The sequence below is a fragment of the Nocardia sp. NPDC059691 genome, from assembly GCF_042733915.1.
Taxonomy (GTDB): Bacteria; Actinomycetota; Actinomycetes; order Mycobacteriales; family Mycobacteriaceae; genus Nocardia; species Nocardia sichangensis.
On the sequence record NZ_JBHWFB010000026.1, the window covers coordinates 1 to 46,021 of the forward strand.

Genomic DNA, 46,021 nt, shown 5'->3' on the forward strand with positions numbered 1-46,021 from the left:
CGTGCGAATTGCTCGACGTCACGGTGGACGAGTTCACGCGGTGACGATGTTTCTCGGTATCGACATCGGGACCTCGAGTTCGAAGGGCGTGCTCACCGACGCGCGCGGCACGGTCATCGCCAGGGCCGAGCGGGCGCACGAGGTATCCATGCCGCACCCCGGCTGGGTCGAGCACGACGCGGAGAAGGTGTGGTGGGCGGATTTTCTCGCACTCGCCCGTGAGCTGGTGGCGGCGGCCGGCGGCGCCGCGCTCGAGGGACTCGCGGTGTCCGGCATCGGCCCGTGCCTGTTGCCCGCCGACGTGGAGGGCACGCCGTTGCGCCCGGCCATCCTCTACGGCGTCGACACCAGGGCGAGCGTCGAGATAGCGGAACTGAACGACGAATTCGGCGCGCGGGCCGTGCTCGACCGCGCCGGATCGCCGCTGACCAGCCAGGCTGTCGGCCCGAAAGCCCGGTGGCTGGCCCGGCACGAGCCGGATGTCGCCGCACGCACCGCGATGCTGCTGATGGCGAGTTCTTTCCTGGTGCACCGGCTCACCGGCCGGTACGTGCTCGACCACCAATCGGCCAGTCAGTGCGTGCCCCTCTACGACCTGCGCGAACGTGCCTGGGCGAGCGACTGGGCCGAGCGGATCGTGCCGGGCTGGCGGCTGCCGGAACTGGCTTGGCCCACCGAGATCGTGGGCCGGGTGAGCGCGGACGCGGCGGCCGCGACCGGACTTCCGTCGGGGCTGCCCGTCACCACCGGGACCATCGATGCCTGGGCCGAGGCGGCCAGCGTCGGCGTCCGCGCTGCGGGCGACGCGATGATCATGTACGGCACCACCCTGTTCCTGGTGCAGGTGCTCACCGATCCGCGCCCGCATCCCGGCCTCTGGGGCACCTGCGGCACCTGGCCGGGCACGTATACCCTCGCCGCGGGCATGGCCACCTCCGGCGCGGTCACCGACTGGCTGCGCAAGCTCGTGGGTGGCGAGTTCACCGACTTGGTCGCCGCGGCAGCGGAGGTGCCCGCGGGGAGCAGGGGGTTGCTCGCACTGCCCTATTTCGCCGGGGAGCGCACGCCCTTGTTCGATCCGGACGCACGCGGCATCGTCGCGGGATTGACGCTCGGGCACGGACGGGCCGAGCTCTACCGCGCGGTTCTGGAGGGCATCGCCTACGGAGTACGCCACAACCTCGAGGCCATGACCGAAGCAGGCGGGCAGGCGGGGCGTCTGATCGCGGTGGGCGGCGGCACCAGAGGCGGGCTGTGGACCCGGATCGTCTCCGATGTCACCGGGCTGCCGCAGCAATTGCCCGCCGACACCGTCGGGGCGAGTCTCGGCGACGCCCTGCTCGCGGCCGAGGCCGCCGGGATCGACACCTCCGGGTGGAATCCCGTCGTCGACATCGTGCGACCGCAGCCCGAAAGTGTCGCGATCTACGACGAGTACTACCGGCACTACCGCGATCTGTATGATCGAACGACGAATATCGCGCATTTCCTCGCGGCCGAACAGCACCGCGCCGGGGCGGCTTCCTGATCGCGAATATCCGTGCGACGATGCACAGTTGCTCCGCGGAACGATACGAGGATGTCATGCCCACGATCACCTTGACCCAGGACAATTTCGACTCCGTCGTCACGTCGCATCCGATCGTGCTGGTGGACTGGTGGGCCGGTTGGTGTGGGCCGTGCCAGTATTTCGCTCCGGTGTACGAAGCGTCGTCGCAGCGGCATCCGCAGATCGTGCACGGCAAGGTCGATACCGAAGCCGAGGTCGCGTTGACCGCCGCCGCGCAGGTGACGCAGTATCCGACGGTGATGGCGTTCCGGGACGGCCTGCTCGTCTACTCCGCCGCGGGCGTCCTCGCCTCGGACGCGCTGGAAGACCTTGTGCAGCAGATCCTCTGGCTGGACATGGACCAGTTCCGCCGGGAACTCGCCCAGCAGACCGACACCCGGCAGTTGGCCGCGACCGGCGGAGCCGCCACGGCGCACCGGGCCGGGCTCGCGCCGACCGCACCCCGTTACGGGTGGCCGGGACTGTGACCGCGCCGGGCGGTGAACTGTGGCGGCTGGACGGCACGCGAACGCGGTCGGTCAGCGCCGAGAATCCGACGGGGGCGCCCGGCGCGGGCGCGCGGGCGACCGACGGCACCGGAGCGCACGCGGCACGGCTGCTCGGGGCGGGATGGAAGATCTCCCCCTCGATCGCGCTCGCCCACGGCGAAACCGCCACGCTGGCCGACGTATCCGGTCCCGGCGTTTTCCGGCACTTCTGGTTGACCACCGAGCGTTCCGTCCTTCGCGGGCTCACGCTGCGGATGACCTGGGACGACGCGGCACGGCCCGCGATCTCCTCACCCCTCGGCGACTTCTTCTGCAACGGATGGGGCGAGACCGCCCTGCTGAGTTCGGAGATGGTGGTCGTCGCGCCCGCTGGGGGACTGAACAGCTACTGGCCCATGCCGTTTCGGCACCGCGCTCGCATCACGCTCGAAAACCGCTGCGGCCGCGAGGTTCCGGTGTACTACCAGGCGACTTACACCGAAGAGGACGTACCGGACGAAGCGGGGTATCTGCACACCCGATGGACGCGGACCACCGGCCTGGGGAACCCTGCCGTCCACACCGTGCTCGACACGGTGCCGGGGCCGGGCCGCTACGTCGGCACCTACCTCGCCATCCGCCCTGGCGCGCCGGGATGGTGGGGCGAGGGCGAGGTCAAGTTCTTCCTCGACGGGGACACCGAGCATCCAACCATTTGCGGGACGGGCACCGAAGACTATTTCGGCGGCGCCTGGAATTTCGATCTCGACGGGACATACCGGACATATTCCACGCCTTATCTCGGGCTGCATCAAGTGCTGCCGCCGGAGGAAATCTATCGAGCGGATCAGCGCTTCGGCATGTATCGCTGGCATGTGCGCGATCCGATCTGTTTCGAACGCGAACTGCGCGTCACCGTCCAGGCCCTCGGATGGCAGGACGCCGAGACCTATCTCCCGCTGGAGGACGCCGACGTGGCGACCACCGCTTGGTGGTATCAGGCCTGAGCGGAGTCGTCCGCATCCGGTGGGAGCTCCGACGCCAGCAGTTCGTCGGCGCGCGCCAGCGCCGCGTCCATGCCCGCGGTGAGATCGTCCATCACGGTCAGGCCGTCCAGCAGTCCGGTGAGTTCGTCCTGCACGGCGCGTAGCTCGGCGATCGCCGGGTCGACGGGGAACCACGCGACCGAGTCGCGCCACCACGGATCGTCGCAGAGCCATGCCCACAGCACATCCCGCACCAGCACCGGGTCGGAGGTGTACATCTGGAACGACTCGGTCGCCGACCCGGCCCGGTGCTCCAGCTCGTAGACGCCGTCGGGCAGCAGCCTGGCCCGGATCTCGTGCAGGTCGGCACGGCTGAGTTCGAGCACGGAGTCTTCCGGCCCGGCCGGTTCGCCGAGCAGGTCGCCGAGCGCTTTCTCGGTCAGCTCCGGCAGCTGCGTCCCGTCTCCCGTGCGGATGCGCACGTCGGTGGGGTCGATGCTCATCGCGACAGTCTGCCCGATACGGCGGCGGAATACCCGAAATGCTCCGGTGCCGGGCGGCGAGGGGCAAGGTGGTCGGTATGGGTGTGCTCCAGACGATCGGACGATTCGCCGGATCGCGCGACGGGCTCGTCCTCGAAATGCGACCGGTTTCCGCCGAGGTGTCGATCCGCCCGCGTCCGCTGTGCGACGGGGGCGGTGTCGGCGACGCGAGCGGGCTTCGATCGGGGCGGGCGCCATGACGACGGTGGCGGGAGTCGACAGTTCCACCCAGGCGTGCAAGGTCGTGGTCTGCGACGCCGACAGCGGTGAGATTCTCGCTCAGGGGCGGGCCACGCACCCGGAGGGGACCGAGGTCGCCCCGGCCGCGTGGTGGGACGCGCTACAGACGGCGAGTGCGGGATTGCTCGACGACGTCGACGCGATAGCCGTCGCGGGGCAGCAACAGGGCTTGGTCCCCTTGGACGCGGCTGGTGTCCCGGTGCGGGACGCGCTGCTGTGGAACGACGTCCGCTCCGCCGACGCGGCGAAGGAACTGATCGCCGACCTGGGCGGCCCGCGGGCGTGGGCCGATGCGGTCGGCAACGTACCGGTGGCAGGCCTGACCGTCGCCAAACTGCGCTGGCTGGCCGACCACGAGCCGGAACTCGCCGACAACACCGCCCACGTCGTGCTGCCACACGACTACTTGACCTGGCGGCTACGGGGCGGCGGACCGGGACACATGCTCGAGCCGACCACCGATCGGGGCGATGCTTCCGGCACCGGCTATTGGTCACCAGCCGACGGAGACTATCGCGAAGATCTGCTCGCCATGGCTTTTCGTGGGCGCCACCCGGGCCTGCCCCGGGTCCTCGGCCCGGACCAGTCCGCCGGGCACACACCCTCGGGCGCGCTGGTCGCCGCCGGAACGGGAGACAATGCCGGGGCCGCGCTCGGCTTGGGCATCACTGATGGCGATGTGGTGGTCTCCCTCGGCACCAGCGGAACGGCATACGCTCGCACCGACCGTCCGGCCGCCGACGCGACCGGCGCGGTGTCCGGTTTCGCGGACGCCACCGGCGCGTTCCTGCCGCTGGTCTGCACGCTCAACGCCGCCCGCATCCTCACTTCGACCGCCGATCTGCTCGGCGTGGATCTGCCGACGCTGGAATCGCTGGCCGCGCAGGAGCCGCCGGGCGCGGACGGCGTGGTCATGCTGCCCTACCTCGCCGGTGAACGCACGCCCAACCTGCCGCACGCCGCGGGCAGCCTGCACGGGTTGCGGCCGGAGGCGATGCGCCCCGGCACGGTGGCCCGCGCCGCCTTCGAGGCTCTGCTGTGTCATCTCGCCGACGCGCTCGACCACCTCACCGAGATCGGCGGGGTCTCGCCGCGGCGCGTGCTGCTCATCGGCGGCGCGGCGCGCTCCCGGCTGGTGGCGGCGATCGCCGCGCAGGTCTTCGGCGTCACGGTGACGGTGCCGGAACCGGCCGAGTACGTGGCGCTCGGCGCTGCCAGGCAAGCGGCATGGGCGCTCAGCGGCACGTCCCGGCCGCCGTCCTGGCCCGCATGCTCGGTCGCGGAGATTCCGCCACCGGCCGACACCGCGACCGGACGGGATATCCGGGCCGCGTATCGGAGAACCCGCCAGGCGCTGTACGGCTGACCACTGTCTTCACCGCAGTCCCTGCGTGCGGAGCGAATTTGGAAGCACTCTGTTTTCCGCTCTGCGGGTAGCCGATTTTCGTCGCCGGGTGGCGCCTCGACGGCCGGAGGGGTTGGATCACCTCGTCGAAGAGAGGTGGACGAATGACCGATACCCAGGTGCGAAGGGCGGTGACGGCGGAACGAGCCGAACTCGCCGAACTCCTGGCCGGACTGGACGCCGAGGGCTGGGACTCGCCGACCCTCTGCGCGGGCTGGCGGGTACGCGAAGTGGTCGCGCACATCACCATGCCGTATCGCCTGTCGAGCGCGCGCCTGGCGGTGGGGATGGTCGCGGCGTTCGGGAACTTCAACCGCTTGGCCGACCGCACCGCCCGGATGGACGCCGCCACGCTGAGCACCTCGGATCTGCTGAAATCACTGTGGGACAACGTCGATCACCCCTGGCGCCCGCCGGGCGGCGGGCTCTCCAACGCGTTGAGCCACGATGTGATCCACGGGCTGGACATCACCGTTGCCCTGGGCCTGGACCGTTTGGTGCCCGAGGACCGGATGCGCTTGGTGCTGGACACGATCGACCCCAGGACCGTCAAGCTGTTCGGCGCCAAACTCGGCGGCATCGAACTGCGCGCCGACGACCTGGACTTCAGCTACGGGTCCGGGACGGTGCTGTCGGGGCGCGCCCAGGACCTGCTGCTCGTCCTCTGCGGCCGCAAGCTGCCCGCCGGACACCTCAGCGGCGAGCCCGCGGAGCGATTCACCGCACGCGACTGACCCGACGCCCGTAGCTCACCGGCCGGTTTCGGCGCACGCACGCAGGTAGGCAGCCGTTTCGTCGTCGGCGGGGAAGTACGCTTCGACCGCGACCTCGTCGAGCGTGATATCGAATGCCGCGCCGAAGGTCGTGATCGTGCTGAAGAACGCGAGTTCCGTGTCGCGGTGGCGCAGTCGGATCGGCAGCAGGATGTCCGCGATGTCACTGTCCGCGCCGCCCGGCGAGCCGTAGGAGCGCAGTTCCTCGTGCAGCGCGGCCAGTTCGGGATCCCCGGTCGCCATCACCTGGCGTGCCAGGCGGGGCAGCAGGAAAGCGCGGACCTGCTCGAGATTGCGCAGCCGGGAGGCGAAGCCCGCCGGGTGCAGGCCGAGCCGCATCATGTTGATCGGCGGTTCGAGCAGTCGCGGATCCACACCGTCGAAGAACACGCCCACACAGTCGTTGGCCTGCACCAGATTCCAGCGCCGGTCCACCGCCAGCGCCGGATACGGTTCGTGCAGCCGCAGTACCCGCTGCACCGCGTCGCGGGCGCGCCGCAGCGCGGGGTCGTTCCAGTCACTGCGCCGGAACTCGGGAGCGTGTCCGGCGGCGATCAGCGCGCGATTGCGTTCGCGAAGCGGAATGTCGAGCTGTTCGGCCAGGTGCAGCACCATGGCTCGGCTGGGCGTCGTGCGGCCGGTCTCGACGAAACTGACGTGCCGGGCGGACACGTCGGCCTGGATGGCCAGATCCAGCTGGCTCAGCTTCCGCCGGTGCCGCCACTCTCGCAGCAGCTCGCCGACCGGTCGATCACCGTTCATCGGCCCAGTATCACGACGCCCGGGTCACGCCCGCCATTACATGGCGGGTAATCGACACCCCGGTTCGCGCGCTGCCAGTCTCGTCGGCATGACGAACGACAGCGCGGCGGTGCGCAACAGGGAACTGCTCCTGAACGGCTTCACGGAGTTCGCGGCGGGCAACGTAGACGTGCTGCGCACTCTGCTGCACGACGACTTCCTCGAGCACAGCCCCGGAAATCCCTCCGGGAAGGACGCTTTCATCGAGTTCATCGCCCAGGCACCGGTGGCCGGGTCGAAGCTGGAGCTGGCGCGGGTGATCGCCGACGACGAATACGTGGTCATGCACTACCGCATGATCCCGCCGGGCGACGAAGAGCCCGACCTGGCTGTGGTCGACATCTGGCGGGTGGCCGACGGAAAGATCGTGGAGCACTGGGATGTCGTGCAAACGGTGCCCGAGCCCACGCAGATACCGCACGGCATGTTCTGACCGAGAAAATTCGGTTCTCCGGCGACGGTTTCACCGGAGCCCGACCGTCACCTGCCGTGCAGCGACCGCGTCCGATCGGGTACCGGGGTCCGAGTACCCGATCGGATCGTCGGCGGTACGTGCGTGATTCGCGCACCAGCCGCCACATGCCGTCGCGCCACGAGTCGGTCAGCGCGAGAGCGGTGTCAGATGGTCATCGCCGGGCCGAGCGTCCGGCAGCGCGCACGATCGCGGCGAGTGCCGCCGCCTGCGCGGAATCGGCTCGGCCGCAGGACCAACCGACGTGATCGCCGCTGCGGTACTCCAGGTAAGCGATGGCGCCCTCGTCTCGGTCCGTCGTCTGCTGGGTCAGGCCGAGCACCTCGATGCGATACCCCGCCTCGGCCAGTGCCTCGGTGAGCGCCGCGACCGGGCCGCCGCCGCGCCGCGTACGGTGGGTGACGCCGTCGACGATCAGCGTGATCTCGGTGTCCGCTTCGGCGCCGTCGCCGCTGGTGCGCCAGTCCTTCACGGCCGGCCCCGACGGGTCGTCGCAGTAGATCGCCTCGAACAGATCACGCAGTTCGGCGGCGCTGATCTCGACGCCGGTGTCGTCGGCGAGCGCTTGCACGTGCCCGGCGAAATCGATCTGCAGGCGTCGTGGCAGGTCCATGCCGTATTCGGTGTGCAGCAGGTAGGCGATGCCACCCTTGCCGGATTGGGAATTGACCCGGATCACCGCGTCGTAGCTGCGGCCGAGGTCCGCGGGATCGATGGGCAGATACGGCACGTGCCAGTCGGCTGCGCGCTCGGGAATGCCCGTCGCGGCGGCCCGGGCGCGATGCTCGGCCATGCCCTTCTTGATCGCGTCCTGATGAGTCCCGGAGAACGCGGTGTGCACCAGATCGCCGACATATGGGTGCCGTTCGTGGATCGGCATGCGCGTGCAGTATTCGACGGTGCGCCGGATCTCATCGATGTCGGAGAAGTCGATCATCGGATCGATGCCCTGCGCGTGCAGATTCAGCGCCAGCGTGGCGATGTCGACGTTGCCGGTGCGCTCACCGTTGCCGAAGACACAGCCCTCGACGCGTTGCGCGCCCGCGAGTACCGCCAGCTCGGCACACGCGACGCCGGTGCCGCGATCGTTGTGCGGGTGCACCGACAGGATGACGCTGTCGCGGCGAGCCAGATTGCGGTGCATGTATTCGATCTGGTCGGCGTAGACGTTCGGGGTGGCGACTTCGACGGTGGCGGGCAGGTTCAGGATGACCGGCCGCCGCGGTGTGGCGTCCCACAATGTCGTCATCCGGTCGCAGATCTCGAGGACGTAGTCGGGCTCGGTCAGGTTGAACACCTCGGGCGAGAACTCGAACCGCACGTTCGGCAGGTCCCCGGCGCAGTCCAGCACGGCGCGCCCGCCGTCGAGGATCAGCTCGCGCAGCGCCGCGCGGTCCTTGCCGAGCACGATGTCCCGCCACGCGGGAGCCGTCGCGGTGTACATGTGGATCACGATGTCGTTGGGGATGCCGCGGACCGATGCGACGGTGCGCTCGATGAGATCGCGCCGCGCCGGGGTGAAGACGGCGATCGTCACGTCCTCTGGCGCGAGATCCTCCTCGGCGATGAGCCGAACGAAGTCGAAGTCGGTCTGGGACGCCGACGGGTAGCCGACCTCGATCTCCTTGTAGCCCATGGCGACCAGGAGCTCGAAGAAGCGTCGTTTGCGCGCCGGGTCCATCGGCTCGGCGAGTGCCTGATTGCCGTCGCGCAGATCGACCGGCACCCACAGAGGCGCCTGCGTGAGCCGGGCGTCGGGCCATTTCCGTTGCATGAACGGTACTTCCACGCGTCGGTGGATGTCACGATAGCGGTGCGACGGCATTTGCGAGCGCCGCTGGCGATTCCACGCCGGAGCCTGATCGGGCACCTGCCCCGCAGGCGTGTGGATGGTGGGGAATGCGGTGGTCATGGGTCTGCTTCCTGGCCATTGCGGCCGTCACGACAAGGGTGACCGGCCACGACGAAGCCCCACGGCGGGCGGCCGGTCGTTCAGGCCCCGCCGTGGCGGCTAAGCAGAAGCATGGTGCGCATGATGGCTAGACTGTACACGACTCCTCAGACAAGTAGAGAGGTAGTGAATGATCCCGCAGGTACGGCGCCATCCACTGGCCGCGCAGGCGGCCGAAGTGCTGCTCGCCCGCATCCAGGCGGGCGAATGGCCGCTGGGTCACCGCCTGCCCGGTGAGACCACCCTGGCCGCACAGCTCGGCGTCGGACGCTCGACGCTGCGGGAGGCGATCCGCGAGCTGGCCGGTAAAGGCGTCCTGGACAGCAGGCAGGGCGCGGGCGTTTTCGTGACCGCGCTCGAGGCGACCGAGGAATGGGACGCCGTGTTGCGCCGCGCCACCATCGCCTCGGTGATCGAGGCGCGCATCGCCATCGAGGCCGAGGCCGCCGCACTGGCCGCCCAGCGGCGCACCCCCGCCGACCTGCGCATGATCCGCCGGGCCCTGGCCGCGCGCGAAGCACACGGCGAGCCGGTGGCCGAGCACGTCGACGCCGATATGGCGTTCCACCGGGCGGTCATCGTGGCCGCCCACAACGACGTGCTGACCCAGTTGTTCGACAGCTTCCTGCCCCGGTTGCGGCTGGCGATGATCGACATGTTGAAGATCCGCCCGGTGCCGTCGGAGTCCGTGGATCACGCCGCGCATCAGCGGCTGGCCGACGCCATCGCCGCCCGCGACCCGGCCGCCGCGGCGGAGTACAGCCGCGCCCACCTGACCACTCTGAAAGAGGCTTTCACGTGACCGAACCGGTGCTGGAATTGACCGACGTGACCTTCCGCCGCGAGGGCAAGAAGATCATCGGCGGGATTTCGCTGACCGTGCGCGCCGGCGAACGCTGGGCGCTGCTCGGTCCGAACGGCGCGGGAAAGAGCACCCTGCTCGGCTTCTGCGGCGCGGTCACCTTCCCCACGTCGGGTTCGGTCCGTGTACTCGGCGCTGAACTCGGCCGCGTCGAATTGCAGCAGCTGCGCCGCGGCATCGGCCAGGTGAACCCACGCCACCCGTTGCGGTCTCCGCTGACCATCCGCGAGGTCGTGCTGACCGGCCTGACCGCGACGATCGACACCCCCATGCGCTGGACACCGACAGCCGACCAGCTCGACCGAGCCGACGCGATGATCGACACCGTGGGCCTGACCGGAAAGGCGACGGAGATCTGGCCCACGCTGAGCCAGGGCGAGCGCGGCCGCACGCTCATCGCCCGAGCGCTGATCGCCGAGCCACGGCTACTGCTGTTCGACGAACCGTCCACCGGCCTGGACGTCGCCGCGCGCGAGCAGTTGCTGGACACTCTCGACACCCTGGACCGTACCCACCCCGACGTCGCCTCCATCCTGGTCACCCACCACTTGGAAGAGCTGCCCAGCACGACGACCCACGCGTTGCTCATCGCGGGCGGTCACGCCGTCGCGGCGGGCCCCGCGCTGGAGACGATCACCACCGAGAACGTCACCGCCGCCTTCGCACACCCGGTGGAGGTCCGCTACGACGACGGCCGTTGGACCGCGCGAGCGGCCCGCAAAACCATCGCGTGGCCGCGGTAGGCGCTTCGGCCGGAGAAATTTCCGCCGACATGTCGATTCGGGCGGGGGTCGTTCGATGCAGTGATGTGAGGATCGACCGATCCTGACGCCACATCGACCGAGGATGCCGAGATGCGATACATGATGCTCATCCGCCTTGACCCCGCCACTTCCCCGGAGCCGGACGACGCGCTGGTCGAACAGGTGGGCAAGGTGATCGAGGAGATGACCAAGGCGGGCGTGCTGCTGGACACCAACGGCCTGCACTCGATCACCGAAGCCACCAGGGTCACCCAGTCCGGCGGCAAGCAGACCGTGCTGGACGGACCGTTCACCGAATCCAAGGAGATCGTCGGCGGATACTGCATTCTGCAGGTCAAGTCGAAGGAAGAGGCGGTGGAATGGACCTCTCGTTTCCTCGCCGTACACGGACCCGAATGGGACATCGAGGTCGAGGTCCGGCAGATCGCCGAACCCGCCTGAGCGGGCACGGCGGATGAGCGGGCAGCCGTCCGCGGATTCGGCGCGACGCGCCGCCGAAGCCGTGACCCGGATGGAATGGCCCCGGTTGGTCGCCGGGCTCACCCGGGTGGTCGGCGATATCGGCGCCGCCGAGGAACTGGCGCAGGACGCGTTGGTCGCGGCGTTGGAGCAGTGGCCGCGCGACGGCGTGCCGCCGAACCCGGGCGGCTGGCTCATGCTCACCGCCAAGCACCGGGCGATCGATCGGGTGCGGCGCAACCGCACCTTCGCCCGCAAGCTGGAGCTGCTCGGTCGCGATCTCGTGACCGAGCAGCCGCCGCCCGATACGAACGACGACCTGGTCGAGGACGACCTGCTGCGAATGATGTTCACCGCCTGTCACCCGGTGCTCACCGAACCGGCCCGGGTCGCGCTCACCCTGCGGCTGCTCGGCGGGCTGACCACCGAGGAGATCGCCCGGGCGTTCGTCGTGCCGGAATCGACCGTGGCGCAACGGATCGTGCGCGCGAAACGCACCATCGCCGACAAGCGGGTCCCCTACACGGTGCCACGCGGTGCCCAGCTGGCCGATCGGTTGGCCTCGGTGCTGGCCGTGGTCTACCTGATCTTCAACGAAGGCTACGCGGCGACGGCGGGCGAGGACTGGATCCGCGAGGAACTGTGCCAGGACGCGCTGCGCCTGGCCCGCATGCTCGGCGAGTTGTTGCCCGCCGAGCCGGAGACGCACGGCCTGGTCGCGCTGCTGGAGCTACAGGCTTCCCGGCTGCCCGCGCGCACCGGAACCGGCGAAGAGGTGGTGCTGCTCGACGACCAGGACCGCGCACGGTGGGATCGCCTGCTGATCCGGCGCGGGCTGGCCGCCCTCGGGCGGGCGAACAGCGCGGCACGTGAGCGCGCCTTGCCGCCGGGACGGTACGCGCTGCAAGCCGCGATCGCCGCGGTGCACGCGATGGCGGCGACGCCGGAAGAGACCGATTGGCGGCGCATCGCCGGACTGTACACCGTTCTGGCGCAACGCTTTCCCTCCCCCGTCGTGGAGCTGAATCGCGCGGTCGCGGTGAGCAAGGTGCACGGCCCCGCCGCGGGGCTGGAGCTGGTGGACGCGCTCGTCGCCGCGGGAACCCTCACCGACTACCACCTGCGCTACGCCGTGCGCGGCGACCTGCTCGCCCAGCTGGGCCGGTATGCGCAGGCCCGCGCCGAATTCACGCGCGCGGCGGAACTGACGGGCAATACTTCCGAGCAGGCCCTCCTGCTCGACCGGGCGGTCGCCTGCGCGCAGGCCGATTGACCGCACCACGGTGGTAACGCCGCTGTAATCGCCACACCGCAAACGCGTGTGAGCATGCAACGAAATCGATTACCACCGAAGGGAATACGACTACGTGTGGCAGCTCTATCGAGCAGTACTCCGCACCGGCGACCACCGCCTGCTCGGCTACGTGGACGCGGGCCCGCGGCTCATGGAACACGCCAGGATCGGCCACCACCTCGTCCAAGGGATCGAGCGACTGCTCACCGAACCCGCTCGGGTCACCTGGGCGGGACGGGATGCGCAACGACCCCGACTAGGCGAAAATCTCTACCGCACAGCAGGTTCGGTCGCCGCACTGCTGCCGCCGGAACACGGCGCGGTCGGCCGCTATCTCCTCAATCACGACCTGCGGATCTTCGTGGACAAAGCGACCGTACTGGAGAACGAGGCCCGTCACCGCATCCACCCACTCCCCTTGCTCACCGCCGAACCCACACCGGATCCCGGCCGCACGGTGGGCGACCGCACCCTCCTCGGCTCTTGGGCACACGCCCTGATCTCGGTCCGCGACACCGTGCCGAAAGGCTATGAACAACGCAAGTTCGACTTGGTCGAACGCCTTTCGTAAACCTCACCCTTCGCTCGTGCGGATGACCTCCGGTCTCCCCCACCGCCCGGATCGCTCTACCGTCGCCGGTCGGGCACCTCGCGGCCGATGCGGCGCTACCGTTCCGGTGGCCCCGGAGAATCCGCTGGGGCCGCGCGGTATTCGGCTTCGGCGAGTTCCTTCAGCGTCAGCAGTTGCTTACGCATCATGAGCAGGTCGCCGAGGGCCAGTGCCACCGCGACGAGTCTGGGCGCGCCGCAGCGTATTCGGACCAGGAGGCGGGTTCCCGCGCCTTCTGGTCGCACCGCGTAGGTGACGCACACCTTGCCCGAGACCAGCGTGATGTGCCTGCCCAAGACGAAGGAGACCAGCTCGAATTGGGACATGAACCGTTGCCCCACCGCCAGTTCGGTGAGCATCGGGTCGCGCCGGCGCGGGCTGCGTTTGCCGAAGTTGTCCAGCAGGTCGTAGCTGTACGGCGCGACGCGCAACTGGCACAGCCAGGCGTAGACGAGAGCGGGCGGCGCGTCGACGCTGATCGCGCGATCGGCCTGGAGACCGCCCGGTTGCCGGTCGTCGCACGGTAAGGGAGCCTCGCGTTCGGCTTCGGTGGCGCCCCACACCGTCCCCGGGATCATGCCGCCGCCGCGATCCTGCGTAGCATATGACGCACCGCCAATCGGTGACCCCCCGTCCCCACGACCAGCGCGCGATAGATCCGGCCGTGCAGACCGGGAAAGTCGCCGTAACTACGCGCGCGGACGCGCGTCCGGCCCGGGCCCTCCTCGTCCAATTCGAAGATCAGCGCGTATTTCGAGAACCAGTGCTGGCCGCGCAGCGCCAAACGGTGCGGTTCCGCGACGGAATCGACGACGAACCCGGTGGGAGGCGACGGCTCGCGCGGGTCGCGACAGACGACTCTCAGCATCGCTTGCCACGCCCGGTCGCGATTCGCGTCGACCGATCTGGCATGCTCGTCAATATAGGACAATCGCTCCATATAGAAGGAACGTACTAGTACATGGCGCCGCCCCGCAAGCACGACAGCGACGTGATCCTCGACGCAGCACGCGCGCTGGTCCTCGCCGAAGGGCCCCGCGCGGCCAGCGTGTCGGCCATCGCCGAGGCCAGTGGCGCTCCGGTCGGCACCCTGTATCACCGCTTCGGCAACCGCAACGGTGTGCTCACCGCGGCGTGGCTGCGCGCGCTGCGCCGTTTCCAGGACGGCACCCTCGCCGCCGCTGACCAGCCGGATCCGGTGGACGCGGGCGTCGGGATGGTGCGCGCCGCCTTGCGGTTCGGCCGCGAACTCCCCCAGGACGCCAAGCTCCTGCTAGAGCTGCGTCCCAGCGATCTGCTCGACGGCGAGCCGGACGCCGAGTTCCGCGCGACCCTGGCCGAGATGAACGCGCCGCTGATCGAGCATCTGCGCCGCATCGCGCTCGCCTTGTTCGGGAGGGACGAGGAGCGAGAGATCGATGCGGTCAGCCGCGCGATCGTCGACCTGCCCTATGCGGCGCTGCGCCGCCACGCCCACGCCGCGCAGCTGCCCGCCTGGCTGGAAGAGGACCTGGCTGCCGCCGCCCGCACCCTGCTGACTTCTTATCGGCCCTGACCTGGCCACGGCTCAGCCGGTGATCAGCCCAGGAGTGAGTTCGTCGAGGCCGGAGATGACCTTGGCGGCCAAGCCGAGCGCATCGGAAGCGGGCGGGTACTCCGGGCGCGGCGCCGCGATCACCCGCATCCCGGCCGCGTGGGCCGAGCGCATGCCGTTGCTCGAGTCCTCGACGGCCACACAGTCACTCGGCCGCTGACGCAGGAACGTCGCGACCGTCAGGTAGACGTCCGGCGCCGGTTTGCCGCGATCGACCTCCTCGGTGGAGAAGGTGACGGAGAAGTACTCGATCAGACCCGTCCGGCCCAGCACCGTGTCGATGAGCGCGCGCGGCGACGAACTGGCCAGCCCCAGCGGCCAGTGCTCACAGATCCGCTGCACGGCCTCGACCGCACCCGGCAGCACCGGCACGCCCTCGGCGTAGCGCTCGGACATCCGCTCGATCACCTCCCGCGCGACGGTCTCCGGGGGCTCGCCGACCCCGAGTTCGCCGCTCAGATAGGTCGACCATTCCCCGGTGCTCATCCCCATCAGCCGCTGCTGGGTGTCGGGCAGCCATCGCCCACCCTTCTCCGCGACGTAGCCACGCCGCACCAGTTCCCAGACCGGCTCGGAGTCGATCAATACGCCGTCCATGTCGAACACGACCGCGGTGATACCCATGCGCACAGAGCCTTTCGCCAGCCGAAGCGGTCAGGGATCCAGCGCGGCCACAACGCGTATCCGGCCCGCCGGAACCAGGCCGATACCACCCGGGAAAGGCGATATGCGGTCGCGCACCAGCCTAGGCGGTGACGGCTCATGACGACGGACACAGCACCCGCGCGGCGAGCATTCACCGGGCAACCGATAACTTGTTCTCATGAACGAACCGCAGGACGGCGACTCGCTGCCGAGTCAGGAGCACCACGAGGGCGGGTTCCGGCCGATGACCCAGCTGATCGCCGCCCACGAGGCAGCCAAGGACGACATCTCCCGCGGCGGGCCGCACTACGGCCAGTTCATCGAGCAGGTGCGCGGCCTGATGGACCGCGTCCGGCTGGCCTCGCCCTCCGACGAGCTGGCGGTGGAGGCGATCGGCATTCTCAAGGAGCTGAACGACAAGCTCGACGCCGCACGGGTGGACGAGTGGTCGACGCCCAACTGGACCCGCTTCGACCTGCCCGCCCGCGGCAACATCACCCTGCCGCCGTTCTTCATCGACCATGTCGACCCGCAGAACGGCGTCGACGCGCGCCTCACCTTCCGCACCTTCCACCTCGGCGGCAACAGCGCCGCCCACGGCGGTCAGATCGCCATCGCCTTCGACGACTTGCTCGGCATGGCGGCCGCGGTGCGCTCCGGCGCGGTGACCAGAACGGCGTCGCTCACCGTCGACTACCGCTCCATCACGCCGCTGAACACCGAACTCAAAGTGCGCGCGTGGGCCGAACGGCAGGAGGGGCGCAAGGTCTATGTGCGGGCCACCCTGCACGACGGCGACCGACTGTGCGCGGAGGCGAACGGCTTGTTCATCGTGCTGAAGCCCGGACAGCCCTGATCCTCGGCGCCTGCGCGGCGAGGATCGGCCGGTTCGAGCCTCGGTACCGCATCTGCCGGAGTCCGCTGGGCGGCGTCGGCTTCGCGCACGGGTGGTGAACGGCCCGGCCACCGCATGCCGGGAGCGCCGCTTTCCTGTCCTCTCCGCTCTCGCGCCGCATTCATAGCGCCCGCGCTCGCCGCTCCCCCGGTACACACTGTCGCGTCGATGGATCGCGAGTCCGCCGACGCGCAACGGTCGCGCACCTCGATGAGCGAATCACCTGCCGACGAGCCGGACGCCGAGCACCCTCGCGAATGGCGCACTGTGCACACTGCACGGAATGCCCTGTCGGTCAGATCGATTCGTGTCGACCCCGAAGGCGCAGGCAGGCGAGCCGCCCGCGAATCCGGCGCGACCGCACCTGCACACGATGCAAACTCGCGTGAGATGCCTTCGCCGTGTTCCGGCGCTCGCCGGTCGGACGTGCCACCGGCGAGCGCCGACCGCTCACCGCCCCGGGAAGTGCGCTTCCCGGTACGCGCCGAACCGCGCGTCCACCTGCTCGGCGGTTAGCCCGAAATCGGCGAGGGTGTAGCGGTGCGCCGGGCGTGCCGCCCCAGACGTGCTCTCCGCGTGCAACGCGGTCATCGCCGCCTCGGCCTCGGCGGTCAGTGGCAGCCCGAAGTGCCGGTAGATCGATGTCACCGTGCCGATCGGGTCGGCGACGAACTCGTCGTAGTCGACATCGCAGAACTGCGCCGCGTCGTGGCGTTTGCGGTCGGCGAGGAACCGCTCCGCGCCGCGCGCCCACAGATCCAATTGGGTCGCGCCGACCACAGGGCCGCGGAACTTTTCCGACCAGCCCGCCGACGCCTGCTCGTTCAAGCTGCACACCGACGCGATGATGGTGCGTGGATCGCGGTGCATCTGGATGACCAGCGCGTCCGGATAGACCTCGAAGATCGCGTCCAGCGCGAACAGGTGACTCGGGTTCTTCAGCACCCATCGCTTGCCCGCGTCCGGCAGCCCGATCAGTTGCAGGTTGCGCCGGTGCCTGCGATAGGCGGATGTCCAATCCCGCTCGCGCAACCACTCGGAGTAGGTGGGCAGGTAGGCCAGGCACTCGTAGGACACCGACATGGCCGACTGCCGCAGCAACTGCCAGCACTCCTCGACCTGGTCGGCCGAGATGTGGTGCACTCCCATGAACTCCGGATGTTCGACGTGGTGCTTGTCGTAGGCGGCGGCGAGGCGCTGGTAGACCGGGTTGCCCGCCCACGTCTCGCGCGGCGGGCGCGGCTGCGGCATCTCGGTCAGCCACATCTCCAGCCCTTGGTGCGCCGGGTCGGCGTTGAGCAGGCGGTGCACCGCCGTGGTGCCCGAGCGCGGCAGACCGGTCACGAAGATCGGGCGCTCGATCGCCACGTCGGCGTGTTCCGGATGCTGCCGCCAGGCCGCCTCGCTGAGCAGCCGGGCGATCAGCGCGCCGCGCAGGAACGCGCGGTTCACCTTATTGCCGAAGGGCGTGAGTTCGGCGTCCTTCGCATAGGACTCGAGCAGCACCTCGAGCCCTTCGCGGTAGTCGTCGGTGCCGAAGTCGTCCAGCCCGACCACCTTGGTCGCCGAGGCGTGCAGATCGTCGACGGTTCCGACGTCGTCCCTACCGATCACGGTCATCTCCTAGTGGTGGAATTCGCCGGCGTTGACGTCCAGGCACGCGCCGGTGATCGCGCGCGCCATGGCGGACGCGAAGAACACGACCGCGTCGGCGATCTCGTCGGGTTCGGGCAGTTTGCGCAGGTCGGTGGTCTTCGCGGTCTCGGCGTAGACCTCCTCGGAGGTGATCCCCCGCTGCTGCGCCAGGTAGTTGAAGTACCACTTCAGGTTGTCGGCCCAGATGTAGCCCGGCGCGACGGAATTGACCCGGATGCCCTTCGGACCGAGTTCGGTGGCCAGGCTCTGCGCCAGCGCGAGCAGGCTGGCCTTGGCCATCTTGTACGGCCCGAAGGTCCGCCGCGAGTGGTGCAGCACGGCCGAGTTGATCATCACCACCGAGCCCTTGCTCTCGGCGAGGCCGGGCACGAACAGCCTGGTCAGACGCAAGGCGGCCAGCACGTTCGTCTCGAAGCCCGCGCGCACCTGATCCAGGTCGACGTCGGCGAGGTCGACGATCGGCGGGATCGCGAAGGCGTTGTTCACCAGCGCGTCGACCTTGCCGAAGGCGCTGTGCGCGGTCTCGACCAGATTCACGACCGCGGCCTCGTCGTTGATGTCGGTCGGCACGACCACCGCGCGCCTGCCCAGTTCGGTGATCTCCTTGGCCACCTCGGTCAGTCGCGATTCGGTCCGGGAAGCCAGCACTACGTCCGCGCCCGCCTTCGCGCTCTGCACCGCGATCGCACGCCCCAGTCCCGGCCCCACGCCGGAGACGACGACCACTTTGTCCCGCAGCAACATCAGCCGAGCATCCTCTCCGCGACGGCGACCTGACGCGCCGCGATCCGGTCGCGCCACTGCTCCGGCGTGACCCGCGCCTGTTCGTGGAACGGCAGGCGATCGGGCAGGTCCGCGACGGAAACGATCTCTACGGTCGGCCCGTCGTCGGGTTTCATCTCCCGCGACAGCCGCTGCCAGCGGAACTGGAGGTAGCCGCGGGAATGACCGGTGCGCTCGATCCAATTGGCCAGGCCCGGATCACGCTCGCTGACCACCAGCCGGATCATCCCGTCCGGGTCCACGTGTGCCTGGTCGGCGGTGAGGCTGGTCTGATGGTTGATGTAATCCAGTGACAGGTACCACATGCTGCCGAGCTGGAAGCCCTGGTAGGGGGCGTCGGATCTGGGCACCGTGATGATCATGGCCTGGTCGTCGTCCAGGTCGTAGTGACCCACCGAGGAGAACTGGGTGCTCAGCCCGCCCGGCGTCGGCCTCGGCTCGGTCAGCGTGTTCACCGGCAGGTTCAGATAGAACCACTCCGGAAAGGCCAGGAAGGTCTTCAACCGCGACACCAGCATCTTGCCCGCCACGCCGTATCGCTTGGTGAGCACGTCCTTGGTCAGCGGCGGCGGCGCGTCGCCGATCCGGTCGACGCGCTGGATGCGGATCGTGCCCGCCTTCTCCGTCACCCAGTCGCTGTGCACCTCGCGAACCACGAGCATCGCCGCGTCGGCGCCGAGGTGCACATAGCCGGGGCCCGCTTCGCCGGGTCCGAAGCGGATCTCGTAGGTCCCGTCCGTGCGGATGTCGAGCTCTCGGTCGTCGAAAGCGGTGAGGCTGTCGGGCACGTCGACGGGCGAATAGTTGCCGTTGAGCACCTGGAAGCTCAGGTCACGGGTGGTGCCGCGGGTTCCGGTCACCACATATTCGGCGTCCGGGCGCAGGTAGGAGTGGTAGTAGAGCGTGTCGGGGTTGTCCAGGCCCATCTTGGTGTACGGGCCGGTGGACATGACGAAGAACGGGAAGTCCAGCTCGTAGGCCCAGGCCATCTGCAACGACGCGCGGATGCTGCCCGCCAGATAGTCGTAGCCCTCGACGAGGTCCTGTTCGGTGCGAATGTGCGCGGCTCCGGTGATGATCTGCTCGGCGGCGGCGATGGCGTCCGCGAACGGCTGTGTCAGCAAGAGGCTCTCTCCGGTGTTCCAAATATGTACCACTCTGGTACATTTCGATAGAAGAAAGATTAGAACGTGTTCTAGGAGTGGTCAATGGTCGGTCGTCGGTCCGCGCCCACCGCACGCGTGGTGCAGGTCCTGGATTTCTTCGTCGAACAGCGCGGGAAACGCTTCGGGCTCTCCGAGCTCGCCCGCGAACTCGACCTGGCCAAGCCGACCTGCCTGGGCATCCTCACCGAGCTGACCGCGGGCGGCTACCTGATGCGCGACGCCGACACCCGCACCTACGGGCTCGGGCCCGCACTGATCGCGGCGGGCCGGGTGGCGCAGGACAGCTTCGCCATCTCCGCGCTCGCCCGCGTCGAGCTGGACAAACTCTCCGCGCGCTACCACACCACCTGCACCGCGTCCGCGGTCGTCGGCGAGCAGATCATGGTGCTGGAGAGCACCGGACCCGGCCTGGTGAAGGTGGGCGCGGCCTACCATTTCGCGCCTCCGGTCGGCCTGATGTACGTGCTCTGGGACACCGACGCGGCGTTCGACGCCTGGCTGGCCAAGCCGCCCGCGGTGCCGTTGCGACAGGACGAGACGCGCCTGCGTCAAGTGGTCGCCGAATGCCGCGAGCGGGGATTCCTGGTGGAGAGCATGACCACCGCGGGACGTCGGCTGTACTCACTGCTGGCCGGGGTCGCCGATCGGGACCTACCCCCCGAGCTGCGCGAACTGGTCGGCGAGCTGGTGACGAGCCTCGGCGAGCGGGTGTATCTGGGCGCGGATCTACGGCCGCGCAAGGAGCACGCGGTGAGCCTGCTCGCCGCACCGACCTACGACGGCGACGGCAGGCAGAACATGGTGCTCACGATGTACGTCGGCCGCTCGATCACCGGGGCGGAGATCGCCCGCCGCGGCGCGGCGCTGGTGGACGCCGCTGACGCGGTGACGGCGAACTCGGGCGGACGCAGACCATTGACCGAAGACCGAAACGTGTTCTAGTTTTGCGATGTGAGCCAGTACGCGAAGTCGACGGCGAGCACCTACGAGCTGCCCCATCTGGACGCGCTCGAGGCTGAGTCGGCGCACATATTCCGTGAAGTGGCAGCAACATTCGAGCGCCCGGTGTTGCTGTTCTCCGGCGGCAAGGATTCGGTGGTGATGCTGCACCTGGCGGCCAAGGCCTTCTGGCCCGCGCCGCTACCGTTCCCGGTGCTGCACATCGACACCGGGCACAATTTCGACGAGGTGATCGCCTATCGCGACGAGACGGTGGCCCGCTTGGGCCTGCGCCTGGTGGTCGGGCGGGTGCAGGACGACATCGATGCAGGACGGGTCGTCGAGGAGACCGGGCCGCGCGCCTCCCGCAACCGGTTGCAGACGACGACGCTGCTGCGCTCGATCCAGGAAGGCGCGTTCGACGCGGTCTTCGGCGGCGCGCGCCGCGACGAGGAGAAGGCCCGCGCCAAGGAGCGGGTGTTCAGCTTCCGTGACGAGTACGGCCAGTGGGACCCGCGCAGGCAGCGCCCCGAACTGTGGAACCTCTACAACGGCAGGCACCGCGCGGGCGAGCATATTCGCGTCTTCCCGCTGTCGAACTGGACCGAACTGGACATCTGGAGCTACATCGCAGCCGAGGGCATCGAGCTGCCGCCGCTGTACTACGCGCACCGCAGGCCGGTGGTGCAGCGCGACGGAATGCTCTTGGCGCACACCCGTTTTCTCCAGTTGCTCGACGGCGAGGAGCCGTATGAGGCCACCGTCCGTTTCCGGACCGTCGGCGACGCGACCTGCACCGGCTGTGTCGAGTCCACCGCGGCCACACCCGCGGACGTGGTCGCCGAGGTCGCCGCGGCGCGGGTGACCGAGCGCGGCGCCACCCGTGCCGACGACCGCATCTCCGAGGCGGGGATGGAAGACCGCAAACGCGAAGGCTACTTCTGATGACGACCACACTGTTGCGCCTGGCCACCGCGGGCAGCGTCGACGACGGCAAATCGACGCTGATCGGCAGGCTGCTGTTCGACTCCAAGACGCTGTTCACCGATCAGCTCGCCGCCGTGGAGCGCACCAGCCGCGACCGCGGCGACGACTACCCCAACCTCGCGCTGCTCACCGACGGCCTGCGCGCCGAACGCGAGCAAGGCATCACCATCGACGTGGCCCATCGCTATTTCGCCACGCCCAGAAGGAAATTCATCATCGCCGACACCCCGGGGCACGTCCAGTACACCCGCAACATGGTGACCGGCGCGTCCACCGCCGACCTGGCGCTGATCCTGGTGGACGCCCGCAAGGGCGTGGTGGAGCAGACCCGCAGGCACGCGTTCCTCGCCAGCTTGCTCGGCATCCCGCACCTGGTGTTGTGCGTGAACAAGATGGACCTGGTGGACTGGTCGCAGGACCGGTTCGAGGAGATCCGCGAGGAGTTCGCGCGCTTCGCCTCCAAACTCGACGTCTCCGATCTGACCTTCGTGCCCGTGTCGGCGCTGCACGGCGACAACATCGTGCACCGGGGCGCGAGCATGCCGTGGTACGAGGGCACTCCCCTGCTGCATCACCTCGAAGAGGTGCACATCGCCTCCGACCGCAACCTGATCGACTCCCGCTTCCCGGTGCAGTACGTCACCCGCAGTCACGCCCATGACTTCCGCGGCTACGCGGGCACGGTGGCCGGCGGGGTGTTCAAACCGGGCGACGAAGTGGCGGTGCTGCCGTCGGGTTTCACCACGACGGTGGAGGCGATCTGGGGGCCGGGTGGCGCGCCCGTCGCGGAAGCGTTTCCGCCGCAGGCAGTCACCATCCAGCTCGCCGACGAGCTGGATATCTCCCGCGGCGACCTGATCTGCCGCCCGAACAACCGCCCGAACACCGGGCGCGACCTGGACGCGATGGTGTGCTGGTTCGCCGAGGACACCCAGCTCACCCCTGGCGCGACCTACACCATCCGGCACACCACCCGGGCGGCCACCGCCGAGGTGCGCTCCCTGGACTACCGGCTGGACGTCAATACCCTGCACCGCGACGAGCACGCGGAGGCGCTGTCGCTCAACGAGATCGGCCGCGTCCAGCTGCGCACTCGCCAGCCCTTGCTGTTCGACCCCTACCGGCGCAACCGCGCCACCGGCAGTTTCATCCTCGTCGACGACACCACGAACAACACCGTCGCCGCGGGCATGATCACCGGCCCGAGCCTGCCTTCGTCCCGGGTGGTCTGGCACTCCACCGCCGTCGAGCGCGACGAGCGCGCCACCCGCGGCCTGACGGTCTGGCTCACCGGCTTGTCCGGGTCGGGGAAGTCCACCGTCGCCGTGGAGCTGGAGCGCCGACTGGTGGCGGCGGGCCGCCCGGCGTTCCTCCTCGACGGCGACAACCTGCGCCACGGCTTGAACTCCGATCTCGGATTCAGCGCGGCCGATCGGGAGGAGAACGTGCGGCGCGTCGGCGAGGTGGCGAAATTGTTCGCCGAAGCCGGTGTGGTGGCTGTTGTTTCGCTGATCAGCCCCTACCGCGCCGACCGCGACCGCGTCCGCGCCGCCCACGAAGCGGCGGGCATCCCCTTCCTGGAGGTTTTCGTGGACACGCCACTGTCGGTCTGCGAGGCCCGCGACCCGAAAGGCATGTACGCCAAGGCACGCGCGGGCGAGATCCGCGGTTTCACCGGCATCGACGACCCCTACGAAGCGCCGACCGAAGCCGAGATCGTGCTGCGGCCCGACCACGGGGATCCGGCGGCGATGGCGGCGACGATCCTCGCGCGGTTGAGCCGGATGGATTGATCGGCATCGGCGCCATGGTTCGAGCCGATCGGCCGCACATCCTGATCATGTCTTTCCCCCAGATCGACCACCGCGGTCACAGCAGTTCTATGGTCTGCACCGAACGTATCAGCCTGCGATAGTTGTGCGTCGTGGATCGGCCTATCGCACCGTCACGGTTTGTGGCCCCCACAGATCAAGAGCGTGGTATCAGCCCTTCCGCGACCGAGCGGCATCGTTCCCGCCCGTCTTGTTCAGCCGCGACGCGACCGCTCCCGGCCGAGGAAGTGAGTTCCGCGGAGTCGTCGGCCCGCGACTCGCGGAGCGCGGCGCGGATCGTGTCGCGTAGCCAGCGCTGCGCCGGATCGGCGTCGAGCCGGGCGTGCCAGAGCAGTCGCACTTCGACTTCGGGCAGGTCCGCGACGAGGGGGAACCAGCGGATGCCGAGGGTGGGGCCGTACTGTTCGGCGAGGCGCTGCGGGACGAGGCCGACGTAGCGGCTCGTGGCGACCAGTAGCGCCGCGACCGCGAAGGACGGGACGACGGCCGCGACGTGGCGTTGCAGCCCGACGGCGTCGAGTGCGTCGTCGAGCGGTCCGCGCGCCCGGCCGCGGCGGGAGGCCGAAACGTGCGGATGGCGGCACAGTTGGCGCAAGGTCGGGCGGCGGCGCATGCCCAGCGGGCTGTCGGCTCGGACGATGCCGACCATTCGTTCCCGATACAGCACGGCTGTCCGGATGTCGGGAGCCGCGACGTCGCCGACGCCGATATCGAGATCGACCGAGCCGTCGCGGAGGGCCTCGGCGCTTTCGCTGCCTTCGCTCACGAAGCGCAGCACCACGCCGGGAGCGGCGGCGGCCGTGGCTTCGACCGCAGCCGTCGCCAGTGTCGCCGCGACACCGTCGTTGATGCGGATCGTGAAGGTGCGCTTCAGCTCGCCGATCGTGACCTCGCGGTCGGCGCTGATCAGTGCGGATGCCTCGTCGAGCAGTGACCGCACTCGCGGAGCGGTGCGCAGCGCGAACGGTGTGGGAGCCATTCCGCGACCGGCCCGTACCAAGATCGGGTCGTTCATCGCCCGGCGCAAGCGGCCCAGCGCCCGGCTGGTCGCCGGGATGGACAGGTGCAGGCGCTCAGAAGCCGCCGTGACGCTGCCTTCTTGGAGCAGCGCGTCGAACACGCGCAGCAGGTTCAGATCGAGCTGCTCTGGCATAGTTGCATGGTACGCAAAAGATGATTATCAAAGTTGCGTGGCATGCAGATACGCGAGGTCCATACGGTCGTCGACATGCCGTTCAATGTCTTGATCCGGGATCGTGCGCCGTCACCGGACCCGATGTCCCCTCCCGTCACGCGGCGTGGCCTGCTCGCGGTGATGTGCGCCTGCGTGGTGCTCGTCGTCGGGATGGTCGCCGCCATCAATCTCGCCGTCCCGATGCTCGCCGCGAGCGCGCTTCACCCGTCCGCCTCGGCACTGATCTGGATCGTCGATACCTACGTGATCGTCTTCGCGTGCCTGGTGATCCCAGGCGGTGCCGCCGGGGATCGTCTCGGGCGCAAGGGAGTACTGCTCGTCGGGCTGGTGCTGTTCGCGGCAGGCGCACTGATCTCCGCGCTCGCACCGAACGTAGCCCTGCTGCTGGCGGGCCGTGCGATCACCGGAGTCGGCGCCGCCGCCGTGCTACCCAACACCCTTTCGGTCCTGCTGCACGCCGTCCCCGCCGAACGCAAGGGGGCGACCATCGCCACCTGGGCCTCGATGACGGGCATCGGCGGAGTCGTCGGCAACGTCGGCGGCGGGTCGATCCTGTCGGGTGGATCGTGGCGGTGGATGTTCGCCGCCGTCGTGCCGATCTGCCTGGTTCTCGCCGCGCTGGTGGGACGCGTCGCGCCGGTGTCGCCGCGCCATGATCGCCGCCTCGACCCGATCGGCACGGCGCTGCTCGTCGGTGCGTCGGTCGCGCTGCTGCTCGGCATCGTCCAAGGGCCGGAGGCGGGGTGGGACAGTGTGGTGGTCGTGTCCGGGTTCGTCTGCGCCGCTGTGCTGTTCGCCGTGTGGACGGTCGTGGAACTGAAGGTCGAGCACCCGCTGCTGGATCCCCGGTTGTTCCGGGTACCCGGCCTGCGCAGTGCCTGCCTCGGTATGACGGCGGTCTTCTTCGGCATGTTCGCGCTGTTCTATGTCAACGCGTCGTTCTTGCAGTACGGCAAGGGGTTCGGCGTGCTGCGCACCGGGCTGGGCATCGTGCCGCTGACCGTCCCGATCATCCTCGGCGCACGACACGCCGGACGCGTCTCGGGGCGCATCGGCCTCGACGCGACCATCGCGCTGGCCTTCGCGTTCGTCGGCTGCGGACTGCTCGGGCTGTCCACCAGCGGCACGCAGACCTCCTACGTCGCCTACGCGGCATGGCTCGTGGTCACCGGAACCGGTGTGGCACTGGCACTTCCGACGCTGTCCGGCGCCATCGCCGGTGCGCTGCCGCCGGAACAGGCCGGAGTCGGAGCGGGACTGCAAGCCACCACCAGGGAATTCGGCAGCGCCTTGGGCGTCGCCGTCATCGGCACGGTGCTCACCGCACGGTTCGCCGCCGCCCTGCCGCCGGACATCCGCGCCGGCCATTCCCCGCACACCGTGGCCGAAGCCCTCGCCTCGACTGCCCCCGCTCGCGCCACCGAAGTGATAACGGCGTTCGTCTCGGGCGCGGACGCCGGACTCCGCGCGATCGGCGTGACCGTACTCGTCCTCGGCGGGCTGGTGGTGCTGCAGTCTGCGCTGTCCCGGCGGAGGGGGCCCGTCGCCGGTTGATCAGCGGACGATATCGACATATCGAGTGCGGTAGTCCGACAACCATCGAACAGCTCCCCCAAATAGCCGCCATCAGCTCAATATGCGGGCCGATTCAGCGCTCTGCCCGGTGCGCTGCGCAACCACCGGTCGCCGTGTCAGCACCGGCAGCCGACCAGCGGATACCTCTGCACGGGTTACGGGCGTCCGTCTACATCGCAGACCGCTGGTTGACGCTCTGCTCACCGCCGGATCGAATCAGCGAAGTAGTCGCGGACCTACACGAAGGAGTATCAGCATGGAAGTCTTTGTCACCGGAGCGACCGGATGGATCGGTTCTGCCGTCTCGACCAGTTGCTGGACGCTGGTCACGAGGTCACCGGGCTCGCCCGTTCGGATGCATCGGCCGCCGCGCTCGGGCGGAAAGGAGCCCGGGCGAGGCGCGGCAACCTCGATGATCTCGACAGCATCACTCGGTAGCCGAATCAGCTTGTGGCCGAGTTGATGACGTGAGCGAGGGTGTCCAGCAGCTGATTCCAGCCGAAGCGGATGCCGGCCATGGCCGGCTCCGAGCCCGGGGTCGGGTCGGACACGTCGATCCGTAGGTCGACGCGGGTGCCGCCGGTGACGCTGGTCAACTCGAGGAGATGGTCGGCCCGGAACAACGGGATCCCGTTGCCGTCCAGCGGTGACAACTCGAACCGGAGCCGTTCGGGCGGAACGACTTCGAGGTAGCGCCCGGCGCTGGAATACAGCGCACCGTCGCCCTCGCGGAGCACGATCGACAGGGCGCCCCCGACGACCGGCCGCAGGACGCAGTCGGCGACCTCGAAATGCGCTGGGTGCCACCACCGACGCGCCAGATCGGGCGAGGTCCACCACTCCCACACGGTCGCCGGCGGCGCCGACAGCGTCCGATGGAATTCGTGGGCCGACAACGGCTCGGCGGCGATTGCGACCCGGTATTCCGCGAGCACCGACTCCGAGGGATGGTCGGCCTCGAATCCCGCCAGCCACTGTCGCAGCTCGCGCAGCGGACCCCGGCGCAGGGCGTAGATGCGGCGCTGCCCGAGCGGTTCCATTACCACCAGGCCCGCGCGCTGGAGCGCCTGGAGATGTTTGGTCGTCTGCGGTTGTCTCAGGCCGAGTGCGGTAGCGATCTCGCCGACCGGACGCGGCGCCGCGTTCAGCAACTCCACGATCCGCACGCGGTTCGGTTCGGCCAGAGCGGCGAATAGTGCGGGGTCCATTGACCAAGCATGCCCCCTCAGATATATTCCTTTCAAGGAATACTTCTGAACCAGGAGCACGACATGTCCGAGCAGATCCGCATCGAACGCGACTACCCCGCCACCGCCCAGGCGATCTGGGAACTGTGGACCACCCCGGCGGGCATCGAGAAGTGGTGGGCGCCCGACGGTTTCACCGTCCGCGTCGATCAGCTCGACCTGCGCCCTGGCGGCGAACTGGTCTACACGATGACCGCGACCGCCCCCGAGCAGATCGAATTCATGCGATCCGCGGGCATGCCACTGTCGACCGAGTCCCGCAAGACGTTCACCGAGATCGACGGCCCCGACCGGCTCGCCTACACCTCCCTGGCCGACTTCATCCCCGGCGTCGAGCCGTACGAATTCCTCACCACCGTCGAGCTCGAGCCGACCGACGCGGGCGTCCGCGTGGTCATGACCGTCGACGCCATGCACGACGACGTCTGGACTCAGCGCCTCACCCAGGGACGGGAGAACGAGCTCGCCAACCTTGCCGCCATCGTCTCCGGCGGCTAGTTGCGGACCGGACAACCGAACCGGGACCAGCAACGCGGGCAGCTTCGGCGCGGCCTTCAACCCACCACGTCGACTGATCAGTGGGCTCACAAGAACGTATCGGGCGCGGGCGGTGTGATGGGCTCGGACTGACGTCGATCACCGTCGCCTCGAGCCATACCGCAGTCCAGCCCTGCCTCGGGCAGCATGAACCTATGGTGCGAGCACTACGGGATGCGGAGATCACCGAACTGTTGGACGCGGATGTCGTCGCGCGGTTGGCGACCATCGACCCGGATGGCTATCCGCTTCGTGCCGTTGCTCCGCGATGCCGAGGCAATTTACGGCCCGTCGTGACGACGGGCCGGTGGTTCGCGGAGCACGCGACGGTTGCCGACCGGCGGGTCAATGGCGGTCTGGTCGGCGCGGATACTTGGAAGGGCGCATCCGGCCCGCGAGCCGCAGAGCCTCGACCGCCGCGCATTTCCACGAGCATTCGTTGGCATCGCATTCCAAATGCACCTGCATGAGCGCGTGCGCATCACCGGGAGCGAATTCCGGGCCGTCTCTCGGCTCTACCGCAGGCCAACCCAATGGCGGCCAGCCCAATAGGCACAGTTGCTCATGGCCCACGCGTTCGGCGATGTGATAGACGCTCGGACCACGCAACGGCTTCCGCCACCATCGGCTCGCCGCGAAGAAAACCGCCAGCAGTACCGCGACCGGCTGCCGCCCCCACCATCAGTGCTGCGCCGAACTCGGACCAGCCGGACATCAAACGCCCACCCCGGCGACGACCGCCTGCCCAACGGCTCCATTCGGATCAGCCGAGTGACCGGAAGAACTCGCGGATGTCGCCGATCAGCAGCTCCGGTACCTCGAGTGCGGGGAAATGCCCGCCGGAGTAGAACTCCGACCAGTGGGTGATGTTGTGGGTGCGTTCGGCGAAGCGGCGGATGGCGTAGTCGCCGTCCTTGAAGACCGCGACGCCGGTGGGCACGGTGCCCTTCGGTTTCGGGGCGAACATGGTGGCGTCGTGGAAGCGTTCGTAATACAGGTTCGCGACGCTGCGGGCGGTGTCGGTGAACCAGTAGATGCTCACGGTGGTGAGCAGGCGGTCGATGTCGACGGCTTGTTCGGGCAGGTCGTGGGCGCTGTCGGTCCACTCGCGGTATTTCTCGACGATCCAGCCGAGCAGCCCGGCCGGGGAGTCGGCGAGCAACTGGGCGATGGTGTCGGGGCGGGAACCTTGCAGGTTCATGTAGGCCGAGCCGTCGTCCTGGAATTTCTTCATCGCGGCGAGCCGTGCCTTTTCCGCGTCGGTGAGGTCGGCAAGGTCGGCGGGGTCGCCGGTCGGGAAGGTGACCAGTGCGTTGACGTGCACACCGAGCACGTGGTCGGTGTCGATCCGCGCCAGGGCAGGAGCGATGAACGCGCCGTGGTCGCCGCCCTGCACGCCGTAGCGGTCATAGCCGAGGCGAGCCATGAGTTCGGCGAGCGCCGCCGCGATCCGGCCGTCGTTCCAGCCCGTCTCGGTGAGCGGGCCGGAGAAACCGTGGCCGGGCAGCGACGGAGTGACCAGGTGGAACGCGGGCGCGTCCGAGTCCGGGTCGGTGAGCGGGCCGATCACGTCGCGGAAGTCGGCCACCGAACTGGGCCAGCCGTGCAGCAACAGCAACGGTGTGGCGTCCTCCCGCGCGGAGCGCACGTGCAGGAAGTGGACGTTCTGGCCGTCGATGGTGGTGGTGAACTGCGGGTAGGCGTTCAGCTCCGACTCGGCCGCACGCCAGTCGAATTTCTCGGCCCAGTACCCGGCCAGCTCCTTCAGGTACGCCGTCGGCACACCGCGCTCCCAGCCGGCGCCGGGCAGCTCATCGATCCAACGGGTACGCGCCAGCCGCAGCCGAAGCTCGTCCAGGTCGGCCTGCGGAATGTCGATACGGAAGGGGCGGATCTCGGTGTTCGTCATGCCATTGATACTTCGCGTAACGAGGTGGCGGCCGAATCACGAGAAATCACTATTTCCGCGCTTGCCCAGCCCACCGACGAGTAACGCAGAACCCGGGCCGTACCACTATGGTCACGAACCCGCCGGCGCGCTGGTCGGGCCGAGGCCGCCCCCGGTCTCGAGTTCGCGAGTGGCACACCACTGCGGCATCGGCCGAGAAGACCTCTCGATGGTGTGCCACTCGCGAACTGGCGTCGAGCGCGCGGTGCGGGCATGATCGCGCCGTGGTCAGCCTTCCGGTGTGCGGCGCGTTTGTGGGGCGGGCCGCTGAGCTCGCGGCGTTGCAGGATGCCTATCGGGACCCGGCGGTGCATACCGTGCTGGTCGGGGGTGAAGCGGGTCTCGGCAAGTCGCGGTTGGTCGCGGAATTCCGGACGCGGCTCGGGGCTCGTACGGTAGTGGCGTACGGAAGGTGCCCGGAATTCGGCGCTAAAGGGGTGCCGTTCACGCCGTTCGTCGCGGTCATGCGCACACTGCTGCGTGACCAGGGCGTGGAGGCGCTCGCGACGCTGCTCCCAGTGCGCCCGGCGCTGGCGCGCTGGCTTCCGGAACTGGCGGCGCGGTCGGGCGCGGCGGAGGCCGACACCGACAGGATCCGGTTGTTCGGCGAGATCCTCACCGTGCTGGAACAGTTCTCGATGACCAAACCGCTGGTGGTGGTGCTGGAAGATCTGCACTGGGCCGACGACGCCAGCCTGGAATTGCTCGCCTTCCTGGTGGCCAACATCGCCGAAGGCGATCTGTTCTTGGTCGGCACCCACCGGCCTGCCGATTCCGAGCCGTCGCGCAAGCTGATCGCGAGCCTGCGCCGAGACCCGAGTGTCCGCTTGCTGAATCCAGCACCGCTGACCAGGCACGAGGTCGGCAGGCAATTGGCCGCGCTGCGCGGCAGAGAGCCCGAGCCGGGGACCATCGGGCGAATCTTCGAGCGCAGCAGGGGAATTCCGCTGTACGTCGAGGCACTCGATCCCGCACCGGAGGACACGCCCGCCGAGCTGTCGGAGCTGTTGCTCGATCACCTGTCCGACCTGTCCGATCAGGCCGCGTCGGTGCTGCGGCTCGCGGCGGTGGCCGGGTCACCGGTCCGGCACACCCTGCTGGCGGCCGCCTCCGATCTCCCCGAGGGCGCGCTCGCCACAGCACTGCGTCAGCTAGTCGACCAGCGGCTCCTGGTTTCCACGGACACCGGCTACCAGTTCCGGCACGTTCTCATCCGCGACGCTGTCTACGAAGACCTCCTACCGGCGGAGCGAAAAGCGCTGCACAGCAGACTTTCCCAAGCCCTGGCTACCCGGCGAAGGAAGCCGGGCGCGGACCGATGCCCGGCCGCCGAACTGGCCTACCACGCGTATGCCGCCGGAGACCTGCCGCTGGCATTCGAAGCCGCGTGGGACGCCGCGGCGGAGGCGGAAAGGGTGAGCGCGCATCGCGATCAGGTGCGCCACCTGGACCGGGTGCTCGATTTGTGGGATCGCGTACCGGATGCGGCGCGACGGGTGGACGCCGATCGGCTCGACGTCTTGGCAGCGCTCGTGGCCGCGTGTCATCGCGGCGGCGTCGTCGAGCGCGGGATCGCAGCGGCCGACGAGGCGCTGGCCACCATCGATGCGGGGACCGACCCGGAGCGTGCCGCGCGCCTGCATTACTACCGCGCCGGACTGCGCAATCAGAGCAGCGGCGGCGGCGAAGACGACCTGCTCGCGGCGCTGACCTATCTTCCTTCGGACCAGCCGACCCTGTTGCGCGGTGAAATCCTCGCCGAACTCGCCGCGGTGCGGGTGTTCAGCGGCGCGACGGCGGCCGAGAACGACGCGCGCGACGCCGTCGAGGTAGCCGAACAGTTACGTGGTGAACCGACCGTCGACGACACCTCGCCGGTCATGGCATCGACGCTCCGCGCGCCGGCCGCGGTCGCGACGAACCCGGGCGGGAGCGTCGAAGCGGAGGACACGGACGCCGCGAGGCACCGGCGGCGTTCGAGCGACCCTCGCGAGGACCGGAGCGCCGCGTCGCTGGCCGCGCGTGCCCACGCCTATCTCGGGCTGGCCACCGCGAACCGTCCCGACGCCGCCATGACCCATTTCGAGCGGGCGCATGCCGCCGCTGAGGCCGCGGGAGATCCGGGCACCTTGCTGACCGTGGTGCTGTGGGAGACGGCGCTGCTGGTCTCGGCAGGCGCCGACGAAGCGGCCATCACGGCGATCCAGCAGGGGCTGCGCGCCGCGCACGAGAGTTACCGATTCGCCGAGGCCGCGCCGATCCTGCTGGTCAAGTGGGCGCAGGCGCTCACAGCGCTGGGCCGCTGGAATGAGGCGTTGGATCTGATCGACGAATCGCTCACCGAGCAGTTGCCCCCGTTGAGCACCGCGGCGCTGCTGCTGTGTCACGCGCGGATCATGCTGGCGCGTGGGGACGACCAGGCCGCGGCGGCGAGCGCGGCGACCGCGCGACCCTTGCTCGGGAATCGGCGCTGGGCCAGGCAATATCAGATCCAGCTGCACACCGTGCAGACCGAGATCGCGCACGCGGCGGGCAATCCGCAGCGCGCCGCCGAGATCGGCGCAGCGACGCTGACCGCGGACGATCTGGTCGCGCACCCGCACGAGGCCTGGGCACTGGCCGAGGCCATCGCCCGGACCCGCTGCGCACCAATGGTTCTCGACTCCGCTGTCGCCAAGCTGCCGGTGACCACCGCGGTCGACGCCGCGTACCGGAATTCCTGCCACGCGGTGCGCAGCGGCCGTCCCGCCGACTGGGCCACGGCGGCTTCCTCCTGGCGAGCCCTGGGTCGGCCGTACGAGCTGGCGCGCGGCCTGCTGGAATCCGGCCGCGCGGAATTGGCCGCGGGTGATCGCGCGGCGACACGCGACGCACTGCGGGCGGTCCTCGGGCTGGCGGACGAGTTGGCGGCGGCGCCACTCGCCGAGCAAGCCGGACAGCTGGCCCACCGCGCCGGGATCGACCTGGCCGAAGCCGGGAACCGGCCCGCGCCTGCCCGGTCGGCGAGCGCCTCGGGCCTGACCCCGCGTGAACTCGACGTCCTACGCCTGGTGGCCACAGGCGCGAGCAACCGGCAGATCGCGGCCGAGTTGTTCATCAGCGCCAACACCGCGGGAGTGCACGTCTCGCGAATCCTCACCAAGCTCGGGGCGTCCAGCAGAACCGAGGCGGCCGCTATCGCGCGAGAACGCGGATTGCTCGTCTCCGGATGACGACCACCGGCGGACGACCGAAGTGGAAGCGGGGACGATCCGCCTGGTGGGCGCGTCGGCGAGGACATCGTCGACAGCCGGTCCGGCGTCGCACCCGGATACACATTCAGCAGGGACTACCGGTCCCGCACCCGCCCACCGGCCCGTAAGATACAGTAAGTCGAACATGTCTCGAAAGGACTGGCTGATGCGGTCGACCTTGTTGTCCCGGCGCGATCTCGAGTTCCTGCTCTACGAGTGGCTGGACGTCGAAGCGCTCACCAAACGCGAGCGGTACGCCGAGCACTCGCGGGAGACCTTCGACGCCGTGCTCGAGCTCAGCGAGCAGCTGGCCACCAAGTATTTCGCGCCGCACAACAAGCTCAACGACGCCAACGAACCCACCTTCGACGGCGAGCGCGTGACCATCATCCCGGAGGTCGGCCAGGCGCTGGCCGCCTTCGCGAAGGCCGGTCTGCCTTCGGCCGCAATGGATTACGAACTGGGCGGCGCCCAACTGCCCGCGACCGTCGCGCAGGCGAGCTACGCCTGGTTCCAGGCGGCCAACCCGGGTACCGCGGGCTACCCGTTCCTCACGGTGGCCAACGCGAATCTGCTCCTCGCCCACGGCCCGGAACACGTCGAGAAGTTCGTGAAGCCCATGCTCGCGGGGCGTTTCTTCGGCACCATGTGCCTGTCGGAGCCGCAGGCCGGTTCCTCGCTCGCCGACATCGTCACCCGCGCCGAACCGCAGGGCGACGGCACGTATCGCCTGTTCGGCACCAAGATGTGGATCTCGGGCGGCGATCACGAACTCGGCGAGAACATCGTGCACCTGGTGCTGGCCAAGATCCCCGGCGGCCCCGCGGGCACGAAGGGCATCTCGCTGTTCGTGGTGCCCCGGTTCCTGGTCGGCGACGACGGCGCGATCGGTGAGCGCAACGACGTCGCTCTGGCCGGGCTCAACCACAAGATGGGCTACCGCGGCACGGTCAACACCGTGCTGAACTTCGGCGAGGGCCGCTGGACGCCCGGTGGCGCGCCCGGCGCGATCGGCTACCTGGTCGGCGAGCCGCAACGCGGACTGACCTACATGTTCCACATGATGAACGAGGCGCGCATCGGCGTCGGCCTGGTCGCCACCGCCCTCGGCTACACCGGATACCTCGAGTCGCTCGACTACGCCCGCACGCGCACCCAGGGCCGGGCCAAGCTCCCCGCCGACCCGTCCGCGCCGCAGCGGCCGATCATCGAGCACGCCGACGTGAAGCGGATGCTGCTGGCCCAGAAGTCCTATGCCGAAGGCGCGTTGGCGCTGGTGCTCTACTGCGCGCAGTTGGTCGACGAGCAGCGCACCGCCGAATCCGAGGACGACCGCCGCGCGGTCACCCTGCTGCTGGACATCCTGACCCCGATCGCCAAGAGCTGGCCCTCGCAGTGGTGCCTCGAGGCCAACAGCCTCGCCATCCAGGTACTCGGCGGCTACGGCTATACCCGCGAATACAACGTCGAGCAGCACTACCGGGACAACCGGCTCAACCCGATCCACGAGGGCACGCACGGCATCCAAGGCCTGGACCTGCTGGGACGCAAGGTGACCCAGCAGGGTGGCGCGAGCCTGCTCGCGCTCGGGGCCCGGGTGGACGCGACCATCACCGCCGCGCGCGCGGCCGGCGGCGAGGCCGCCGAGCTTGCCGCTCAACTCGATTCGGCGTGGCGGCGTCTGGTCGAGGTGACCGCGGGACTGTTCGCCTCCGGCGACATCGAAGCCGCGCTGGCCAACAGCTCGGTGTACCTGGAAGCGTTCGGGCACACCGTACTGGCCTGGATCTGGCTGGAGCAGTTCCTCGCCACCGCGGACCGGTCCGGTGATTTCTACGATGGCAAGCGGCACGCGGCCCGGTTCTTCTATCGTTTCGAATTACCCAAGACCGCACCGGCGCTGGATCTGCTCGCCACCTTGGATACGACCACCTTGCAGATGCGGGACGAGTGGTTCTGAGCACGGCGCGTTTCGATACATGTTCTAAAAGATGTACCATTCCGCGGTGATCGATTCCAGTCAGCGGACCACCCGTCCTCCCGGCCGCCCGGCCTCCGCGACCAGGGAACAGGTCATCGAGCATGCTCGCAGGGCGTTCCTGTCCGGCGAGCGCGTGGACATCCAGGCGATCGCCGGGCAGCTCGGACTCAGCCGCGCCTCGGTCTACCGCTGGTTCGGCTCCCGCGACGGAGTGCTCGGTGCCGTTCTGGCCGGCGAGTTCGAGGCGCTGCTCACCCGCGCCGACGCCCGTCGCCGCTCCACCGGCGCGCGGCGCATCCTGGACGTGCTCTACCGGGTCAACCGCTGGATGACCGACAACGAGCCGTTCCGGCGCTACTTCGAGAACGAGCCGCTGTCCGGCCTGCGCATCCTCACCGCGAGCGACGGGCCGGTACAGCCGCTGGTCGTCGGCACCGTCCAGGAGTTGATCGCGCGCGCCGCCGAAGAGGACGGATACAATCCGCCGCTGGAACCCGCGCTGCTGGCCTACGCGCTCGTCCGGCTCGGTGAGGCGTTCCTGTACAACGACAACGTCGCGGGCATTCGCGGCGACATCGACCGGCTGCACGAGGTCCAGGCGGCGCTGCTGGGCATCCCCGACGCGATCACACCGTGACCGGGGTGCTGCTGCACCAGCGTTTTCCCGAGGTGGCCGACACCTTGCCGTTCGTCCGCCTCGGCACCGCTCCGACGCCCGTCCGCCGGTGCGACCTCGGCACCAGGGCCCAGCTGTGGTGCAAGGACGAAAGCGGATACGGCGACGGCGAATGGGGCGGCAACAAGGTCCGCAAGCTGGAGTGGCTGCTGCCGGAGGCACGGCGACGGGGCGCGCGCACCATCCTCACGGTGGGCGGCACCGGAACAAACTGGGGGCTCGCCACCGCCCTGTACGGCCGTGCCCAGGGCATCGATACCGAGCTCGCCTTGGTGGACCAGCCGGTCGACGACCACGTGCGCGCGCAACTGCGGCGGCTGGAGAAATCAGGTGCCGCTCTGCATTTCACGCACACCAAACTGCGCACGATCCTCGCGGCGCCCTGGCTGTATCTGCGACGCGTGCGGGGCGGCACGCGTCCGTACTTCCTGCCTGCGGGCGGATCGTCGCCGGTCGGAGCCTTGGGTTACGTCGAGGTGGCATGCGAACTCGCGGCACAGATCGCGGCGGGTGAGCTGCCCGAGCCGGGGCACATCGTCACCGCGGTCGGATCCGGCGGCACCGCCGCGGGCCTCGCACTCGGCCTGCGGCTGGCCGGGCTGCGCACGCGCGTGGTCGGAGTGGTCGTCAACGACACGCTCCCCCTCGACGCGAAGCACATCGTCCGGCTCGCCGGACGGACCGAGCGTCTGCTCCGCGCCCGCGGAGCGCGCTTCACGCCGACCGGGCTGCGGCCGGAGGACCTCACGCTGACCATCGAATGGCTCGGCCCCGGCTACGGCCACACCACGCCCGCCGCCGTGGATGCCGCACAGCGCGCCGAACGGGCCGGGCTGCACCTGGAGACCGTCTACACCGCCAAAGCGCTCGCGGCGCTGCTCGCTCTGGATCGCGCGGGCTTCTTCGGCGCCGGGCCGGCGCTGTTCCTCAATACCTACGGTCCGCGACCGTAGATTCGCGCGACGCGGCCCGCGGGACCCCGCTTTCGAATCGCTGTGATCCGAATTCGGCCGCCGGAACCCGACGTGGCGTATTAGCCGGACGGCCGCGCATATCGCCAGGTCGGGCCGCGAGGCTCCCGGCGCAATAACATCCTCTGATTTCTCCCGGCGGCGACGCGGGAAAGCGCGCGACCACAACCGCACTATCGTCGCTATTCGTGCAGGTCAGCGATAGAAAGGCGGAGACGGTGGCAGCGGAACCCACGCCGGTGCGGCAGTTGCGCGCCGATCAAGCGCGGCGGGTGGCCGACATCTTGCGCCATCAGTTGCACGCGGGCGCGTTCGAGAACGCGCTGCCGAGCGAACAGGAACTCGCCGCCGAGTACGGCGCCTCCCGCAACACCGTGCGCGACGCCTTGGCGCTGTTGAAGGACGAGGGCTTGATCGACCGGGCGCCGAAAGTGGGCACCCGGGTCGCCACCCGCAAGTACGACCACGGGCTCGACGCTCTGCTCGGGCTGCAGGAGACCTTCAAGGGCCACGGCACCGTGCGCAACGAGGTGCGCGCGGCGATGCACGTCGCCGCGCCGCCCGCCGTCGCGCGCAGGCTCGGTCTCGCGCCCGGCGAGCGCGTGGTCTATCTGGAGCGCCTGCGCTACCTGGCGGATCTGCCGCTGAGCCTCGACCTCACCTACCTCGTGCCCGACATCGGCACCGAGGTACTCGGCCACGACCTCGAGCACACCGACGTCTTCGTGCTGCTGGAACGCATCAGCGGCCAGTCGCTCGGCTCGGCCGACCTCGCCCTGGAAGCGGTGCCCGCCGACCCGCACACCGCCTCCACCCTCGACGTCCCCGGCGGCGCGCCGCTGCTGATGCTGGAACGACTGACCCGGCTCGACGACGGCCGTCCGGTCGATCTGGAGTACATCCGCATGCGCGGCGACCGCATCACCATGCGCGGCAGCCTGACCCGCAGCACACCCGAATGGAAGGTCCTCTAGATGGCACTCGTCAACCAGCGCGCCGACATCCCCGTCACCATCGACGAGTCGCTGTGCATCCAGGGGTGCACGCTGTGCGTCGAGATCTGCCCGCTCGACTCGCTGGCCATCAACCCCGAGAACGGCAAAGCCTTCATGCACGTGGACGAGTGCTGGTACTGCGGTCCCTGCGCGGCCCGTTGCCCCACCGGCGCCGTCACCGTCAACATGCCCTACCTGCTCCGCTGATCTGGAAGACCGATGAAAGTGAAACTCGCCCCCGTCCTGCTCGCCGCCGCGCTCGCGTTGACCGGGTGCTCGCTGGAGCAGTCCGACGACACCCCCGCCGGCACCGTCAAGGTGGTCGTCGGCTACCAGTCCAAGACCATCAACACCGTCACCGCGGGCACCTTGCTGCGCGCGCAGGGCTACCTCGAGCAGCGGCTACAGAAGATCACCGACAACGGTGGGGCGAAGTACCAGGTCGAGTGGCAGGACTACGACACCGGCGCGCCGATCACCGCGCAGATGGTGGCCGAGAAGATCGACATCGGCTCCATGGGCGACTACCCGTTGCTGATCAACGGCTCCCGCACCCAGGTCAACGAGCGCGCGCGGACCGAACTGGTGTCGGTCACCGGGTACAACCCCAAGGGCGCGCTGAACATGGTCGTCGTGCCGAACGATTCGGCGGCCACCAGCATCGGCGACTTGGCGGGGCAGAAGATCTCGACCAGCGTGGGCTCGGCCGGGCACGGCACGCTGGTGCAGGCGCTGTCCCGGGCGGGCATCGATCCGGCCAAGGGCGTGGAAGTGCTCAACCAGCAGCCGCAGATCGGCGCGACCGCCCTGGAATCCCACCAGGTGGGCGCGCTGTCCCAGTTCGTCGCGTGGCCCGGTCTGGTCGTCTTCCAGAACAAGGCCAAGCTGCTCTACGACGGCGCCGAACTCGGCGTGCCGACCTTCCACGGCGTGGTGGCCCGGCGCGCGTACGCCGCCGATCACCCTGAGGTCCTGCAGGCGTTCCTGGCCGCGCAGTTGGATGCCACCCAGTTCCTGCAGGAGAAGCCGTTCGAAGCCGCCAAGATCGTCGCCGACGGGTCCGGACTGCCGCAGGAGGTGGTGTATCTCTACAACGGTCCCGGCGGAACGAGTTTCGACACCACGCTCAAGTCGAGCCTGGTCAACGCGCTCAAAGGCGATGTGGCCTACCTGAAGTCGATCGGCGACTTCGCCGACCTCGACATCGATCGGTTCGTCGATGACGGGCCGCTGCGCAAGGCGTACACGGAGACCGGACGCGGCGACTACGACCGCGACCTGGCCGCCACCGCCAACCCGACCCGGGTCACCGGCGCCGACCCGGTCTGCGGCAAGGCGGCGGAGAACCCCGCGCTGGCCGGCGAACTGTGGGTGGACGGCGCGGCGAAGCCGCAACCGGCCGCGGACCCGACCTGCCTGCTGCGCGCCGTCCAGGCCGCGAAAGCGCAGGGCCGGACGATCCGCGCCGCCTACGTCCCGGACACCGAACTCGGCACCCGCTGGTTCGCCGACAAGTCGATCTGGTTGCGCGACGGCGCCGCCTACCTGCCCTTCACCACCACCGCGGCCGCGCAGCGCTACCGGCAGGCGCACCCGTCCGCCACGCCGGTCGGCTACGACCAGGCCGTCACGGAAGTACGCGGATGACCAGCGAACTGGCCGCACCGGCGGTGCGGGCCGCGGCCGAACCCGCCGCCACCCGATCGGCGGCCACGCCGGCGTTGCGATCGGCCTGGCGCTCGCGCCTGCTGCGGGTGGGCTCGGTCGCCGCCGCGGTCGGACTGTGGCAGCTGCTCACGGTCAACAACGTGCGGGCGGCGGGCCTGCGGTTCGACACCCTGCCGACCGTCACCGAGATCGTCGCCGAATTCGGCACGCAGTTGCGCTCCGACCAGTACTACCTGGACATCGCGCAGTCGCTGATCCGGATCATCACCGGTTTCGGGCTCGCGGCGGTGGTCGGCGTGATCGCGGGCATCGGACTGGGCCGGTCGCGGTTGCTCGCCGACACCTTCGGCCCGCTGGCCGAACTCGTCCGCCCGATCCCGGCCATCGCCCTGGTGCCGGTCGCGATCCTGCTGTTCCCCAACGACGAGTCCGGCATCGTGTTCATCACGTTCACCGCGTCGCTGTTCCCGGTGCTGGTCAGCACCAGGCACGCGGTGCGCGCACTGCCCACGATCTGGGAGGACGCGGTGCGCACGCTGGGCGCGTCCCGGCTGGACGTGCTCACCCGCGTGGTGTTCCCCGGCATCCTGCCCGGCGTCTTCAGCGGGCTGTCCGTCGGCGTCGGCGTGGCGTGGATCTGTCTCATCTCCGCAGAGATGATCTCCGGACGCCTCGGCGTCGGCTACCGCACCTGGCAGGCCTACACCATCGTGGACTATCCGGCGGTGTTCGTCGGCATGATCACCATCGGCGTCCTCGGTTTCGCGACATCGGGGCTGGTCGAGCTGGCCGGCCGCCGCATCACCCGCTGGCTGCCCAGGGAGGTCGAAGCATGACCACAGTGATCGACGCACCGGCATCGACCGGAATGGCCTTGAGTCTCAGCGGTGTCCGCATCGCCTATAGCGGCGAGCCGGTGCTCGACGGGCTGAACCTGTCCATCGCGCCGGGCGAAATCCTCGTCGTGGTCGGCAAATCCGGCTGCGGCAAGTCGACGTTGCTGCGCGCGGTCGCCGGACTGCGGAGGCCGGAGGACGGAGCCATCCTGGCCGACGGCGACCACGTCACCGGGCCCGCGGCCGACCGCGCCTTGGTGTTCCAGGACGACGCGCTGCTGCCGTGGCGCACCGTGCGGCAGAACATCGAACTCGCCTTGCGCCTGCGCGGCACACCGCGAGCCCAGCGGCGGGCCACCGCCCTGCACTGGGTGGACGAGGTCGGGCTCACCGGCTACGCCGACTACCTGCCGCGCGACCTGTCCGGCGGCATGCGCCAGCGCGTCCAGCTCGCGCGCAGCCTGGCCGCCGCGCCGCGCGCCGTGCTGATGGACGAGCCCTTCGGCGCACTGGACACCCAGACCAGGGAAACCATGCAGCGCCTGCTGATCCAGACCTGGCGCGCCCACCCCACCACCATCGTCTTCGTCACCCACGACCTCGACGAGGCCCTGCTGCTCGGCGACCGCATCGCCGTGCTCGGCGGCGGCACGCTGCGGGCGCTGGTGCCGGTGCCCAGCCCGAGGGACGCCATCGACCGGGCCGCGACGAAGGCCGAGATCCTGGAGAAACTGTGAACATTCCGCCGCTATCGGAACGGATTCGGCTGGACTGCGACGTGCTCGTCATCGGCGGCGGCACGGCGGGCACGATGGCCGCGCTCACCGCCGCCGAGCAGGGCGCGAACGTGCTGCTGCTGGAGAAGGCGCACGTGCGGCACTCCGGCGCGCTGGCCATGGGCATGGACGGCGTGAACAACGCCGTGATCCCGGGCAAGGCCGAGCCGGAGGACTACGTCGCCGAGATCACCCGCGCCAACGACGGCATCGTCGACCAGCGCACGATCTACCAGACCGCGACGCGCGGCTTCGCCATGGTGCAACGGCTGGAACGCTACGGCGTGAAGTTCGAGAAGGACGAGTACGGCGAGTACGCCGTGCGCCGAGTGCACCGGTCCGGCTCGTACGTGCTGCCGATGCCCGAGGGCAAGGATGTCAAGAAAGCGCTGTATCGCGTCCTGCGCCAGCGCAAGATGCGCGAGAAGATCCGCATCGAGAACCGGCTCATGCCGGTGCGCGTGCTCACCGACGACGGACGCGCCGTCGGCGCCGCCGCCCTGCACACCCGCACCGGCGAATTCGTTGCCGTCGGTGCGAAAGCCGTGATCCTGGCCACCGGGCCGTGCGGCAGGCTCGGGCTGCCCGCCAGCGGATACCTGTACGGCACCTACGAGAACCCGACCAACGCGGGCGACGGCTACTCGATGGCCTACCACGCCGGGGCCGAACTCAGCGGCATCGAATGCTTCCAGATCAACCCGCTGATCAAGGACTACAACGGCCCGGCCTGCGCCTACGTCGCCAACCCGTTCGGCGGCTACCAGGTCAACGCCGAAGGCGAACGCTTCGTCGACTCCGACTACTGGTCCGGCCAGATGATGGCCGAGGTCAAGCGCGAGATCGAATCCGCGCGCGGTCCCATCTACCTGAAGGTGTCGCACCTGCCCGACGAGACGCTGAGCACGCTCGAAGGAATCCTGCACACCACCGAGCGACCCACCCGAGGCACCTTCCACGCCAACCGCGGCCACGACTATCGCACCCACGACATCGAGATGCACATCTCCGAAATCGGTTTGTGCAGTGGCCATTCCGCCTCCGGAGTGTGGGTCGACGAGCACGCGCGCACCACGGTGCCCGGCTTGTACGCGGCGGGCGATCTGGCGTGCGTGCCGCACAACTACATGATCGGCGCGTTCGTCTTCGGCGATCTCGCCGGTGCGCACGCCGCGTCCACCCTGGACGAGGTCGCCGCGCCCGCCGCGTTGCCCGAGGACCAGCTGGCCGCCGCCCACGAGCTGATCTACCGGCCGCTGCGCCAGCCGGAGGGGCCGCCGCAACCGCAGGTGGAATACAAGCTGCGACGTTTCGTGAACGACTATGTCGCGCCGCCCAAGACGGCGACCAAGCTGGCCATCGCGGTGGAGACCTTCGACCGGATGCGCGGAGAGGTCGAGGGCATCGGCGCGCGCACCCCGCACGAGCTGATGCGCGCGGTGGAGGTGTCGTTCATCCGCGACTGCGCCGAGATGGCCGCCCGCAGCTCACTGACCAGGACCGAATCCCGTTGGGGCCTCTACCACGAGCGCGCCGACCTACCCGAACGCGACGATGTCGAATGGCGATACCACCTCAACCTGCGCAAGAACCCCGACGGAACCATGGCGTTCCTGAAGCGGCCGGTGGCGCCGTACCTGGTTCCGGTGCCCGGGCTCGACGACCTGCCCTCGGCCGATGCCGAGGTGGTGCCGGTGCACCAGCCGCACCAGGTCGTCGGCCGTGCGCCGCACACCGGCGGCGGCGCTGAGCACGATCGCACCGCGGCCGGTTCGCCGGCGCAGCCCGCCACTCCCCCGTCTCCCCGGATCGTCGCGCTGCTCGCGCTCGATGAGCCCACCATGGAGCAATTGTCCAGCTATCTGACGGATGCCGACGCGGGCGTGCGGGCCGCGGCGATCTCGGTGCTGACCGAGCACACCCCGGAGGGCTTCGCGACCGCCCTGGGCGACGCGCTGGACGACACGGCGGCCTCGGTCCGGCGCGCCGCCGCGGCCAGCCTGCGCGAACTCGTCGAGGTGTTGCCCTCGGCGGCAGGACTTTCCGACCGGCTCGGCTCGGCCGACCCCGTCGTCCGGTCCACGGTGATCGATCTGTTGCGCGCCCTGCGGGCAGCCGAACCCGCGCACTACCGCGCGGCGTTGGCGGACGAGGATCATCGCGTCCGCATCGAGGCGGTCCGCGCGCTGGTCTCGCTGAACGATCGGGACGGCGTCGCCACCCTGGCCGCCGACGGCAACCGAGAAGTGCGGATCGCGGTCGCCCAAGGCCTGGCCGCCATCGGCGACGGCGGGGCCGAGGTGATCCGCCGCCTCGCCGACGACCAAGACCCGCTTGTCCGCGCCGCGGCCCTGACCGCGTTCGCGCAGCTGGGCGCCGAGCCGGCCGACGTCACCGCGCTGGCGGGCGCCCTGCGTCACTCGGCCTGGCAGATCCGGGTCGGCGCGGCGCGCGGGCTCGCGGGTGCCGACCCGGACCTCGCGGTGCCGATCCTGGCTGCGGCACTGCACGATCCGCATCTCGACGTCCGCAAGGCGGCGGTGCTGTCGCTGTCGGCGTGGCCGGACCTGCCCGCCGCGCACGACGCGCTGCGCGCCGCGATCGACGACACCGATGCCGACGTGCGCGCGTATGCCCGGCGAGCGCTGGCCACCCAGCCGACGGCCTAGCGCGGCGTGGTTGCCGCAGCTCGAATCGCTGATTAGATTAGCGGCTCGACCGTTGCCGACTCGTCGGCCGTGACACAGCCGGATGGCGACGGGGCGGCCGACGACGAATCCGTCGCCGTTGTCCACCAGCAGCGACGGGAGTATGGCGTTGACCTTGCCGAACTGGCTGGATCTCGCCGTGCTCACCACCGTCGTGGTGGCCGCGGTGCTCGGCTGGCGTCGCGGCGCGATCGTGGGGCTGCCCGGTTTCGCGGGCGCCTTGGCAGGAGCGATTCTCGGCGCGGCGCTCTCGGCCACGGTGTTCGGTCAGCTGGCTCCCGGCGCCGTGCGGCTCCTGCTCGCGCTGACGGTGGTCGCCGGGTTGGTCGCGTTCGGCGCGGTCGCCGGGCACCGGGCCGGACGAGCCGCACGCGCGACGGTGTCCGATCCCGTCGCGCAACGCGCCGACGCCGTCTGCGGATGTCTCGCCTACGCGCTCGCGGTGCCGCTGGTGGTGTGGCTGTTCGCCGCACCGCTGGAATCGTCCGCCTTGGTGCGTGATTCGACGACCGTGCGGACCGTCGACGACGTCGCGCCGTTCTGGCTGTCCGGACTGTCGGAAGTGCTCACCGGACCGATCGTGGACGCCGGGCTCGGCCGCCCGCTCGCGCCGCCCGATCCGGGCATCGTCGCGGGACCGATGCCCGCCGCACTGCGCCAGAGTGTGCTTCGCGTCCAGGATCTCGCGCCGACCTGCGGCGTGCGCCAGTCCGGCTCCGGATTCGTCATCGCGCCGGAGCGCGTGCTGACCAACGCGCACGTCGTCGCGGGCTCCAGCAAAGTCTCCGTCGACACCGCGGCCGGATCGCTCACCGCGACTGTGGTGCGGTTCGATCCGACCATGGACATCGCGGTGCTCGCCGTCCCCGGGCTCACCGCGCCCGCCCTGACCGTCGCGCCCGAACCGGCCGATCCCGGCGACGACGCGATCGCGCTCGGCTACCCCAGGGGCGGGTCCTACACCGCGTCCGCCACGCGGGTGCGCGGCCGGGCCGAACGCCAGGTGCGCGACATCTACCGCACCGGTGTCGGGGAACGCGAGATCTACACCTTGGACGGTTCGATCCAGCACGGCAATTCGGGCGGGCCACTGGTCGACCGCGACGGCCGGGTGCTGGGCATCGTGTTCGGTGTCGACGAGAACAACAGCAATGTCGGATTCGCCACGAGCCTGCCGGAAGTCCTCGACCGGCTCGACCACGGGTGGCGCTCCGACCGCCCGGTCGACACCGGCCCCTGCGCGTCCTGACCGCCGGTCAGGACGCGTCGGCGATGATCACCACACCGCTCGAGGCATCCAGCAGCGGAATGGTCCGCTCCGCGGCATCGTCGACATGCACGCGCGGGTGCGCGGGCAGCTCGGTCTCGTAGTAGGTGCCAGGACCGTAGAACTGGCCGTACTTCACCACCACGCCGTCGAAGTCCAGCACGGCCGCTTCGTGCTCCTGGATCACCGCGCCCCGGCCCGCGGGCGGCTCCCACGCGATACTCTGGGCGAGAAAGCGTTTCGCCCCGGCCGCCCGCGCGGCGGCGATCAAGTTACGGGTGCCCTCGGTTCGGATGCGCGCGTTCGCCTCGGCCCGCTCCGGCAGCAGCGCCGCGTCGTCCGGCAGGTCCGTGAGCTGATGCATCACCATGTCGGGCCCGAACCCGACCACGGCGGCGGACAGGGCGTCGGCGTCGTACACATCGCACACCACCGGCTCGGCCCCCAGCGCCCGCAAAGGATCGGCCTTCCCCGCCGATCGGGTCATCCCCGCGACCTCGTGCCCCGCCTCGATCAACAGCGGAAGCAAGCGGACTCCGATAACGCCGGTCGCACCGGCCAAGAAGATGCGCACGGTGTTTATTTTGCAGCGCCTGCGGCGCTGCGTGTTCGCGGCCCCCTCATGGCTCGCGTCCGAGCGACCGCCGCTGGCGACTTCGTCGCGGACGCGGCGGCCGCTCGGACGCGAGCCGGGCCGCCCACGGCGGGGGCTAGG

General features: G+C 69.5%; 42 protein-coding genes and 1 pseudogene. 30 read left to right on the top strand and 13 right to left on the bottom strand.

The window, feature by feature from the left end:
• Positions 1-46: 46 nt before the first annotated feature.
• From ACFV2O_RS36035 to ACFV2O_RS36045, 3 genes are read left to right on the top strand one after another with little or no spacing between them, the layout of a single operon-like run.
• The gene (locus ACFV2O_RS36035; protein ID WP_379256266.1) at positions 47-1,528 is read left to right on the top strand and encodes an FGGY-family carbohydrate kinase; all 1,482 of its coding nucleotides are present in this window, start codon (positions 47-49) and stop codon (positions 1,526-1,528) included.
• A 56-nt stretch (positions 1,529-1,584) separates the two neighbouring features.
• Positions 1,585-2,037 (top strand): thioredoxin family protein, encoded by a 453-nt coding sequence (locus ACFV2O_RS36040; RefSeq protein WP_379256211.1) that lies wholly within the window; start codon positions 1,585-1,587, stop codon positions 2,035-2,037.
• Entirely contained in the window at positions 2,022-3,044 is a 1,023-nt protein-coding gene (locus tag ACFV2O_RS36045) for a glycoside hydrolase family 172 protein (RefSeq protein ID WP_379256213.1), read from the top strand. The genes ACFV2O_RS36040 and ACFV2O_RS36045 overlap by 16 nt, the downstream gene beginning before the upstream one ends.
• Here ACFV2O_RS36045 and ACFV2O_RS36050 read toward each other — a convergent pair.
• Positions 3,035-3,526 (bottom strand): hypothetical protein, encoded by a 492-nt coding sequence (locus ACFV2O_RS36050; protein ID WP_379256215.1) that lies wholly within the window; start codon positions 3,524-3,526, stop codon positions 3,035-3,037. The genes ACFV2O_RS36045 and ACFV2O_RS36050 overlap by 10 nt on opposite strands.
• Before the next feature lie 235 nt (positions 3,527-3,761).
• On the opposite strand from ACFV2O_RS36050, the gene xylB reads away from it, so the two are divergent.
• Both xylB and ACFV2O_RS36060 read left to right on the top strand, forming a co-directional pair.
• On the top strand, positions 3,762-5,171 hold the full coding sequence (xylB, locus tag ACFV2O_RS36055) for a xylulokinase (RefSeq protein ID WP_379256217.1): 1,410 nt from the start codon (positions 3,762-3,764) through the stop codon (positions 5,169-5,171).
• 143 nt (positions 5,172-5,314) lie between these two features.
• The gene (locus tag ACFV2O_RS36060; RefSeq protein WP_379256218.1) at positions 5,315-5,944 is read left to right on the top strand and encodes a maleylpyruvate isomerase family mycothiol-dependent enzyme; all 630 of its coding nucleotides are present in this window, start codon (positions 5,315-5,317) and stop codon (positions 5,942-5,944) included.
• A 15-nt stretch (positions 5,945-5,959) separates the two neighbouring features.
• Here ACFV2O_RS36060 and ACFV2O_RS36065 read toward each other — a convergent pair whose 3' ends face one another.
• Positions 5,960-6,745, bottom strand: coding sequence for a helix-turn-helix transcriptional regulator (locus ACFV2O_RS36065; protein ID WP_356969581.1), 786 nt, complete (start codon positions 6,743-6,745; stop codon positions 5,960-5,962).
• Between the two features lie 88 nt (positions 6,746-6,833).
• Between ACFV2O_RS36065 and ACFV2O_RS36070 the strand changes: the two genes are divergently transcribed.
• Positions 6,834-7,217 carry a nuclear transport factor 2 family protein gene (locus tag ACFV2O_RS36070; RefSeq protein ID WP_379256219.1) on the top strand — a complete coding sequence of 128 codons (384 nt, stop codon included), beginning with the start codon at positions 6,834-6,836 and terminating at the stop codon, positions 7,215-7,217.
• A gap of 193 nt (positions 7,218-7,410) precedes the next feature.
• On the opposite strand, the gene ACFV2O_RS36075 is transcribed toward ACFV2O_RS36070, so the two are convergent.
• Positions 7,411-9,168, bottom strand: coding sequence for a 2-isopropylmalate synthase (locus tag ACFV2O_RS36075; RefSeq protein ID WP_379256221.1), 1,758 nt, complete (start codon positions 9,166-9,168; stop codon positions 7,411-7,413).
• 169 nt (positions 9,169-9,337) lie between these two features.
• Here ACFV2O_RS36075 and ACFV2O_RS36080 point away from each other — a divergent pair, with 169 nt between their 5' ends.
• The 5 genes from ACFV2O_RS36080 (at position 9,338) to ACFV2O_RS36100 (ending at position 13,157) form a co-directional block, all read left to right on the top strand.
• The gene (locus ACFV2O_RS36080) at positions 9,338-10,009 is read left to right on the top strand and encodes a FadR/GntR family transcriptional regulator (protein WP_379256222.1); all 672 of its coding nucleotides are present in this window, start codon (positions 9,338-9,340) and stop codon (positions 10,007-10,009) included.
• Positions 10,006-10,812, top strand: coding sequence for an ABC transporter ATP-binding protein (locus tag ACFV2O_RS36085; RefSeq protein ID WP_379256224.1), 807 nt, complete (start codon positions 10,006-10,008; stop codon positions 10,810-10,812). Before ACFV2O_RS36080 ends, ACFV2O_RS36085 begins: the two co-directional genes overlap by 4 nt.
• A 111-nt stretch (positions 10,813-10,923) precedes the next feature.
• The gene (locus ACFV2O_RS36090) at positions 10,924-11,274 is read left to right on the top strand and encodes a YciI family protein (RefSeq protein ID WP_356969588.1); all 351 of its coding nucleotides are present in this window, start codon (positions 10,924-10,926) and stop codon (positions 11,272-11,274) included.
• Positions 11,275-11,287: 13 nt separating this feature from the next.
• A complete protein-coding gene (locus ACFV2O_RS36095) occupies positions 11,288-12,565 on the top strand; it encodes an RNA polymerase sigma factor (protein ID WP_379256226.1) in 1,278 nt (425 codons plus the stop codon).
• A 94-nt stretch (positions 12,566-12,659) separates the two neighbouring features.
• Positions 12,660-13,157, top strand: coding sequence for a hypothetical protein (locus ACFV2O_RS36100; RefSeq protein WP_379256228.1), 498 nt, complete (start codon positions 12,660-12,662; stop codon positions 13,155-13,157).
• Between the two features lie 95 nt (positions 13,158-13,252).
• On the opposite strand, the gene ACFV2O_RS36105 is transcribed toward ACFV2O_RS36100, so the two are convergent.
• Both ACFV2O_RS36105 and ACFV2O_RS36110 read right to left on the bottom strand, forming a co-directional pair.
• Positions 13,253-13,774, bottom strand: a complete 522-nt coding sequence (locus ACFV2O_RS36105) for a hypothetical protein (protein WP_379256229.1) — start codon at positions 13,772-13,774, stop codon at positions 13,253-13,255.
• The gene (locus ACFV2O_RS36110; RefSeq protein ID WP_379256231.1) at positions 13,771-14,064 is read right to left on the bottom strand and encodes a hypothetical protein; all 294 of its coding nucleotides are present in this window, start codon (positions 14,062-14,064) and stop codon (positions 13,771-13,773) included. The genes ACFV2O_RS36105 and ACFV2O_RS36110 overlap by 4 nt, the downstream gene beginning before the upstream one ends.
• Positions 14,065-14,157: 93 nt before the next feature.
• Here ACFV2O_RS36110 and ACFV2O_RS36115 point away from each other — a divergent pair, with 93 nt between their 5' ends.
• Positions 14,158-14,751, top strand: coding sequence for a TetR/AcrR family transcriptional regulator (locus tag ACFV2O_RS36115; RefSeq protein WP_379256232.1), 594 nt, complete (start codon positions 14,158-14,160; stop codon positions 14,749-14,751).
• Between the two features lie 12 nt (positions 14,752-14,763).
• Here the strand turns inward: ACFV2O_RS36115 and ACFV2O_RS36120 are convergent, their stop codons facing one another.
• The gene (locus ACFV2O_RS36120; RefSeq protein WP_379256234.1) at positions 14,764-15,414 is read right to left on the bottom strand and encodes an HAD family hydrolase; all 651 of its coding nucleotides are present in this window, start codon (positions 15,412-15,414) and stop codon (positions 14,764-14,766) included.
• A gap of 199 nt (positions 15,415-15,613) precedes the next feature.
• Between ACFV2O_RS36120 and ACFV2O_RS36125 the strand changes: the two genes are divergently transcribed.
• On the top strand, positions 15,614-16,291 hold the full coding sequence (locus ACFV2O_RS36125; protein ID WP_379256235.1) for a PaaI family thioesterase: 678 nt from the start codon (positions 15,614-15,616) through the stop codon (positions 16,289-16,291).
• Positions 16,292-16,780: 489 nt separating this feature from the next.
• Here the strand turns inward: ACFV2O_RS36125 and ACFV2O_RS36130 are convergent, their stop codons facing one another.
• Genes ACFV2O_RS36130 through ACFV2O_RS36140 form a run of 3 tightly spaced genes read right to left on the bottom strand, consistent with a single transcriptional unit; the run spans position 16,781 to position 19,893 of the window.
• Positions 16,781-17,944: a sulfotransferase gene (locus ACFV2O_RS36130; protein WP_356969603.1), complete on the bottom strand. Its 1,164-nt coding sequence runs from the start codon at positions 17,942-17,944 to the stop codon at positions 16,781-16,783.
• Positions 17,945-17,953: 9 nt separating this feature from the next.
• Positions 17,954-18,730: an SDR family oxidoreductase gene (locus tag ACFV2O_RS36135; protein ID WP_379256237.1), complete on the bottom strand. Its 777-nt coding sequence runs from the start codon at positions 18,728-18,730 to the stop codon at positions 17,954-17,956.
• Positions 18,730-19,893: a hypothetical protein gene (locus ACFV2O_RS36140; RefSeq protein WP_379256239.1), complete on the bottom strand. Its 1,164-nt coding sequence runs from the start codon at positions 19,891-19,893 to the stop codon at positions 18,730-18,732. Before ACFV2O_RS36140 ends, ACFV2O_RS36135 begins: the two co-directional genes overlap by 1 nt.
• Before the next feature lie 84 nt (positions 19,894-19,977).
• Here ACFV2O_RS36140 and ACFV2O_RS36145 point away from each other — a divergent pair, with 84 nt between their 5' ends.
• The 3 genes from ACFV2O_RS36145 to cysC are packed head-to-tail and all read left to right on the top strand — an operon-like array spanning position 19,978 to position 23,654.
• Complete coding sequence (locus ACFV2O_RS36145; RefSeq protein WP_364437928.1) at positions 19,978-20,877, top strand: helix-turn-helix domain-containing protein; 900 nt, start codon at positions 19,978-19,980, stop codon at positions 20,875-20,877.
• 9 nt (positions 20,878-20,886) lie between these two features.
• Positions 20,887-21,819: a sulfate adenylyltransferase subunit CysD gene (cysD, locus tag ACFV2O_RS36150; protein ID WP_356969610.1), complete on the top strand. Its 933-nt coding sequence runs from the start codon at positions 20,887-20,889 to the stop codon at positions 21,817-21,819.
• Positions 21,819-23,654, top strand: coding sequence for an adenylyl-sulfate kinase (gene cysC / locus ACFV2O_RS36155; protein WP_379256241.1), 1,836 nt, complete (start codon positions 21,819-21,821; stop codon positions 23,652-23,654). The genes cysD and cysC overlap by 1 nt, the downstream gene beginning before the upstream one ends.
• A 175-nt stretch (positions 23,655-23,829) precedes the next feature.
• Here the strand turns inward: cysC and ACFV2O_RS36160 are convergent, their stop codons facing one another.
• Entirely contained in the window at positions 23,830-24,846 is a 1,017-nt protein-coding gene (locus ACFV2O_RS36160) for a LysR family transcriptional regulator (protein WP_379256243.1), read from the bottom strand.
• Positions 24,847-24,921: 75 nt separating this feature from the next.
• Here ACFV2O_RS36160 and ACFV2O_RS36165 point away from each other — a divergent pair, with 75 nt between their 5' ends.
• Entirely contained in the window at positions 24,922-26,442 is a 1,521-nt protein-coding gene (locus ACFV2O_RS36165; protein ID WP_379256245.1) for an MFS transporter, read from the top strand.
• Positions 26,443-26,719: 277 nt separating this feature from the next.
• A pseudogene (locus ACFV2O_RS36170) lies at positions 26,720-26,892 on the top strand (NAD-dependent epimerase/dehydratase family protein); the annotation flags it as partial.
• A gap of 14 nt (positions 26,893-26,906) precedes the next feature.
• On the opposite strand, the gene ACFV2O_RS36175 reads toward ACFV2O_RS36170, so the two are convergent.
• The gene (locus ACFV2O_RS36175) at positions 26,907-27,671 is read right to left on the bottom strand and encodes a metalloregulator ArsR/SmtB family transcription factor (protein ID WP_379256247.1); all 765 of its coding nucleotides are present in this window, start codon (positions 27,669-27,671) and stop codon (positions 26,907-26,909) included.
• A 63-nt stretch (positions 27,672-27,734) separates the two neighbouring features.
• On the opposite strand from ACFV2O_RS36175, the gene ACFV2O_RS36180 reads away from it, so the two are divergent.
• The gene (locus tag ACFV2O_RS36180) at positions 27,735-28,208 is read left to right on the top strand and encodes an SRPBCC domain-containing protein (protein WP_355158435.1); all 474 of its coding nucleotides are present in this window, start codon (positions 27,735-27,737) and stop codon (positions 28,206-28,208) included.
• A gap of 802 nt (positions 28,209-29,010) precedes the next feature.
• On the opposite strand, the gene ACFV2O_RS36185 is transcribed toward ACFV2O_RS36180, so the two are convergent.
• Entirely contained in the window at positions 29,011-30,156 is a 1,146-nt protein-coding gene (locus tag ACFV2O_RS36185; RefSeq protein ID WP_379256249.1) for an epoxide hydrolase family protein, read from the bottom strand.
• Positions 30,157-30,419: 263 nt separating this feature from the next.
• Between ACFV2O_RS36185 and ACFV2O_RS36190 the strand changes: the two genes are divergently transcribed.
• The 11 genes from ACFV2O_RS36190 (at position 30,420) to ACFV2O_RS36240 (ending at position 45,288) form a co-directional block, all read left to right on the top strand.
• Complete coding sequence (locus ACFV2O_RS36190) at positions 30,420-33,407, top strand: helix-turn-helix transcriptional regulator (RefSeq protein WP_379256250.1); 2,988 nt, start codon at positions 30,420-30,422, stop codon at positions 33,405-33,407.
• 187 nt (positions 33,408-33,594) lie between these two features.
• Positions 33,595-35,388 carry an acyl-CoA dehydrogenase gene (locus ACFV2O_RS36195; protein WP_355078887.1) on the top strand — a complete coding sequence of 598 codons (1,794 nt, stop codon included), beginning with the start codon at positions 33,595-33,597 and terminating at the stop codon, positions 35,386-35,388.
• A gap of 46 nt (positions 35,389-35,434) precedes the next feature.
• A complete protein-coding gene (locus ACFV2O_RS36200; protein WP_379256252.1) occupies positions 35,435-36,046 on the top strand; it encodes a QsdR family transcriptional regulator in 612 nt (203 codons plus the stop codon).
• Positions 36,043-37,038 (top strand): 1-aminocyclopropane-1-carboxylate deaminase/D-cysteine desulfhydrase, encoded by a 996-nt coding sequence (locus tag ACFV2O_RS36205; protein ID WP_379256254.1) that lies wholly within the window; start codon positions 36,043-36,045, stop codon positions 37,036-37,038. The genes ACFV2O_RS36200 and ACFV2O_RS36205 overlap by 4 nt, the downstream gene beginning before the upstream one ends.
• 236 nt (positions 37,039-37,274) lie before the next feature.
• Positions 37,275-38,030, top strand: coding sequence for a GntR family transcriptional regulator (locus ACFV2O_RS36210; protein WP_379256255.1), 756 nt, complete (start codon positions 37,275-37,277; stop codon positions 38,028-38,030).
• Entirely contained in the window at positions 38,031-38,258 is a 228-nt protein-coding gene (locus ACFV2O_RS36215; RefSeq protein WP_039797742.1) for a ferredoxin family protein, read from the top strand.
• A 12-nt stretch (positions 38,259-38,270) separates the two neighbouring features.
• Complete coding sequence (locus tag ACFV2O_RS36220) at positions 38,271-39,698, top strand: ABC transporter substrate-binding protein (protein ID WP_379256258.1); 1,428 nt, start codon at positions 38,271-38,273, stop codon at positions 39,696-39,698.
• The gene (locus tag ACFV2O_RS36225) at positions 39,695-40,555 is read left to right on the top strand and encodes an ABC transporter permease (protein ID WP_379256260.1); all 861 of its coding nucleotides are present in this window, start codon (positions 39,695-39,697) and stop codon (positions 40,553-40,555) included. The genes ACFV2O_RS36220 and ACFV2O_RS36225 overlap by 4 nt, the downstream gene beginning before the upstream one ends.
• On the top strand, positions 40,552-41,292 hold the full coding sequence (locus tag ACFV2O_RS36230; RefSeq protein WP_355078881.1) for an ABC transporter ATP-binding protein: 741 nt from the start codon (positions 40,552-40,554) through the stop codon (positions 41,290-41,292). Before ACFV2O_RS36225 ends, ACFV2O_RS36230 begins: the two co-directional genes overlap by 4 nt.
• Positions 41,289-44,000 carry a fumarate reductase/succinate dehydrogenase flavoprotein subunit gene (locus ACFV2O_RS36235; RefSeq protein ID WP_379256262.1) on the top strand — a complete coding sequence of 904 codons (2,712 nt, stop codon included), beginning with the start codon at positions 41,289-41,291 and terminating at the stop codon, positions 43,998-44,000. The genes ACFV2O_RS36230 and ACFV2O_RS36235 overlap by 4 nt, the downstream gene beginning before the upstream one ends.
• A 142-nt stretch (positions 44,001-44,142) precedes the next feature.
• Complete coding sequence (locus ACFV2O_RS36240) at positions 44,143-45,288, top strand: MarP family serine protease (protein WP_379256263.1); 1,146 nt, start codon at positions 44,143-44,145, stop codon at positions 45,286-45,288.
• Positions 45,289-45,295: 7 nt separating this feature from the next.
• On the opposite strand, the gene ACFV2O_RS36245 is transcribed toward ACFV2O_RS36240, so the two are convergent.
• Positions 45,296-46,021: NAD-dependent epimerase/dehydratase family protein (locus ACFV2O_RS36245; protein WP_379256265.1), on the bottom strand; the 726-nt coding region annotated here is incomplete at its 5' end.

What these genes read in the sequence shown, in the direction of transcription:
- ACFV2O_RS36185 (WP_379256249.1), bottom strand. Translation starts at nt 30,156, where the DNA reads ATGACGAACACCGAGATCCGCCCCTTCCGTATCGACATTCCGCAGGCC.
- ACFV2O_RS36180 (WP_355158435.1), top strand. Translation starts at nt 27,735, where the DNA reads ATGTCCGAGCAGATCCGCATCGAACGCGACTACCCCGCCACCGCCCAG.
- ACFV2O_RS36060 (WP_379256218.1), top strand. Translation starts at nt 5,315, where the DNA reads ATGACCGATACCCAGGTGCGAAGGGCGGTGACGGCGGAACGAGCCGAA.
- ACFV2O_RS36125 (WP_379256235.1), top strand. Translation starts at nt 15,614, where the DNA reads ATGAACGAACCGCAGGACGGCGACTCGCTGCCGAGTCAGGAGCACCAC.
- xylB (WP_379256217.1), top strand. Translation starts at nt 3,762, where the DNA reads ATGACGACGGTGGCGGGAGTCGACAGTTCCACCCAGGCGTGCAAGGTC.
- ACFV2O_RS36195 (WP_355078887.1), top strand. Translation starts at nt 33,595, where the DNA reads ATGCGGTCGACCTTGTTGTCCCGGCGCGATCTCGAGTTCCTGCTCTAC.
- ACFV2O_RS36110 (WP_379256231.1), bottom strand. Translation starts at nt 14,064, where the DNA reads ATGCTGAGAGTCGTCTGTCGCGACCCGCGCGAGCCGTCGCCTCCCACC.
- ACFV2O_RS36070 (WP_379256219.1), top strand. Translation starts at nt 6,834, where the DNA reads ATGACGAACGACAGCGCGGCGGTGCGCAACAGGGAACTGCTCCTGAAC.
- ACFV2O_RS36050 (WP_379256215.1), bottom strand. Translation starts at nt 3,526, where the DNA reads ATGAGCATCGACCCCACCGACGTGCGCATCCGCACGGGAGACGGGACG.
- ACFV2O_RS36175 (WP_379256247.1), bottom strand. Translation starts at nt 27,671, where the DNA reads ATGGACCCCGCACTATTCGCCGCTCTGGCCGAACCGAACCGCGTGCGG.
- ACFV2O_RS36040 (WP_379256211.1), top strand. Translation starts at nt 1,585, where the DNA reads ATGCCCACGATCACCTTGACCCAGGACAATTTCGACTCCGTCGTCACG.
- ACFV2O_RS36120 (WP_379256234.1), bottom strand. Translation starts at nt 15,414, where the DNA reads ATGGGTATCACCGCGGTCGTGTTCGACATGGACGGCGTATTGATCGAC.
- ACFV2O_RS36115 (WP_379256232.1), top strand. Translation starts at nt 14,158, where the DNA reads ATGGCGCCGCCCCGCAAGCACGACAGCGACGTGATCCTCGACGCAGCA.
- ACFV2O_RS36065 (WP_356969581.1), bottom strand. Translation starts at nt 6,745, where the DNA reads ATGAACGGTGATCGACCGGTCGGCGAGCTGCTGCGAGAGTGGCGGCAC.
- cysC (WP_379256241.1), top strand. Translation starts at nt 21,819, where the DNA reads ATGACGACCACACTGTTGCGCCTGGCCACCGCGGGCAGCGTCGACGAC.
- ACFV2O_RS36105 (WP_379256229.1), bottom strand. Translation starts at nt 13,774, where the DNA reads ATGATCCCGGGGACGGTGTGGGGCGCCACCGAAGCCGAACGCGAGGCT.
- ACFV2O_RS36160 (WP_379256243.1), bottom strand. Translation starts at nt 24,846, where the DNA reads ATGCCAGAGCAGCTCGATCTGAACCTGCTGCGCGTGTTCGACGCGCTG.
- ACFV2O_RS36095 (WP_379256226.1), top strand. Translation starts at nt 11,288, where the DNA reads ATGAGCGGGCAGCCGTCCGCGGATTCGGCGCGACGCGCCGCCGAAGCC.
- ACFV2O_RS36230 (WP_355078881.1), top strand. Translation starts at nt 40,552, where the DNA reads ATGACCACAGTGATCGACGCACCGGCATCGACCGGAATGGCCTTGAGT.
- ACFV2O_RS36240 (WP_379256263.1), top strand. Translation starts at nt 44,143, where the DNA reads ATGGCGTTGACCTTGCCGAACTGGCTGGATCTCGCCGTGCTCACCACC.
- ACFV2O_RS36165 (WP_379256245.1), top strand. Translation starts at nt 24,922, where the DNA reads ATGCCGTTCAATGTCTTGATCCGGGATCGTGCGCCGTCACCGGACCCG.
- ACFV2O_RS36075 (WP_379256221.1), bottom strand. Translation starts at nt 9,168, where the DNA reads ATGACCACCGCATTCCCCACCATCCACACGCCTGCGGGGCAGGTGCCC.
- ACFV2O_RS36215 (WP_039797742.1), top strand. Translation starts at nt 38,031, where the DNA reads ATGGCACTCGTCAACCAGCGCGCCGACATCCCCGTCACCATCGACGAG.
- ACFV2O_RS36220 (WP_379256258.1), top strand. Translation starts at nt 38,271, where the DNA reads ATGAAAGTGAAACTCGCCCCCGTCCTGCTCGCCGCCGCGCTCGCGTTG.
- ACFV2O_RS36145 (WP_364437928.1), top strand. Translation starts at nt 19,978, where the DNA reads ATGGTCGGTCGTCGGTCCGCGCCCACCGCACGCGTGGTGCAGGTCCTG.
- ACFV2O_RS36225 (WP_379256260.1), top strand. Translation starts at nt 39,695, where the DNA reads ATGACCAGCGAACTGGCCGCACCGGCGGTGCGGGCCGCGGCCGAACCC.
- ACFV2O_RS36035 (WP_379256266.1), top strand. Translation starts at nt 47, where the DNA reads ATGTTTCTCGGTATCGACATCGGGACCTCGAGTTCGAAGGGCGTGCTC.
- ACFV2O_RS36080 (WP_379256222.1), top strand. Translation starts at nt 9,338, where the DNA reads ATGATCCCGCAGGTACGGCGCCATCCACTGGCCGCGCAGGCGGCCGAA.
- ACFV2O_RS36090 (WP_356969588.1), top strand. Translation starts at nt 10,924, where the DNA reads ATGCGATACATGATGCTCATCCGCCTTGACCCCGCCACTTCCCCGGAG.
- ACFV2O_RS36135 (WP_379256237.1), bottom strand. Translation starts at nt 18,730, where the DNA reads ATGTTGCTGCGGGACAAAGTGGTCGTCGTCTCCGGCGTGGGGCCGGGA.